This is a genomic window from Desulfovibrio sp. DV, from assembly GCF_001936595.1.
Taxonomy (GTDB): Bacteria; Desulfobacterota; Desulfovibrionia; order Desulfovibrionales; family Desulfovibrionaceae; genus Solidesulfovibrio.
Genome location: NZ_MLBG01000026.1, coordinates 1 through 42,464 on the forward strand (window position 1 = coordinate 1; position 42,464 = coordinate 42,464).

Sequence of the window (42,464 nt, forward strand, 5' to 3'; positions counted from 1 at the left end):
GGCGCGGTCTCGCAGGCCCGCTTGAACCCCATGGCCCGCAGGATCATGGGCGGCATGCCCGGATTGGCCCGGTAGACCTCGGTGACGGCCTTGGCCCGGGCAATGGAGACCGAGGGCTTGGCCTCCAGGTAGGCCTGGCGCAGGGCCGCCACCCGCGGGGTGAGGCCGGACTGGGTCGTGTTGCTGGCGGCGGGGACGATGCGTTCATCCTTCATGGGATCGCTCCTTGGGCGCGGTGGCCCGATCGGCCGGGGCGGGTTTGGCCCCGGCCGGCAATGGATACGGCTCAGGTCAGGGCGGCGACGGCTGCCGCCCGGGGCAGGGCCGGGCCGGGGCTGTCGTCGCCGCGCAGTTCCCCGACCAGGGCTTGCAGGTTTTCGGTCAGCTGGACCAGTTCGCACAGGGCCTTGGCCGACTGGGCCATGCCGGCGGCGGTTTCGGCGGTGATGCCGACCACCTCGCCCAGGGTGTTGTGGATCTGGTCGGCGGCAGTGGATTGTTCCTCGGCGGCGGCAGCGATGTCCTGGATCTGGCCGGCGCTTTGCCGGGCCAGGGTGACGATGTTTTCCAGGGCCGTGCCGGACTGGCCGCCCAGGGCCGCGGCTTCGCCGGCAGATTTGGCGGCCAGATCGACGCTGGCGGCGTTTTGCCGGGAGGCTTCCTGGACGGCCTTGATCTTGGCCCCCACGTCGCTGGTGGCCTGCATGGTTTTTTCGGCCAGTTTGCGCACCTCGTCGGCCACGACCGCGAAGCCGCGTCCGGCCTCGCCGGCCCGGGCGGCCTCGATGGCGGCATTGAGCGCCAGGAGGTTGGTCTGGTCGGCGATGTCGGAAATGACGTCCATGACCCCGCCAATGAGCCGGGCCTGTTCGGCCAGCCCGGCCATGTCGTGGCGCAGCCGGCCGGTGAGGCCCTCCAGGGACACGATGGCGGCCAGGGCCCGGTCGATGACCGCTGCGCCTTCGGCGGCCCGGGTCCGGGCGTTTTCGGCGCTGGTGGACGCCCGGGCGGCGCTTTGGGCCACATCCAGGATCGAGGTGTTCATCTGGGCCATGGCCGTGGCCGTCTCGCCCATGGACCGGCGCTGGACCTCGCAGCCACGGGCCGTCTCGTCCACCTGGCTGGAGAGCTGCTGCACGGCCGAGGCCACGCGTTCGGCAATGACCGAGGCCCGGCCGGCCGCGTCCTGCATCCGGAGCATGAGTTCGTCGATGTGGGCTTCCTTGGCCGTGGCCTCGTTCAGGGCCTGCCGGGTGCGCCTGGACTCCTGGCCGATGGCGGCGCTTTGTTCCTCGATGGCGGCCATGTTGCGTTTAAGCGTGGTCACCATGTGGCCCAGGGCCTTGGCCAGGGCCCCGAGTTCGTCGTTTTGGTCCAGGATGAATTCCCGGTCGAGCTCGCCACGGGCCACGGCCTCGGCAAAGCCCACGCCCTTTTTGAGCGGCCCGGTGATGGCCCGGGTCATGAAACAGGCCACGGCCACGCCCAGGCAAAGGGCTGTGCCGAGGCCCACAAGCAGGAGCAGGCGGGCCCGGTCCAGGCCGGCCATGGCCGCGTCGGCCAGTTGTTTGGCGCTGGCCATGCCGTGGGCCGCGGTATCCCGGGTCAGGCGTTCGAGCTCCAGACCGGCCGTTTCCAGGGCCAGCCCGGTTTCCTGGACCGCGGCCAGGGCGGCGATGAGGCTGTCCTGTTGGGCGCGGTACTGCTCAAAGGCGGTGCGCATGGGTTCGATCAGGCGCACTTCCTCGGCCTTTCTGGCCAACTGGCGCAGGTTGCGGATGTTCTCGGCCGCTTCGTCGTAGCGGGGCCGGGCCGCGACCACGATCCCCGGATCGCGCAGGGCCTGGGCCTGCCAGTTGGCCACCCGGACCTTGGCGGCCAGATCGAGGATGGCCGTGGCCTGCCCGATCTTGCTGCGGCGCTCGGCCAGGGCGGCGCTGTCGGCTCCGGCCTCGATCTCCTGATCGAGACGGGTGTTGTTAAGGGCCAGCAGACTGGCCAGCCCCTCGTCGAAAATCTGGGCCCAGCGGAAAAGCCCCTCGCGCTCGGCAGCGATGGCCGTTCCCGTCTCCTGCATCCGGGCCATCAGGGTCTTGAATTGGTCCAGATGCCGGCCGATGCCCTCGGTGCTCTCGCCAAGCATGGTCAGCTCGGCAAAGCGGTCGGCCAGTTCCCTGGCTGCGGCCAGCTGTTTTTCCACCTCGGCCACGGCAGCGGCGGCATCATTGAAAAAAGCGGTTTCATTGGTCAGGGCAAACAGCTGCATGGCCCGGGTGGCCTGGGTGGTAGCGGCGCGCAGGGCGGTGACGATTTCGATTTCGGGCATGAGCCGGGTGGCCTGGACCGAGGATTTTTCCCGGGCCTGGGACATGCTCCACACCGCCAGGCCGCCAAGCCCCACGGTCAGCGACAGGAGCAGGCCGAGGCCCAGGGCGATTTTCAGGCCAAGTTTGAGATTCTTCACGATTCTCCCCCCGGGGCGTTGCATGGTTTGTCCATGGGCCCGGAGCCGGCCGCCGGAGCGCCCCAGCGGCTCCAGGCCAGTCTGGCCCGGCCGCGCCCGGTGATGCAGTAGGACTCGATGAGCCTTTCGCCGGCCAGATACGCCGCCGCCCGCCGGACCAGGCCCACGGCTCGAAGGGCCTGCAGGTGGTCTTCCACGGCCTCGGGCGCGCTCTGGCGTTCGCCAGGATAATTCAGGGCCAGCCGGCCGGAGATGTCGGCGGCGGTCAGGGGTTCGCCGGTTTCAAGGACGGCCATGACGGCCATGCGCAAAGGCGCTTTGACGGCCGTCATGGGGCCGCCCGGACCGGACTGTCGTCGGTGGCGCGCAGATCGGCCATCCGCCGGGGATCGCCCACAACCAGCATCATGCCGCCGACGATGGCCGCCGCTCCCAGCCAGACCCCGGCCGTTAGGGCCGCTCCGGTGAACAGGGCGCTAAACACCACGCCCCACAGGGCATAGGTGACGTTGACGGCCATGGCCCGGCTGACCCCGGTCCGGTTCATGGCCCGGTACCACAGGAGATAGGAGCCGGCTCCGATGACCGAGGCTGCGACGATGACGGCTCCGCCCGGCGAGACGACCGCCCGGGCCAGCACCGGCCATCCGCCGACCAGCGGCAGCACCACCAGCAGATAGAACGCGCCGGAAACGAACTGGCGGATGTTGAGCGCCACCGGCGGGTCCAGGAGATCCATGGCGCTGGTGGATAAAACGCCCTCGGCCCCCCAGCCGACAGTGGCCAGGGCGGCCATGCCAAGGCCCAGGTAGAACTGGGAGCCTTCGGCTCCCTGGGGCGGCGACCAGCCCATGACGGCCACGCCGCAGGCGCAAAGGGCCAGGCCCAGCCAGGCTCGGGGGACGATGCGCTCGCCAAGCAGGACGGCGGCCAGGGCCGAGGCCACGGCCGGATACAGCGAGGTGATGGGCAGGACATAGGCCGGGCCGGCCAGCCGCAGGCCCACGATGTAGCCGCCCATGCCAAGCGGCCCGCCAAAAAGCGCCCCCAGGCCGACCAGCAGCCCTGGCCGGGTGGCCAGGCTGCGGCCGATCTCGCGCATCCGGCCGGTGGCGGCGTTAAACAGCAGGTTCCACAGCCCGGCCAGGACGTCGTGCAGGGCCGAGGCGGCCAGGGGGGCGGCCAGCCACAGGGCCGGATCGGCAAAGGGCGTCTGGCTTAGGCCCTTGTCCAACACGACGCCGTTTAACCCCCACAGCAGCCCCGAACCCAGGGCCATGGCCAGGCCGCGCAGGGCAAAGGCCAGGTCGCGCCGGGCAACCAGGGCGGCGGCAAAGGACGTGTTCCCGGACATGGCACCTTCCTTGATAGCAGGATAACCGCCCGGATAAGCACGGATGATGCCAAGCCCCCAGGCCGGCTGCCGGGGGCGATCCCGGGGGGTGTGGGGCCGGGGCTGGCCGGGAGGGGCGACAGGATTGTCGTTGCCGGCCAGAAGATGTGTGGTTAAGGTAGGTTGCGCGCGCGACAAAAATGGCGTGAAACAGGTCATGAGCGACAGGGAGCGATTGTGATGCATGAGGGAAATCAGGCCATCTGCCTGGACTGCGAAACGCTCAAGCTCCACAAGCTGGAAAACAGCTCGGTCCTGCGCCGGCTGCAGGCCGTGGAGCACAAATTCTCACGCCTGCTCGACCATCTGCCCGGCATGGCCTACTGCTGCCGCATCAACGACGGCGAGAATTTCGTGCTGGAGTTTGTGAGCCAGGGCTGCAAGGCGCTCTTAGGCTACACCACCGAGGAACTCCTGCGGGAAAAAAGCAACACCATCGAGCGCATGACCCACCGGGACGATCTGGAGGCCCTGCGCAAGGTCGAGCGGGAGGCCATTGCCAAACGCGAACCCTATCAGCTCATGTACCGCCTGAGCATGTCCTCGGGCGAAGTCAAATGGATCTGGGACCAGGGCGCGGCCCTGTATGACGAGGAGGGCCGGCCGGAATATCTGGTCGGCATCATCATGGACGTCAGCGCCCAGAAGATGCAGGAGATCGAACTGCGGGAGGAAAACGAGCGCCTGCGTTCCTCGGTCAAGTGCAGCTATGGCCTGGGCGGCATCGTCGGCAAAAGCGAGGTCATGCAGAATGTCTACAAGCTGATCCTCAAGGCCGCCCAGAGCGACACCAACGTGATTATTCTCGGCGAGACAGGCACGGGCAAGGATCTGGTGGCCCGCACCATCCACGAGATGAGCGGGCGCACGGGCAAGTACGTGCCGGTCAACTGCGGGGCCATTCCGGAACAGCTCCTTGAAAGCGAATTTTTCGGCCACAAGAAAGGGGCTTTCTCCGGGGCGGTGGACACGCGGCAGGGCTATCTCGGCGCAGCCGACCAGGGCACGCTGTTTCTCGACGAACTGGGCGAACTCACCCTCAATTTGCAGGTCAAGCTGCTGCGGGCCATCGAGAGCAAGCAGTACACCCCGGTTGGCGACACCGTGCCCCGGCGCAGCGAATTCCGGCTGGTGACGGCCACCAACCGCGATCTCAAGGAGATGGTCCAGCAAAAGATCATGCGGGCCGACTTTTTCTACCGGGTCCATGTCCTGGCCATCGAGCTTCCTCCCATCCGCCAGCGCAAGGAGGACCTGCTCCTTTTAATCGACACGTTTCTGGGCCGCAAAACCGGCATCGCCAACAGTTCGGCCCTGCTTCCCCCGGCCCTGCGGCTGTCCATGGAACAGTATGACTGGCCGGGCAACATCCGGGAACTGCACAACGTCCTGGACCGCTATCTGACCTTTGGCGAAGTGAGCTTCCCGGAACTGGACATGGCCGGGGAGGCGCTGGCGCCCCAGGCCGACGAGCTGGCCGCCTGCGAGGGGCTGACGCTGAAGGAGGCCCTGGACAAGGTCGAGCAGGCCATGATCGTCAAGACGCTTGAGCGCAACCGCTGGCGGCGCGGCGAGACAGCCCGGGAGCTGGGGCTGACCCTGCGCACCCTGCAACGCAAGATGAAGTATTTCGCCATTTAGCCGGTAACACCCCAGGAGTGGCCGGCCGGATGGGCGCGTGTCCGGCCGGCCGCCTGTTGTTGGGGGGCGGCCGGAAAGCCGCCCCCGGTCCGCAGGCGTCGTCAGGCGCAGTCGTGCTTGTCCCAGGGTTCGCGGTTGTCGCGCTGGAGCGCGGCTTCCATGCGGGAGAGGGCTTCCCTGAGCTTGCCCAGTTCGGTCAGCTTCAGGTTGGTTTCCTTGAGGGCCTGATAGAGAATGGCTCCGGTGGCGTCGTCGGGCAGGGGCAGATCGGCGATGTGGGCCAGGGTCGGCGTCACATCCCTGGCCTGGGCCGGCCGGGCCATGGTCCCGATCTTGGTGTTGATGCCAAGGCCGTAAAACACCAGGGCGTTGGCCGCAGCCAAAACCACCAGGGTGCGCCGGTCGGCAATCTCCAGCACGTGCCCCAGGGCCGTTTCCAGGCCGGCCGCATCAGGCTCGCCGAGATCGACCAGGACGAGTCCGGCCCCGGCTTCCAGGCTGGCGGCCAGATCGGCCAGCCCGGCCATCACCGCGCCGGGCACCCGCCGGGCCTCGCCGGCCACGTCGCCGCCGCTGTAGGCCGTGGCCACCACGCCCTTTTTCGTGAATTTCTTGAGCGCATTGCCGCCATTGCCCAGCGACACGTCCCCGGCCAGCAACAGGACCACCTTTTTCTCAGCCACGTCCGTACTCCTTCCCACGTTTCAGCCGCATCCAAGCCGGCCGTTAAGTTTTCCACTTCTGGCCCGGTTCTCCGGGCTTCCTGCCCTTCCAACCCCTGTCGCACGTCCCGGGGCGGTCGGCCCGGCGCACGTGCGCCAGGCGCTGCCCCTTTTCCAAAAAGCGGGCCAATGGCGATTGTCGCCTTCAGAGCTGGGAAATGGAGGGGCCAGAGCGGGCCGGGCCGGCGGCAGCCAAGGGCCGGGGGCGACGAATGTTTCGCCTTTTTGGGCAGGAAATCCGTAACACGCTTATTTAAAAGAATTTATCGCGGACGACACAAAGGGATGAAAAAGCGTCATGCCTGTCGCATCAGGGATGACACCTGCGTCGCAGAAAGGTGCCGCCCCGGATTCGGGGCAGGAGAGACTCGAATCCGGGGCGTGGGCGGCAGCCCTGCCGCCAGACACCGACCGCTGCCGGCCGTCCGCCCGGCCAGGGGGCGCGGCAGAAAGTTGGCTGTCCGGGCCGTTTTGCCGCCGTCCCGCCGTCTTGCCGGCCGGCCCGGCCGGTATTTCCGACAAAAAAACTCTTCAATCCCCCCGCCCTGGCACAGCCGTTGCTTTTGCCGCAAGCGCACGTCGCCGATCCCGGGGCAAGGCCGGGGCAACCCGGTCGTTGCCGTCAACCGTCATTGTGGCCGCCGCCACCCCCGGCAGCCGGACAAGCCCGAGGGCGGGAAAGCCGCCCCGACCAAGGAGTTCCCCATGTCCGAGACCATGACCCTGACTTTTGCCCGCGAGACCGATGCAGCCTGGAAAATCGAAACCGGTTCCCTGGCCCTGCCTGTGATCGCCTACGACAACAGCGCCCTGTCGGCCGAGGGAAAAGGCAATGAGCACTTCGGCGGCCGGCTTCTCGTGGCTGCGGCCATCGCCTGCTACACCAACTCCCTGTGGAACGACATCAAACGCGCCGCCGGCAGGCCCGTGCGCATGACGGCCACGGCCACGGTCAGCAAGGAAAAGACCGACTCCATGCGCACGGCCTTCACCCACATCGACCTGCGCGTGGACGTCAGCGCCGAGGACCTGGATGAGGCCTCCTTCGACACCATCCAAAGCGCGCTCTATCGCGGCTCCCTGGTCACCTACTCCCTGGAGGAGGGCCTGGAGTTCGACTACGAGATCAACCGCATCTAACCGGAGGCCGAACCATGCTGTTTTTGCTGCATACGTCCCGCACCGAGGGACTGGAGGAATTGCGCATCCTGGGCGGGGACGAGGACAAGGCCGTGCTGCTGGTGGGCGATGCGGTCTATCTCGGCCTGCCCGGCCAGGTGGATGTTTTTGAGACCCTTGGCGTGGATGCGGTGTTCGCGGCCAGGGACGCCGTGTCCGTCCGGGGCGTGGTCCCGGCCGAGGCCGTGGCCGTGCTTGGCTACGACGGCATGGCCAAACTGATCCTGGACGACCATGACCAGGTCATAAGCCTGTAGGAGCCGCCATGTCCCGCACACTGACCATCGCGCTGCTCTCGGGCAGCACCGAAAACGACGACGCGGCCTTTGTCGTGAACCTCGCCCGGGCCGTGCTGGCCCGGGGCGACGCAGTCAACGTCTTTCTCTACGGCAACGGCTGCAACCTGGCCAACAAGCCCGTGCCCTTTGACGGACGCTCCCCCATCTCCGACGCCCTGCGCGGGCATATGGACGGTTTCGTCCTGGCCGGGGCCATCGAGGAACTTGCTGCAGCCGGGGCGAAATTCGCCACCTGCCACACCACGGAATACAGCCGCGGCACCGAGGGTCTGGCCTATCTCGACGGCGTGGCCTGGGGCGACGTGGGCAATTCCTACACCCGCTTTCTCATGAGCACCGACGTGCTCCTGACCATCGGCCGCTAGGAGGGAGACAGACATGCTTTCAACGATCAACGTCGTGCTGCGCCAGGCTCCGGGCCAGGAAGCGTCCGTGCTCGGCATCCGGGCCGCCTACGCCATGTTGACGGCCGGGGGCTTTGACGTGCGCCTGCTGTGCCTGGGTGACGGCGTCTACAACCTGCTGGGCGTTCCCGGTTATCCGGGCGATTTGGTGCGCCGCTTCGCCGCCGAGGGCGGCACGCTCCACGCCCATGACGAGGCTCTGGACGCCCGTGGCCTTAGCGGGGCTGCCCTGGAGCCGGGGACGGAGGTGCTCGACGCGGCGGCCATGGCCGATCTCGTGGCCGACGCCGAAGCCACCACCGCCTACTGACCCCGGTTGCGGCCGGACCCGGCCGGTTTGGCCCGCCGGGTCCGGCCGGCCGGGGTGATGCCGTCTGGCCGGCCGAAGCCGCCGCCGATGACGTTGAAGGTGTTTTCCACCACGAACAGGGCCTGGGGATCGATCTCGAACACCATGTCTTCCAGCACCTTGACCTGCATGTTGTGGGTGATGGAAAAGAGAATCTCGACCTCCCCGCCCGAATAGCCGCCGCGGCCCTGCATGATGGTGCCGCCGAGGCTCGTTTCCGAGGCCAGCCGCTGGCTGATCTCCCGAGTGCGCGAGGAGATGATCCAGACCGCCTTGCGCTGGTTGAACACCGACAGCACGTATTCCGTCACCACCGAGCAGAGGAACTGCAGCACAATGGAGGCCACCACCAGATCCGGCTCCATGCGCGCGGCCGTGCCCAGCATGATCAGCCCGTTGACCAGGAAGTAAAACACCCCGTAGCGCAGGCCAAAGCGGCGGTTGAGCATGAAGGCCAGGACATCCAGGCCCCCGCCGGCCCCGCTCGAACGCAGGATGATGCCGCAGCCGGCCCCCATGACCGCGCCCGAGGCAATGGCGGCATGGAGCCGGTCCTGGATGCCGAAGTCCGGGTGGAGCAGGGCGGTCAGGACGGCAATGAGGCCCATGCAGTAGAGGTTGAGCAGGAAAAACCGCTTGCCCACGGCCCGCAGGGCCAAAAGAAACACCGGCGCGTTGAACAGGACGTACCAGACGGCCGTGGACAGGCCGCCTCCGGCGTCGTGGACCAGGGCGGCCAGGCCATAGAGGCCTCCGGGCACGAAGCGTTGGCTGGCGGCGATGCCGTTATAGCCCAGGACATAGACGAGGCTGCCCACGGTCAGAAGGGTCAGGCTCCAGAGCAGGGAATGGGGTGCAGGCTGTTTTTTCTGATCTTTTTTCATGGTCGTGGCCTTTTACGGGCCGGGGTTCGGGAAATGAGGAAGGGGCACGTGCTGCAGCACGTGCCCCTTCCGGGGACGGGGACGCTGGATCCCTATGCCTTTTCCGATAGAGCCGGCCGGTCATTGCCGGTCGGCCTGATGCAATCCGGCCTGCCGCCCGGGGCGGCGGCCGGAGGGTGTTTCGCCGCCGCCCTAGGCGCAGTCGTGCTTGTCCCAGGGTTCGCGGTTGTCGCGCTGGAGGGCGGCTTCCATGCGGGAGAGGGCTTCCTTGAGCTTGCCCAGTTCGGTCAGCTTCAGGTTGGTCTCCTTGAGCACCTGATACAGGATCGCGCCGGTGGCGTCGTCGGCCAGGGGCAGATCGGCGATGTGGGCCAGGGTCGGCACCACATCCCTGGCACAGGCGGCGCGCTCGATGGAGCCGATCTTGGTGTTGATGCCAAGGCCGTAAAAGGCCAGGAGATTGTTTGCGGCCAGCACCACCAGGGTGCGCCGGTCAGCGGCTTCCAGGGCGGCGGCCACGGCCGCGTTGACGGCCTCGGGAGCCGCGTCGCCCATCTCCACCAGCACCAGGGCCGCCCCGTCTTCCAGGGCCTTGGCCACCCCGTCCGGCCCGGCCGTCACGGCTCCGGGAACGCGCCTGGCCTCGCCGGCCACGTCGCCGGCCGTGTAGTTGGCGGCGACAACGGCCTTTTTCTTGAATTTCTTCAGGGCATCGCCGCCGGCGTCCAGCGACGCCTGGTCTGCCAGCAGCACAATGACTTTCTTCTCGGCCATGACAGTCTCCTTGAAACCTTCCCGCAGGACAAGCCCTCCGGGAGCGAATTGGCGTGGCGGCCCGCACGCGTCGGGCCGTGTCCCCTATTTCCCGGCGGTGACCAGGTTGGGGTCTTCCATGATCTGGTACATGGGGCCGCCCTCGGCATCGGCCGGGATGGGATTGCCGGTCATGTAGCAAAGGGTCGGCACGATGTCGGCCAGCCAGCGCGGCCGCTCGTAGCGGTAGCCCTTTTTGACGTTGGGGCCTTTGAAGATGAGGACGTTTTTGAGCGAGCCGCAGCCGGATTCGCCGGTGGGCAGGCCATAGCCGTGCTCGGCCATGTACTCGGGCTTGAGGGCATAGACCACGTCCCCGGCCTGGGCTCCGCCCATGCCGAAGACCCGGGCGTCCTCCTTGCGAACGGCCAGGAGCACCGGACGTTCCCCGGTGTCGGGATGGCGGTAGTCGAGCAGGGCGTCGATGATCTCGTCGCGCACCGTCTCGTAGTCCGCGGCCTCCACGATGCCGCCGGGGTACTTATCCTTGAGGTTGACGTAGACGAACATGTAGCGCTGGGGCACGGCCTTGGATTTGGTCACGTCCAGGGTGTAGTTGTAGCCTTCGGATTCCTCGTAGATTTCCCAGTAGTTTTCCGTGGCCTTGGGCTCGTAGTGGCAAAGGCCGGCGGCCTTGAGGGCCTCGGCCGTGTTGAGGATGGGGCCGATGGGCGTGGCGCCGTGGTCGGAGCACAGGCACACGAGGGCCTCCTCGCCGATGGCCTCCATGAGCCGGCCCAGGAGGCGGTCCTCGATCTGGTAGATGGCCCGCTCCATGTCGTAGGCGCGCTGGCGCTTGGCCTCGTCGGCGCTGTCCATGTCGGCCAGCCAACCGTGGTAGAACCAGTCGATCAGGTGGGTGTGCATGTAAAAGAGGTCCCAGTCGGGATTGGCGGCCAGGGTCGAGGTGGCCACGCTCACCAGCCAGTCGCTGTGGTACTGGGCCACTTCGACCACGGTCTCCATGTCGATGACGCCGTGGATGAAGGCCACCAGTCCCATGTCGTTGCAGATGACCTCGTTTGACAGGTCGAGCTGGGCGGCCGCCTCGGGCGGGGACACGAAGCCCTTTTGGCCGGAGATGCCGGTGACGTAGAGCTTGAAGCTCTCGGCGTCGTCGGACAGTTCCAGGAGCTTTAAGCGAAACGTGCCCGTTTCCGTGCGCCCGTCGGCCTTGATGGTGAAAGGCGCGCTCACCACCGGGCTCCACTGGCCTTTTTGGATGGTGCAATAGGCCGTGGCATAGTCCCGCTCGGGGCACAGGGCGAAGGTGTCAAAGCCGTCGTCGCCCGATTCCCAGGCCAGGGCGTACCAGGTCTGGTTCTCCAGCGGGTCCATGGATTCCTTAAACGTCATGGGGATCACGGCTTCGACCAGCTCGTCGGCCCCTTCGGGCAGGTTCTTCCAGCCCTTGGCGTCGTCGAAGCGGGCCTGGACGCCCATGGGATAGAAGTCCGAGGACACCACCGACTCCGAGGCCAGGTATTCCTTGTGGGCGTTGCCGAGCTGCTTCCAGCGGGTCTCGGCCGGGGACAGGCCTTCGCCCATGATCATGACCCCGTTTTGCATCTTGCTTGGCCAGGACATGGGGTAGTTTATGACCAGACACTTCTTGCCCTGCTTGTCCCAGGCGTCCCAGATGGTCTCGGCCGTGAGGATGGCCGAACCAAAGGCCTGGCAGGTCTTTTTGTGCTCCAGGCTCTCGCCTTCCAGGTAATAGTAATAGTCTTCCACGCCGTGGGTCCTGGGATAGGCCCCGGTGCAGATGGTGGCCCAGGAGGGCGGTGTGACGGTCGGCAGGTTGTAGCCTTCCGTCATGTAGCTGCCGCTGTTGATGAACCTGGCGAAGTTGGGCAGGGCGCCTTCGGCCACCAGGGCCTCCAGGCGTTTGGGGATGGCGCAGTCGAAACCGATCAGGGCGGCCTTGCGGGCGATATTTTTCATGGTCTCGTTCTTCCTTCGCATCGGTCTTGGCGTCGATTCCGGTCCGTGGCGGCCGTGGCCGGCGGCGGGGACGGGTCTCGCCGCGTGATTGCTCTTGCAGTCCATGCCGTATGACGATGAGGCGACGGCTGCCTGGAGCCCGACTGGCGAACAGCTTGCGACCCATCCAAAAAGCGGGCCAATGCCGCAACAGCGGCCTTTTCCCTCGGCTCTCCGACCGGATTGCGGCTTTTTTCCCGAAAGCCGGTCCGTCCCGGCCGGCCCAGGCGTCGGGAATGTCGCCTTTGTCCGACGAAACTCCGTAATCGTCTGAATTTAAAGAAATTGTAGTGTGCGTCAGGCATGAACTAAAACACGACATTTCTGTCGTGTTTTTTTTGTGTGCCTGGTGCGTGCAAGGAAGGGAAAGCTGCTAAGGCAGGATTGCCCGGGCCGTGTCGGAAAAAAAATCGGGCCAGTGCGGAAAAGCCCAGGGAATGTTCGGTCCGGTTCCAGGCGAGGCCCGGCCGGGCCCATAAGGCGGCAACGGCCGGCGGAGCGGGGCAGGTGCCGGAAAGCACAATCGCACAGGGCTTGCCTGGGAGCAAACAACCCGGCATTGTTCGTTTTTTCACAATCGCCACCCTGTTTTCACACTAAACAGGTATAATTTTTAGGGAAATCCTGGCATACGCCTTGCTCTTTACGAGGCGACGATGAGCGACGACGCCGTCGACGGAAGGAGGCCGCCAGCTAGGCCGGCCCCTTCCATCGCCCGACCAGCGGAACGCCCCTACGGGGAAGTCTGCACCGAAAAGGAGCGCACCAGACATGTCGGAAACAATGACACTGACGTTCGCCCGCGAAACCGACGCGGCCTGGAAAATCGAAACCGGTTCCCTGGCCCTGCCTGTGATCGCCTACGACAACAGCGCCCTGTCGGCCGAGGACAAGGGCAACGAACACTTCGGCGGCCGGCTTCTCGTGGCCGCAGCCATCGCCTGCTACACCAACTCCCTTTGGAACGACATCAAGCGCGCCGCCGGCAAGCCCGTGCGCCTGACGGCCACGGCCACGGTCAGCAAGGAAAAGACCGATTCCATGCGCACGGCCTTTACCCACATCGACCTGCGCCTGGACGTCAGTGCCGAGGATCTGGACGAGGCCGCTTTCGACACCATGCAAAGCGCACTCTATCGCGGCTCTCTGGTCACCTATTCCATGGAAGAGGGCATCGAGTTCGACTACGAGATCAACCGCGTCTAGGACGCCGGTTTGGGGGAGAGGGAATTATGCTGTTTTTACTGAATAAATCCAGAAAGGACTGTCTGGAGGAGCTGCGAATCCTGGGCGGGGACGAGGACAAGGCCGTGCTGCTCGTGGGCGACGCGGTCTACCTCGGCCTGCCCGGACAGGCCGGCGCCTTTGAGAATCTGGGTGTGGACGAGGTGTTCGCCGATGCCGATTCCGCCGCCGCCCGGGGCGTGGCCCTGGACGATTCGGTGGCCGCAGTCGGCTTTGAGCGCATGGCCCGGCTCATCATGGACGATCACGACCAGGTCATAAGCCTGTAGGAGCCGCCATGTCCCGCACACTGACCATCGCGCTGCTCTCGGGCAGCACTGAAAACGACGACGCGGCCTTTGTCCTCAAATTGGCCCGGGCCGTGCTGGCCCGGGGCGACGCGGTCAACGTCTTTCTCTACGGCAACGGCTGCAATCTGGCCAACAAGCCCGTGCCCTTTGACGGACGCTCCCCCATCTCCGACGCCCTGCGCCAGCATATGGACGGTTACGTCCTGGCCGGAGCCATCGAGGAACTTGCTGCAGCCGGGGCGAAATTCGCCACCTGCCACACCACGGAATACAGCCGGGGCACCGAGGGCCTGGCCTATCTCGACGGCGTGGCCTGGGGCGACGTGGGCAATTCCTACACCCGCTTTCTCATGAGCACCGACGTGCTCCTGACCATCGGCCGCTAGGAAGGAGACCGACATGCTCTCAACGATCAACGTCGTGCTGCGCCAGGCTCCGGGCCAGGAAGCGTCCGTGCTCGGCATCCGGGCCGCCTACGCCATGCTGACGGCCGGGGGCTTTGACGTGCGCCTGCTGTGCCTGGGCGACGGCGTCTACAACCTGCTGGGCGTTCCCGGCTATCCGGGCGATCTGCTGCGCCGCTTCGCCGCCGAGGGCGGCACGCTGCATGCCCATGACGAGGCTCTGGCCGAGCGCGGCATCGCCGCAACCGCCCTGGAGGCAGGGACGGAAGCGCTGGACGCGGCGGCCTTGGCCGACCTCGTGGCCGACGCCGAGGCCACCACCGCCTATTAAGGCTCGCGGCGAGCGCCGGGATGCGGCGCGCAACCACCCGAGGAGACAGACGTGGCACACTGTACGACGCCAAGACCGAAAATCCAGGTCAGCAATTTCACCAAGCGCTACGGCGACCTGACCGTTCTCGACAATATCCACTTCGACATCAGGGAAGGGGAGCTGGTCAGCATCGTCGGGCCCACAGGCTGCGGCAAGACCACCTTTCTCAACTGCATGTCCAAGCTGACCGAAACCACCGAAGGCAACATCTTCATCGACGGCGAAGTGGCCAACCCCGTCAAGCACAACCTGGCCTTCGTCTTCCAGGAGCCGACGGCCCTGCCCTGGCGCACCGTCAGACAGAACGTGGCCTACGGCATGGAGGTCAAGAAGTTCCCCAGGGACGAACTGCAAAAGCGCCTGGACTACATCTTAAACCTCGTCGGCCTGGAAGACACCGCCGATCTCTATCCCAACCAGATTTCGGCCAGCATGATGCAGCGTATTGCCGTGGCCCGGGCCTTTGCCGTCAACCCGGACCTGCTGCTCATGGACGAACCCTACGGCCAGCTCGACGTCAAGCTGCGCTTTTATCTCGAAGACGAGCTGGTCAAGCTCTGGCAGACGCTCAAAAGCACGGTCCTGTTCGTCACCCACAACATCGAAGAAGCGGTCTACGTGGCCGAGCGCATCATCGTGCTGACGCCCAAGCCCACCAAGGTGCGGGCCGAAGTCGTGGTCGATCTGCCGCGTCCCAGAAACTTCCTGGACCCCAAGTTCATCGAAATCCGCCGGCACGTCACCGATCTCATCCGTTGGTGGTGATCGCGGTCCACGGCATAGGAGTGATGCACCATGGCATTTGAAACCGTCAAAGTCCGAAAGCCCCTGCTGCTGCGACTGCTGCCATTTTTAAGCGTGGCCACCTTTTTCCTGGTCTGGGAGTTTGCCGTATCCCCGCCCGGCGTCTCGGACTGGCGCATCCCGTCCACCCTGCTCACCCGTCCGTCCGACACCCTGCTTCTGGCCATCGACAAGCTCACCAACGTCAATCCCGACGGCGCAACCCTTGGCACCCACGCCTGGGTGAGCATGCAGGAGGCGTTTACCGGCTACATCCTGGCCCTGCTCGTCGGCATTCCCCTGGGCCTGCTCATGGGCTGGTTCTCGGCGGTGCGCGGCCTGGCCCGGCCCATCTTCGAGCTGGTGCGGCCCATTCCGCCCATTGCCTGGATTCCCCTGACCATCTTCTGGTTCGGCATCGGCCTTGGCGGCAAGGTCTTCATCATCTGGATCTCCGGCATCGTGCCCTGCGTCATCAACGCCTACATCGGCGTCGGCATGACCAACCCGGTGCACATCCAGATGGCCCGCACCTTCGGGGCCAGCGACTGGAAGATCTTCACCAGCATCTGCATCCCCTCGGCCCTGCCCATGGTCTTCGGGGCTCTGCAGATCGCCCTGGCCTACTGCTGGGTGACCCTGGTCGGGGCCGAGCTGCTGGCCTCGGACCAGGGCCTGGGCTTTCTCATCACCATGGGCCGCAACCTCGGCCGCACCGACATCGTGATCCTCGGCATGGTCAGCGTGGGTCTGGCCGGAGCCGTCATCGGCTGCATCATCGACAGGATCGAGTCCAAACTGCTGGCCGGGATACGGAGATAAGCCATGAGCGACACCGCTGCATCCGTCTGCAATGAAGTCATCGTGCGGGGGCCGGCCAAGCGCCGCATCACCCTGGCCTCGGTCCTTCGCAACGAATACTTCCTCAACACCGTGTCCCTGCTCCTGTTTTTCGGGCTGTGGCACTGGGCTGCGGCCAGCCGGGTGCTTGGCACCTCAAGCGCCCTGGCCACGCCCTTTGAAGTCGTCGTGCGCCTGCAGGAGCTTTTCACCTCCACCCTGGCCGGCCTGACCATGTGGGGCCACATCTTCGCCAGCCTGCGCCGGGTGCTCATCGGCTTTATCATCGCCGCCGCCCTGGGCGTGCCCCTGGGGCTGATCATGGCCCTTAATCCCTACGTCAACGCCGTGGTCAAGCCCATCGTCGACATCTTCAAGCCCATGCCGCCCCTGGCCTGGATCTCCGTGGCCATCCTGTGGTTCGGCATCCAGGAGATGCCCAAGATCTTCATCATCGTCATCGGCTCCTTTGTCCCGGCCCTGTTGAATGCCTACAACAGCGTCCTTTTGATCGAACCGGAACTCTACGACGTGGTGCGGGTCATGGGCGGTGGACGCTGGAACGAGGTCAAGCAGGTGTGCATTCCGGCCTCGCTGCCGGCCATCTCTGCCGGCCTGCAGATTGCCCTGTCCAGCGCCTGGGGCTGCGTCCTGGCCGCCGAACTGGTCAGCTCCCGTTCCGGCCTGGGCTACATCATCATCCAGGGCATGAAGGTGTCCGATCCGGCCATGGTGCTTGGCGGCATGGCCGTCATTGCGGTCATCGCCTGGCTGATGTCCCGGGCCATGGACGCCCTGGACCGCAAGCTGTGCCCCTGGCGCCGCGAAATCAAGGATCTCTAGACCCGCCCCGGCGCGGCTACTGAAGGGATAGAACCGTGAATACGCCAACACACGCGGCCAACGTCAAGATCGCCTGCGACGCCGTGTCCATGACCTTCATCCAGAAAGGCGTCCAGCGCGTCCCGGTCCTGCGCGACGTCTCCATGGAGGTCTTTGACCAGGAATTCCTGGTCATCCTCGGGCCGGGACAATGCGGCAAGACCACCTTGCTGCGCATCATCGCCGGCCTGGAAACGCCTTCAAGCGGCGAGATCCGCCTGGACGGCGCGCCCATCGACGGTCCCGGAACCGACCGGGGCCTGGTCTTTCAAAGCTACATGCTTTTTCCCTGGAAGACGGTCCTTGGCAACGTGACCGTGGGCCTGGACATGAATCCGGCCCTCACTCCCGAGGAACGCCGGGTCGAGGCCAAGCGCTGCATCGATCTGGTCGGCCTGTCCGGCTTCGAGAAATACTATCCGCACCAGCTCTCCGGCGGCATGAAGCAGCGCGTCGGCCTGGCCCGGGCCTTTTCCATGCAGCCCAAGGTCATGCTCATGGACGAGCCCTTTGGCCAGCTCGACGCCCAGACGCGGTTTTTCATGGAGCAGGAGACCGAACGCATCTGGCTCAGCCAAAAGCGCACCACCCTGTTTGTCACCAACAACATCGACGAGGCCCTGCTCCTTGGCGACCGCATCGTCACCATGGAAGGCAAGCTCCCCGGCCAGGTCAAGGCGTCCTACCGGGTGGATCTGCCCCGGCCCCGCGACCCCATGGATATCCGGTTCCTGCAGCTGCGCCAGGAGATCACCGACGCCCAGGAACTGACCCTGTAATGGCGGCCATCCCGGACGCGCGGCGCGTCCCTCAACCCGTAACTGTTCGGAGGTTGTGTATGAGACGGTATCTCGCCCTCGCCCTGACCCTGGCCTTCGTCCTGGCCCAGGCCATACCCGCCCTGGCCCAGGACAAGCCGGTCAAGGTGCCGACCTGCTGGATGGATTCCTCGGAAGCATTCAATATCTGGTATGCCAAGAAAAAGGGATGGGACAAGGAAGAGGGGCTCGACCTGGAAATGCTCATGTTCGGCAGCGGTCCGGCCCAGATGGAGGCCCTGCCGGCCAAGCAGTGGGTCATGGGCGGCACCGGCGTTGGCGGCGTGCTCATCGGCGGGATGCGCTACGACATCTCGCTTCTGGCCCCGGCCATCGACGAGGCCGAGGTCAATGCCTTCTACGTCCGCGCCGACAGCCCGATTTTAAAGACCAAGGGCTTTAACCCCGCCTATCCCGACGTGTACGGCAGCCCTGAATCCGTCAAGGGCAAGACCATCCTGCTCACCTCCCAGACCACGGTCCATTATATCGTCGGCAAGTGGCTGGAAATCCTTGGCCTCAAGGAAAGCGACGTCAAGATCACCAACATGGAGCAGCCCTCCATCGTGGCCGCCTTTGAAAAGGGCATCGGCGACGTGGCCTCGGTGTGGGCGCCGTTCACCTTCACCTGCGAATCGCGCGGCTGGGTCAAGGCCGGCTCCACCGGCACGACCAAGGCCAATACCGCAACCGTCCTGGTTGGCGACAAGAAGTGGTGCGAGGCCAATCCCCAGTTGGTGGCCAAGTTCCTGCGCGTCTACTTCCGCGTCTCCGACGTCATGCGCAAGGAAGGTCCCTCGCCCGAAATGGTCAAGGCCTACCAGGAATTCATGAACGACTTCTGCGGCACCAAGATGAGCGCCGAGGACGCCAAAAAGGAGATGGAAGTCCATCCGCGTTGGACCCTGGCCGAGGCGATCAAGCTCAGTGCCGGCGACAACGATTCCCCCATTGCCAAGTGGCAGGTCCAGGCCGCCGCGTTTTTCACCTCCATGGGCCGTTTTTCCCCGGCCGAACTGGAAAAGTTCAAAAAGACCGATCTGGTCACCGACAAATACCTGAAGATCGCTGCTGAAAAGCCCCTGCCCTAGCCCGGCCCGGCAACAGCGGCGCTTCCGGTATTTCCGACGTCCACGGCCTGCCGGCGAATCCCCGCCACGATGCCCCGCCGGCCGGCAACTGGCCGGCCGGCGGGGTGTGCCCCGAACCCCTGTCAATTGGAGGATGGATGATGCGACGTCTTTCCCTGCTCGTCCTGGTGGCCGCCCTGACCCTGGCCACAACGGCTGCCCGGGCCGCAACAGAAGTGCGCATGGTGGGCGATGCCCTGGTTTACGGCAACTATTTCGCCAAACAAAACTTCACCGGCTGGAGCGGCCCGTCCTGGAACAACAACGTTCCCACCTGGACCGGGGCCGGCCAGCAGACCGAGGACCGCTTCCAGATCTGGGAACGGTTCCGCGTGCGCGCCGACTTCGTGGCCAACGAGGCCGTCAAGTTTCGCCTGGGCACCCGGGTTCTGGACACCTGGGGCCATGGCACCCTGACCGCGGCCAACCCCACGGTCTCCATCTCTGTGTATCAGGCCTATCTGCAGTTCAAGCTGCCCGGCAGCGACGTGGAGGTCACGGCCGGCCTGCAGGACCTGTCCCTGCCGGCCAACGAATTCTTCTGCGACTCCGTGGTCTTCGGCGGCGACCGGGCCGCCGGGCTGGTCGTGCGCGCCCCGCTCATCAACGACACCCTGGGCATCTCCGCCGGCTATGCCCGGCTTATTGACACCAACAAGACCTACGACACCACCACCACCCAGGTGTCTGACGAGCTCGACCTGTACTTCCTGGCCCTGCCCGTGACCGGCCAGGGGTTCACCACCACGCCCTGGGCTGCTGTGAGCGTGGCCGGCCGCGACGCCGCCTACTTCACCAACTACTCCTACGCCAACACGACCTTTGCCGAGAACCTGCTTTCGGCCGGGACGCTCCTGTCCCCGACCAAGTGGAAGAACAGCCAGAACCCGTACTTCTGGGCCGGCGACACCTTCCAGATCACGGCTCTTGATCCGATCAAGTTCTACGGCGATGTGGTCTACGGGGCCGGAGCGGTCAACGACCGCAAAAAAAGCAAGCGCGAAGGCTGGTTCGTCGACCTTGGCGCCGAGTACACCGGCTTTACCATGGTCACCCCCCAGGCCTTTGGCTGGTGGTCCACCGGTGAGGACAGCTCCACCAGAAACGGCAGCGAACGCCTGCCCATCCTGGAATCGAGCTGGGGACCGGGCAACAGCTTCCTGTTCGACACCACCCAGGACCTGTACATGAACAGCAACATGGGCATGAGCATCGTTGGCAACTGGGGTCTTGGCGCCTCCCTGGACAAGATCTCCTTTGTCGAAAAACTCACCCATCGCCTGACCTTCATGTACGTCCACGGCAACAACTCTTCCAAGGCCATCCGCAACCTCAACACCCTGCTCGGCAGCAATCCCTACTTCCAGATGGGCCATGACCTGACCAGCGACGAGCATGTCATGTCGGTCAACTTCGACAACAAATACCAGATTTACGAAAGTCTGGCCCTGCTTCTCGAAACCGGCTGGGCCCATGGCGAGTTCCAGAAAAGCGTGTGGGGACGCCGCCTGGTCAATGCCTCGCGCGACGGCGACTCCCTCAAGGTGGCCTTTGGCCTCAAGTACCGCTTCTAGACAGGCCGGCCTTCCGGCACCGTCTCCCTGCGCCGGGGTCTTCGGGTCCCGGCGCGTTGTTGCTGCCCGCAGGCCTTATGGCCCTCGCCTCGGGGGTGGCGGCGCGCCCCCAAGGACGCTGCATTGACGCCACGACGGGAAGCTCTTATTGCAGTCCGGTGTACCGGTGCGATCATACGATAAAAAACAGAATTCTTGAGAAATATCTGCCAGTTGTCCTGGGCTTTGGGCTGCTGTGCCTGGTTGTGGCCTGCTGTCCGGCAAGCCCAGTCCAGGCCCAGGAATCGGCCCCGGCCCGTCGCCCGCTGGTCATCGGCGGCGACAAGAACTACCCCCCCTACGAATATCTCGACGAAAACGGCCAGCCGGCCGGCTTCAATGTCGATCTGTCCAGGGCCGTTGGCGAGGCCATGGGCGTTCCCGTGCAGTTTGTGCTCATGGACTGGTCCCGCCTGCACGAAGCCCTGGCCGACGGCACGGTGGACGCCCTGCAGCGCACGCCCTATTCCAATCTCTGGCTGCGCGAGGCCGAACTCACCCCGCCCCACACCACCATCCACCACGCCATCTTTGCCCGCAGGGACACGCCGGCCGTTTCCTCCCTGGAGGAACTGGCCGGGAAAAAGGTCATCGTCCATCCCGGGGGCAGCATCAACGACATCCTGGACGGCCTGGGCTACGAAAAGGACCTCATTTTTTCCAGGACCCCGGTGGGCGGCCTGCGCCGTCTGGCCTCGGGGGAGGGGGAGTATGCCGTGGTGGCCATGCTGCCCGGACTCTTTGCCCTGGAGCAGGAGAAACTCGACAATATCCGGGTCGTGGCCAAAAGCGTGACCAGCCAGCCCTACGGATTTGCCGTCATCCACGGCAACGAGGCCACCCTGGCCCTGCTTGGCGAAGGGCTCGCCCTGGTCAAGCAGTCGGGCCGCTACCAGGAACTGCGGCGCAAATGGTTCGGGGTCATGGACACCGAGGCCTTCTCGCCCCGGATGGTGCTCCGTTATGCGGCCGTGGTCCTTGGGCCGCTGTTGCTGTTGCTTGGCGGGGCGGCCCTTTGGACGCGTTCGCTCAAACGGCAGGTCGACCAGCGCACGCGCTCGCTCTCCGATGCCCTGGCCCTGTTGCGCGACAACCAGCAGCAGCTCGTCCAGGCCGACAAGATGGCGGCCCTGGGCGTCCTGGTTTCGGGCGTGGCCCATGAGATCAACAACCCGAACGGGTTGATCCTGCTTAATGTGCCGATTCTGAAAAAGCTCAACGCCGAGGCCATGCGCGTTCTGGACGAGGTCTACCGGGAGCGGGGCGATTTCCCCCTTGGCGGCGGCACCTATTCGCGCATCCGGGACAAGCTGCCGCGCATTGTCGACGTGGTCGAGGAAAGCGCCCAGCGCATCCGGCGCATCGTTGACGACCTGCGCGATTTTTCCCGTCTGGCCCCGCCAAGCGACCACCAGCCGTTTCAACTGGACGAGGTGGCCCAAAAGGCCGTCCGCCTGACCGGCAGCTCCATCCACAAAGCCACCCGGTATTTCCGCCAGCAAGACGCGCCCGACCTGCCGCCGGTGTGGGGCAATCCCGCGCGCATCGAACAGGTGGTGGTCAATTTGCTCCTCAATGCCTGCCAGGCCCTGCCATCGCCCGACCAGGGCATTGCCGTGGCCACGGCGCTGGCTCCGGGCGGCAAGGCCGTGGTCCTGACCGTGGCCGACGAGGGCGTCGGCATCGCCGCCGAGGACATCCCCCGCCTGACCGATCCCTTTTTCACCACCAAGCGGGCCACCGGCGGCACCGGGCTTGGGCTGTCCGTCTCGGCCGGCATCGTCAAGGAGCATGGCGGCAGCCTGGAATTTTCCTCTGAACCGGGCCGGGGCACGACGGTGCGCCTGGTGCTGCCTGTTGCTGGCGGGGAGGCCGCATGAGTGGCGCGTGCGCCGGGGGCCTTGGCATTTTGCTCGTGGACGACGAGGCTGACTGGTTGGAATCCATGGCCCTTTTGCTCGAAGTCTCGGCCGGCTTTTCCAATGTGCGGACCTGCCGGGACAGCCGGCAGGTCCTGGACATCCTGGAGGCGGGCGGGATTGGCCTTGTGCTTCTCGACCTGACCATGCCGCATGTGGGCGGCACGGAACTGCTGGCCGCCATCACCGAACGCCATCCGGACGTGGCCTGCATCGTGCTGTCGGGCCTGAACCAGCTGGCCACGGCTGTGGCCTGCATGAAGCTTGGCGCCTACGATTACTGCGTCAAGACCGACGACGAGGGCCGCATCGTCGGGGCCATTGTCCGGGCCATGGAGATGCTTGAACTTCGGGCCGAAAGCCGGGAGGTGGCCAGCCGGGTGGTTTCGGGCAGCCTGGGCCATCCCGAGGCCTTTGCCGCCATCCGCACCCACAGTCCGGCCATGCGGGCCGTTTTCGCCTACATCGAGGCCGTGGCCAAAAGCCCCAGGCCCTTGCTCGTCACCGGGGAATCCGGCGTCGGCAAGGAGGCCCTTGTGCGCGCCGCCCACGCATTGAGCGGCCGAAGCGGCCCCCTGGTGGCCCTCAATGTGGCCGGGCTGGACGATACGGCCTTTACCGACACGCTTTTTGGCCATGTCCGGGGGGCGTTCACCGGGGCCGAGGCCCCGCGCCGGGGGCTGGTCGAGGAGGCTGCCGGCGGCACCCTTTTTCTCGATGAAATCGGCGATCTGGCCGTCGCCTCCCAGGTGAAGCTGTTGCGCCTGCTCCAGGAGGGGGAATACTACCCCCTGGGCTGCGACCAGCCCAGACGGCTGTGCGCCCGGATCATTGCCGCCACCCACGCCGATCTGGCGGCCCGGGAGCGCGAGGGGCTTTTCCGGCGGGACCTCTATTTCCGTTTGCGCACCCACCACGTGGCCGTGCCCCCCTTGCGAGAACGCCCCGAAGACATCGAACCCCTGCTCGACCACTTCCTGGCCGAGGCGGCCGCGGCCCTGGACAAAAGAAAGCCCACGCCACCCCGGGAACTGGTCCCGCTCCTTACGACCTATGCCTTTCCCGGGAACATCCGGGAACTGGCAGCCATGGTCTACGACGCCGTCAGCCTGCATACCGGCCGGATGCTCTCCATGGACAGCTTCAAGCGCCACCTCGGGGAGGCCGAAGGCCCGGCCGCCATCGCCGATGACGAGAACCCCTTTGCCGGGCTGACCAGCCTGCCAAGCTTTGCCAAGGCCGAAAAGCTCCTGCTGGCCGAGGCCCTGGCCCGGTCGGCCGGCCGCCAGACCCTGGCCGCCCGGCTGCTTGGCGTCACCCAGTCGGCCCTGTCAAAGCGCCTCAAGGCCCTGCGCCAGGACGACGACTAGCCGCTTTCCTCGCTGATCCTCCTGCCCAAAGGGGTATGCCGACAGGCACATCATGCCTTTTGGCATGTGCCGCCAAAGCGCCGTGCTTCCGGGCCTGGCGGCCCAAGCCCCCGGGGACTTGCCGTCCGGCATACCCCTTGCCCAGGTCCTTTCCCGTCAGAGAAACTCAATTTCCTATTGTATCCAGCCTGTTAAGCCACAAGACCCGTCCTGGCATCACTCCTGCTTTGGGAATTCCGTCACGAACGAGGGACGGCCCCGCCTCGGAGGCGGCAGCCGGTTCGCGGCGACTGTCCGCGGCCTCCGGCCGCATGGTTTCAAGCAGAGGAGCGAGTATGAACGGATTGCGCATCGTCGGGCTTTGCAGTCTGGCCGGCCTCCTGGCCCTCACCCTGTACGCCGGCAACGCCGCCGCCGCCGAGCCCCTGACCTACGAAGGGGCCAGCACCATCGGGCACATGGTCCTGCCCGAGGCCACCAAGCTCTTTACCGCCAAGACCGGCATTCCCTTCGGCGCCATCGGCACGGCCGGGGCCGGGGCCGGCTTCAAGGCCGTGGTGGCCGGCCAGGTCTCCTTCGGCGGGCTGGCCAGCGAGCCGACCGACAAGGAAAAGGCCGCCCTGACCGACATCGAGGTCATCGGCTACGACGTCATGGGCATTTTCGTGCACCCGCAAAACACCGCCAAAGACCTGAGCATGGCCCAGCTCAAGGACATTTTCTCGGGCAAGGCCACCAACTGGAAGGAAGTCGGCGGCCCGGACCTGCCCATCACCGTGTACAGCGAAAAGCTCGACGGCGGCCGGGCCACGGTCAAGGCCTTCAAGGCCATGGTCCTTGGCGACACGGCCTACGGCCCGGTCAAGGAACTCGACGACGCCACCGACTGCGTGGCCGACGTGGCCAAAGATCCGGGCGGCATCACCGCCTCGTCCATGTCCTTTGCCGTGCCCGGCGTGGCCGCCGTCTCCATCGACAAAGCCAGGCCCGAGGCCGCCGCCGTCCGGTCCGGGGCGTATCGCCTCAAGCGCCCCCTGTCGCTCATTGCCGTCAAGCCTTCCCAAGAGGTTACGGCCTTTTTTGCATTCATGCTGACCCCGCCGGCCCAGTCCATCGTGGCCCAGAGTTTCGTCCCGGCGAAATAGCCGGGCGTTTTGGCCGCGTGCCGCCGCAACCGACAAACCAAAAGGCAGTTCCGATGACCAAGGACATACACGACACCGAATCCCCGACCCGCCGCAACTTCATAAAGGCCGGCATGGTGGCCGGCGTCGGCGCGCTTTTATCGCCGCTGCTCGTCAAGACCGCCCAGGCCGCAGCCGAGGCCGCCCCTGCCGCCGCAGCCGCCACCCCGCCGGCCGGCGCCCCCAAGCTCAAGATCGGCGATGTGCTGCGCGTGGCCCGGGAAAAGCTCTACCCCATCTGCCGCGTCTGTCCGGAGTGCGACGGCGTGGCCTGCGCCGGCGAGGTGCCGGGCATGGGCGGCATCGGCTCCGGCCAGGCATTTAAAAACAACTACAACACCTTAAACAGAATCGATCTGGTCATGCGGACCTTTCACGACGTGAAAAAGCCCGACCTGACCACCACGCTTTTCGGGCAAAAGCTGTCCATGCCCGTGACCTCGGCCGTCACCGGCGGCGTCAGCTACAACATGGGCAACAAAATGACCGAGGAGGAATACGTCATCTCCATCCTCGGCGGCTGCCAGGACGCCGGCACCATCGGCTGGGTGGCGGACGGCATCGGCGACCAGATGGACGTCTTCGAGCGCCGCATCGCCGTACTCAAACAGCAGTTCGGCGGCCGGGCCATCGTCACCATCAAGCCCAAGACCAACGAAGAGATCATCAAGCGCTTCCGCATGGTCGAGGAGGCCGGCGGCATTGCCGTGGCCATCGACATCGACTCTGCCGGCCGGGCCGCCCGGGCCGTCCCCGGCCAGACCGTCGAGCCCAAGACCCCGAAGCAGCTGGCCGAGCTGGCCAAGTCCACCAGCCTGCCCTTTATCATCAAGGGCATCATGACCGTGGAGGAGGCCAAGATCGCCGTGGACATCGGTGCCAAGGGCATTGCCGTGTCCAACCACGGCGGCCGCGTCCTGGACTACACCCCGGCCACGGCCACGGTGCTGCCGGCCATTGCCGAGGCCGTCAAGGGCCGGGCCGTGATCCTGGTCGACGGCGCGGTGCGCCGGGGCCAGGACGTGCTTAAGTATCTGGCCATGGGCGCGGATGTGTGCCTGTGCGGCCGGCCGCTGGTGCGCGGGGCCCATGGCGGCGGCCGCGAGGGCGTGGCCCTTATGATGAACATCATCAAGGATGAGCTGACCGTGGCCATGACCCTGACCGGCGTTCCCAGTGCGCGCAATGTCCCGGCCAACGTCATCACCAGGGAGCAGGCATGAAACGAGCCTGGAGTCTCCTGCTCCTGGCTCTCCTGACCGCCTGGCCGGGGACGTCCCTGGCGACCGGCGGCGGGAAATCCCTGCGCTACGGCGGCGGAGGCCAGGGGACCGTCATGTTCGACGGCAGGCTGCACGCGTCCAAGGGCTTTCGGTGCGCGGATTGCCACACCAAGCTTTTCGACACCCAGAAAGTGGCCCATGTCACCATGGCCGACCACTTCACGGACAAGGCCTGCTTCAAATGCCACAACAATACCAACAAAACCGATCCGATGGCCGCTTCACGGGACTGCGCCACCTGCCATCGCAAGGTGGCCTCCAATGCCGTGACCTCCACCGACGCCATGGCCGGGGTCATTGCCACGGCCTTTACCGGCGACGACGCGGCCAAGGCCGTGCTGCTCTCGGGCAAACAGGGGGCCACGGCCCAGAGCACGGCCTGCCTGTCCTGCCATGGGGCAGCCACGCCGCCAAAGCCGGTGACCGAACGCGGTAAAACCCTTAATCTGCACGTGGACGTGGCCGACTACCAGCACGGCACCCATGCCAACATTCCCTGCGCCACCTGCCACACCGGCCAAAAGGGCGCAGACAGCTTCACCCAGGTGCCCCATGCCGTGGCCCGGCCCGACAACGCCACCTGCCTGTCCTGCCACAACGTGGGGCTGGCCCATCAGATCAAGGCCTTTGGCCAGAGCACCCATGCCGAAAAGCTCAAGGACAAGGTGTCCTGCGGCAGTTGCCACAACCCCCATGCCCAGCCGAAAAAGCCCGAGCAGGTGGCCTATGCCTCGCTCACGGCCATGTACAACGCCCAGTGTCTGGCCTGCCACGACAATGCGGCCAAACTCCAGGAACTCTCGGGCAAATCCGTGCCCGACGCCAAGGCGGCCCATGCCTTCCTGACCAACTGGAGCGCCCACAGCCGGTCCGTCATGTGCGTGGAATGCCACACGCCCGTGGCCGATCCCAACGACCACCTGATCGGCGAGAAAAAGACCGCTGTTCGCGACTGCGCCACCTGCCACACCGAGGCGGGCAAATCGCTGATCGTGGCCCGGGCCACGCCCCATACAGGCGGTGCGGCTCCGGTCACGTCGGGCTACTTCCCGCCAAACCAGGTGGCCCCGGTGCTCAGCACCATCGGCGGCACGGCCGTTTCCGGCGTGTTCGCCCTGGTGCTCGTGCACGGCCTTGGCCGGGCCTGGCCGCGCCGCCGCCCTGTCGGGACGCTGGTGTCGCACGACCTGTATCCGGCCTTCGTGCGGGTCACCCACTGGATAAACGCCGGCCTGTTCGCCATCCTCGGCTACACCGGCCTGTCCGTGCGCTTCCAGGAAGCCGCCTGGGCGCTCGGGCTTGAGCCGGCCACGCGCATCCACAATGTGTGCGGCCTGCTGTTGGCGGCAAACTTCCTGGCCTACGTCATCCGGGCCGTGGCCACGGGCGACATCCGGCAGTACCTGCCGGGCGGGCAGGGAGGGATGGGGCCGCTCTCTATCCAGGCGCGCTATTACTGTTACGGCATCTTCCGGGGCGAGCCGCATCCCTTCCCGGTGACCCGGGAGCGCCGTTTCAATCCGCTGCAGCGCACAGCCTATCTGGCCGTGTTCCTCATCGGCCTGCCGGTGCTCATCACATCCGGCGGGCTGCTGCTCCTGCCGGAGGCCGTCACGGCGGCCATCGCACCGCGCCGCTTCCTGGTCGCGGCCCACTATAGTATTGTCATCGGCTTCGCGCTCTTTGTTGTCGGCCATCTCTATCTGGCCACGACCGGCGCGACGCCGCTGAGCCTTATAAGGGGCATGGTGACGGGCCGGCATGAAGAGGTGCAAACGACCGGGCAGCATCCGGACAAGGAGCAGGGCCCCGACTGATCCGCTTATGGCCGGCTTTTGAGCGTACCTGTAAAAAAGAATCCGGGCGCTGCGGTTGTTGCCGCAGCGCCCGGACTCTTTTTTGCGGGGGTCGCCTGGCCGGCCGGGACATGGCGAGCCGTATTGCGGCGCGACGGGTTGCGGGGCTGCGGTCCTTTGCCGCCCCTGCCGGGGCCGATCAATAGGGTCTGAGCGTCTTGTTTTTGACCAGCCCATGCCATTCGGAGACCTCGATGGTCAGTAAGGCCGCCAAGTGTCTCGAAAAATTTGCCAACTTGTCGCGAGTCGGCCTGACCATGGCCTGCAGGGCCTGTTGGTTGCGCTGAAGGTCCTCCCGGGTGTGGGCATATCTTGTGCTCAGCGTGGCGTATTCGCCCTGGGCCCGGAGGGCGAAAGCCATGGAGGCCACGGAGGGGATAACCAGGGAGATCTGGTTCAGCGCCACGCGCACGCTATTGCCCGTGAGGTCGAGGAACAGGGTGGCATTGTCTTTCACCAGCCAGACAATGACAAAGCGCAGGGCGATAAAGCCCAGGCCGGCGATGAAGCACCAGATGCCAAAGGCGCTGAGCCGGTCGGCGATCAGCCCATAGCGCTCCTTCCGGGCGTCATAAAAATTGATCTGGTCGGTGAGCACATCGGAATCAAGCCGTTGGCGGTACTTCTCCAGCAAAGCGGGTTCCATCCTGGCCGGGACCAGGCCGGCTTGGCGGGCGATGTTGCGCAGATGCCAGGCCGGCCAGTTTTCCCGCGTGTACGTCCTGGCCATGCTGTTGCGGGCGGAAGCCGGCACGCAGCCCAACAGGAACAGGAAGCGCATATGCCGCAACTCCTCGGCGATGAAACGATAGTCGAGAAACCGCTGGTGCCAGTTGCGGGCGGCATTGAGTTGGATGAGGAGCAGGATGAGGGCAAAGGCCAGAACCTGGATGCCAAAGCCGACGGCGTCGAAATGCTTGACATAGGAGCCGATGAAAACGCCGACCAGGACAACGGCCATGAGCAGATGGCGCAAAAAGCCGACGGCCCGGTAGAGCGCGGCATAATGGACGGCCAGCTGGTCTGCCCATTCGTAATGCTCGGCCAGAAGGACTTCTGCCTGCTTGGCCGCGGGACGATCAAAGCCGAGGGCATCGCACCAGGCGCAGGCCGTGGACCGGGGCGGGCCGTTGTCGGGCGGCCGCTTGCCGGCAAGCAGGGCGCAAAGCCCTTTCCATCGGGCGGCAAGCCTGTCCCGGAAGCGCAAACAATCGGATGTGCCCGGGCCGCAGGGCGGCTTTTTCCGGGCGAGCGTCTTTTCAAACCAGGCAGGGAAACGGCCGAGCAGCGTCGGTCCGGGCCGGGTCTCGGCGAAATACTGGGCTGGCGAGGTGCTCCCGGACCCGCCCCCGGAGAACCAATCCCGCAGATGGTCTTTCCATGACCAGACAGGATTGGTTTCGGGGAGCGGGGCGGGCGGCAGGATAAGGCGTCCGATACACGCGTTGAGATCCTGGCCCCAATGGTTGGTTGCGCCCGGAAACTGGAAACGCAGGGCGGCCGGATGGGCCGGGTCGATGATGACAACGGGCAGGCCGCGATCCTCTGCCTCGGCCACGATGTGTCCGGTCCCGCCGATCCCGTTGGGCACGGCCCCGTCCCAGACGGCGATGAGCAGATCGCTGTGTTCAAGGACGATGCGGCCCGCAGCGAGATACGCCTCGCCTTCGGGCTTGCGGGTTCCGTCCAGTTCCAGGACAGCCGTGGCCTTGCCAAGCAAGTCCCGGAACTGCTGTTTGGACGCTGCCGCAGGAAAGTCCTTTTCGTACTCGTGCTGCAAAAAAGGCAGCGGCGTCTGCAGGACATAGCCCTGCTCCAAGGCCTGCCCGGCCACGATGCGATCCGCACCCTCGGCCAGGGGGGAGATGCAGCGCAACAGGGGCGGGCCGGGGCTGTAAAGCCCCTGCGGGGCCAGGGCCAGCTGGTTTGTTACCTCCTGGCGGACGGCGGCCAGGATGTCGGACACGGCCTTGGTGATGGCCGGGAGGCTTTCCGGGGTGAGGCGGCGGTGTCCGGTGACGCTGACAGCGCAGACGAACGGGGTGGTGGGGGGGTGCATGCTTTTCATAAAGCGTCTGGTCGTCCCTTGAGCGGCAGGAGGTGTCGTTGTCCGGCGGATTGGGGCTACCCTTGCCTTGCTGCAGTCTTTTTTGCCATGACATGGCCGATGACAGCCTGCAATTCGGCCATGTCCACGGGCTTGGAGACATAGCCGTCCATGCCGGCGGCGAAGAATTTTTCCTTGTCCCCGGCCATGGCATAGGCCGTCATGGCGATGATCGGGATGCCGGCCTTGTCCGGGCCGGCCTGTCCTTCACGGATGGCCCGGGTGGCGGCCACGCCGTCGAGGCGGGGCATTTGCACGTCCATGAGGATCAGGTTGAATTCCTGTTGCGCCAGACGCGCAAGGACTTCCCGCCCATCCGCGGCCGTGACCACGGTGTACCCGGACTTCTCGAGCAGCCGCTTGCCGGCCATCAGGTTCACGGCGTCGTCTTCAGCGAAAAGCAGGCGTATCGGCCGGGTATGCCCGGCAGGTGCAACCTGTTCGGCCTGAGGCGTCGGCCGCGGCAGGGTGTCTGGGAGTTTGAAGGGCAGGGAGCAATAGACCGTCGTCCCGACGCCCAGCGTGCTGTCGATGGCCAGATCCCCGCCCATCATGCCAAGCAGCCTGCGGACAATGGAAAGCCCGAGTCCGGCCCCCTGGAATCGGCGCGTGTAGGAGCCTTCCGCCTGGGTGAAGGGCTCGAAGATGATCCGGAGCAGATCGTCGTCAATCCCGATTCCCGTGTCGCTGACAACGAACAGCAGGCGAAACAGGCCGTTATGAAGGCCAAGTGGCGTCACCTCGACCCGGACACTGCCGCTGTCAGTGAATTTGAGGGCGTTTCCAACCAGATTGAAAAAGATCTGCTGGAGCCGGGACTTGTCCCCGATCAGCCGCGGCGGCACACGGTCGTCGATGGAAAAATCCAGCTCGACCCGCTTCTCTTTGGCCTCCAGGGCGAAAAGTTCCAAAACGGATTCCCGCTGGCCTGCCAGAGCGAATTCCTCTTCGGTAAGGGCCATTTTCCCCGACTCGATCCGAGACAGGTCGAGGATGTCGGACAGCAGGCGGGTGAGGCGGTTTGACGACTTGATTGCGGCCAGGAGGTACTCTTTCTGTTCGTTGTCAAGAACGGTAGTCCTCATGAGCTGGAGCATCCCCAGGACACCGTTTAACGGCGTGCGGATCTCGTGGCTCATGTTGGCTAAAAATTCCGACTTGACCCGGTTGGCGGATTCCGCCTGATTCCTGGCCGTTTTGAGGGCCTCTTCGGCCTGCTTGCGGTCGGTGACGTCGCTTAGGGTGCCAACCATCCGCAGGGCCCGCCCGGCGGCATCGTTTTCCGTGGCTTTCCCCCGCGTCTGGACCCATTTCCAGCTGCCGTCCCTGGTCCGCATCCGCAGGTCGATGCGAAAGCCCTGGCCGTTTTCGATGGCTTGGTGCAGGGCCTGCTCCACCCCGGCAATATCCTCGGGGTGCACAAGTGGCCGCCAGGTGGCGTAGGATGGGGGGAATTCCTGGTCGTCGTAGCCAAGCAGCCCGTAGTAGAGAGGGCTGAAGTAGGCCTCGCCGGTCGGTACATGCCAGTCCCAGATGCCGTCGTTTACGGCCGTGAGCGTGGCTTGGTAGCGCTTGTCGCTTTCCATCAGGGCCTGCTGCGATTTGTCGCGCTCCATCTCCCGGATCTGGATGGCCGCTGCCATGGCGTCAAAGGCCTTGCTCACCGTTCCAAGCGTTCCGCTTATTTCGTTCAGTCCCGTCCTGGCCGTCAGGTTGCCCCGGCCCAGTTCGGACGCCACGGCGGCCAGCCTGGACAGTCGGTTGACGATCCCCTTGCGGCCGATAACCCAGGCCAGCGAGAAGGCGAAAAGCGCGGCAAAACCCAGCCAGACGAGGTGCCGGCTCGTCACCGCATCGGCAGCGGCCAGGGCCTGGGCCTCGGGAATGGCCACGGCAATGGTGCAATAGGCGGGAGTCTGCGGCCCCAGCCCGAGACTCTTGAAGGCATAAATGCGGCTGACCCCGTCCATGCCCTTGTGCTTGTCGATGCCTGCGGCCTGGCTGGCGTAGATTTCCCAGACCCGGGGGTTGATCTTTCCGCCAATCGGGGTGGCCGGGTTCGGGGGATGGTAGAGCAGGCGGCGGCCGTTACGGTCCAGGATGGCGAGGATGGAGCCTTGCGGGAGGGACGACTTGTCAAACAGGGCGTAATAGCGCTCAAGATTGAGGCTGGTGGTCAGGATGGCGGTCAGTTGGCCGTCCGGGTCCAGCACAGGCAGGGCAAAGGCGAGGATAGGCACGGTGCTGACCCGGCCCAGGAGATATTCGCCAGCCGAGAACTGCCTGGTGGCCATGGCCTCCATGACATGCTTCTGGTCGGCGAAACTCACGGCGGAAAAGGGGAGGGCAGAGGCCAGGACCTTCCCCTGCACGTCGAGGAGGGTGATATTGGCATGGATCGGGTTATGCCTGACGAGTTCCCTGAAGAGCACGTTGCAGGCCTCGACGTTTCTTTGCCGCACGTCCGGGATCAGGGACAGGGTGACGAGCAACTGCCTGGATCCCAGAGTGATATTGTTTTGCTGCTCGGTGATGTTCTCCACCATGCGCCGGGCTTCGGCCTCGGTGTCCGCCAGTTTCGCCTCCCGAAGGGCGATGCCCGAGGCCAGGATGACCAGGAGCACAGGAAGAATCCCGCTGGCGGCGACCAGGACGAGATTCCTGGTGATCGAACCGGAGAAGAATTTTTCAAAAGAGACGCCCATAGGAATGTACCCTGACTTGGATTTCGCCTCTCGGCTGGTTTGCCGTGAGCGGTTGTCACGACTGGCGTACGGGTGCTTCTTGGCCTTCCAGGGATTTTGTACGGGGTTGTTTTCCTGGCAAGAGGATATTTTTTTGGCCCATATTTGCCGACTCTACAGGAGAGCGCCAATCCGGGCCAGAATTAATGACCAAACGGCGGCGGCTGGCCCCGGCCAAACCAAGGCAGGAGGCGTCCGCGCCGGCAGGGGCAGCCGGAATTCCTGGCGTGGCGGGTTTAACAGGCTCGGGGCGCAAGGCCTCTGGCCTGCCCTGCGGCCGGAGCCAAAGGGCAGGATCGAGACCTTGTCCGGGAAGTGCGGCAATTGGGAGGCGGCCAAAGGGTCGGCGTCGCAGGTGTGGATTCCCCTGCGGCGGGAGGCTGCCGTTTCTTCGAGGTGGCCGGGGAACGGGCGTGGCCGGGTCTGCCTGGCTGGATTGTGTTATGCGGCCCGCTGCAGGCCTTTGGCGAAACCGCGCCCCCGGCGTCTCTTCGCGGGGACGCTTACGGCCAAAGGCTCACCCCGAGGACCAGATCGGACAGGCAGCGCCGGGCTTCGTCGTTTTCCGGCCACAGTTCCAGCTCCTGGCGCAGGAAGGCCTCGGTCGAAGGCTCCCCGGCAAAGGCGCTTCGCAAGGCGCGGCACAGGTTCAGCTGTTTCATGCCCTCGACCGGGAGACGCTCGAGGCTCTCCAGCAGAGGCAGGGCCTTTTCCATGTCCCCGGCCAGCATGAGGCGGCGGGCGGCGGCCAGACTTTGGGTGCAAAGGGTCTGCACGTCTTCGCGCCCGGCTACGGACGCGTCATGGCGGAAGGCGGCCACGATGGCCTTGAGGGCACGAATCAGCGAGCCCGGGGGCGGGGCCGTGCCGGCCTCGAGCACCCGGTCCACCGTGTCCAGAAAGGCCCGGGCGCGAATGTCCAGGTTGTAGTACTTGAGGCAGGTGGCCTTGCCCTGGGCGGCAATCTGCTCCCGCTCGTCTTCATGGCCCAGATAGTAAAGAGCCTTGTCGATCAGGTCTTCTGTGGTGGCGTAGGTCACCAGGTCATGGCCTTCGGTGAAAAAGGCGGACAGATTGTCGGAGCGTTCGGTCAGCATGAGGCTGCCGACGCCCATGCCTTCCAACTGGCGCATGTTGGGGCTCAGGTTCTGATGGCCGGAATTGATGGAGCCAAACCCGTTGAGGGTGATGCGGGAACAGGCAAAGGCCTTGAACATGGCCAGTCCCCAGACTTCCCCCCGGTTGTAGCGTTGCACGATCTCCGGGCACGGCGGGCCTTGATTGTAAAACCCCAGATAATAGGCGCAGTCGATGGGGAGCGTCGGCAGGCGGGTGGCCAACTCGAACAGGAATTTGTTGCGCTGCGGATGCGACACAGCCCAATAGCCGGAAAAACACAGATCCGTGCGTTTGACCGCAGAAAACTTGGTGGCCAGTTCCGCCGGCATTCCCGGGAAAGCATACTCGGTATGGCGCGCCCCCTGCTGGCGGGACATGTACAGGCATTCCCTATGCGAGGAGAGGATGATGTCGTAATTATGGAAAAGCATGTGCGGCCGGGTAATGGTGGCGTGCCAGCCGACCACGACTTTCGGACGATAGGGCAGGTAGTCGAGCAGCCCGTCGTCATAGAGGCTGGCGCTGCCGATGTAGAGGATATCCGGTTGAAACCAGGCGATCTGGGCCAGACAGGCCAGGATCGGGGCGCTCGGGTCCCAGGGAATGCCCTGTTCCTCGCACCACAGGCGTTGGCTCATCGTTTCCGTCGGCACGCACAGAAAGGTCTCATGCCCCAGGCGTTTGAAGGCCGGTATCAGGGTATGGCAGCACCAATAGTAGTCGTCGATATAGGCCTGCATCAGTTCGGCGTGGGTCGTCTTTTTCCTGAAAAGCTGGGCGAAATGAGCCAGGTAGGCGTGGTGCGAGTTGCCGATTTGCATGATGCGCATGGTGGAGCACCTTGGGGGGCGTCGGGAGGTTGGAGTGGCCTGCCGTATTCCAGGCTGCCCCCGAATATCGTGATCAAGGCCTCGTTGCAAGGGTCCGGCCCTGCCGGCGCGCCAGTCTGGCGCAACCATGGGCTGCCCGGGCATGGTGCGGGCGTGGTGACGGGTGCCGGAGTCTTGTTGGCTGCAGTGCCTGGCGCAGAGGGGCCGCAAATGGACTTGCCCGGGCGGATGGGCTAGCCTGGGCCAGGGCAGGGAGCAGGGCATGAAGACAGGAAATGCAGACGATCTGGTTTTGGGCGCAGCCACAGGCTACGCTCTGGAGGACCTGCTGCCTTTTGTGCTGTCCCTGAAAAAAACCGGGTACGCCGGGCGCATCTGTCTTTTTGTCTGGGATCTGGAACCGAAAGCAATGGTTGTGCTGCGCCGCCTGGGCGTGGAGCTCTATCCCTGCAGTGTGTCCCAGTCGGACAAAACCTATACCGTGACCGGTGGACGCTTCTTTGTCTTTCAGGATTTTTTGAAGGGGCTGGCCGGGGACGGCGGCCGGGTCATGCTCACGGACGTGCGGGACGTGGTCTTCCAGCGCAATCCCTTTGACGCGATCGAGGCAGCCGGCGTGCACGTCTTTTTCGAGCACGACGCCTCTACCCTTGGCCGGGAGGCCTTCAATGCCGCCGCCATTGTCCGGGCCTATGGGCCCGACGTCCTGGACACCCTGGCCGGGAAGCCGATTGCCTGCGTCGGCGTGGTCATCGGCGACCAGCCCTCCATCCTGGCCTATCTGGAGCGGATCACCGCCGAACTCGGGGCCATGGCCGAGGACTTTTTCGGATCGGATCAGGCGGCCCATAACCGTATCGTGCATGAAAACGCAGTGGAGAACTGTGTGGCCCATGGCAATGACGCCGGGCCTGTGCTGCATATGGCGTTGGTCGCGCCATCTGCCGTCCGCGTCAATGGCGATGGCTGTGTGGTTCGGGCAAACGGCGAAGTCATTCCCGTGTTGCATCAATACGACCGGCATCCGGCCCTGCAACATCATCTTCTTCGCAAGTATCTGTAGGCGGGCAGCCAACCATGTTCCTCACACTCTCGACCTATACCTACAACGACGGCGAATTGCTCGGCGGTCTGCTTGAAAACGAGCAGGGGTGGACCCTTCGTCCCGATGCGATCAGCATTGTCGATGACGGTTCAACCGAGCCTTTTGCGCCGCCGCCCGAGGACACCCGGATAAAGCTCATCCGCCTTGAAACCAACCAGGGCTTCACCACGGCCAAGGCCACGGGGATCGGCCGGGCCGCAGGCGACCTTATCCTGTCCGTGGACTGCGATATGCGCCTGGCCCCTGACTGGCTGGCCCTTGCCATGCCCCACGCCCTTACCCCCGACATCGGTCTGGTTGCCGGCAGCGTGGCGCGCTACGAAGGCGGCGACACCGTGTCCCGGTTTTTAAACGCCTTTGACCGCTGCGACGCCCTGGCCGTGACCGGGGAGGCCGATTTCGTGCCGGGCATGGTGTTTCTCATGCGCCGCGAGGTCTGGCAGGCGGTTGGCGGCTTTGGCGGGCATACGCGTCTTTTTGGCGAGGACCATGCGCTCTGTACGGCCCTGCGGCAGCATGGCTACCGGATTTTCGTGGAAAGCAGGGCGGTTGGCCTGCAGACCAGACGGCTTTCCCGGGCGGCCATGTGCCGCCGCTCCGTGGTCTGGTGCCGTGCCGCGCTGTTGCAGCAAATGCCCCACGACGACCGGCTTGTCCCGTATCTGTTTGAAGTGGCGGTCAAGCCCATGCTCGGCCGGTTCGAGACGTCCATTGATCTGGGGGAGCCGCTCTTTCTCTATCTGGACCTCTTGTATCTGGCCCTGCTCGTGTCCACCCTGCTCGGTGAGGCGAAGGGGAAGGGGCAGATTGCACCGGAAGCCGGCGACGCCTTTGGCAGCCTCTTCCTGGCCCGGCTGGCGCCTTACAAAAAGCTGTCCCGGCTCTTTGCCCTCGACCTGGCCTCCATGGGATGCCGCCTGCGGCCCGATCCCAAGGGCGCGGCCGCTTCCCAGGGGTGGCAGGATTTCTTCATGTTCTTTGAATACCTGGAAAAGGCGGGTTTTTTCGCCTGGATGGAAAGCGTTGGCGTGGCCCGTCTTCTGGATGAGGACGCACACACCACCTGCAGCCATTCCCGCTACGGCGAGCTTGAGGCCGCGGCCCTGGCCCGGCTTCGCGGCGAGAAAAATTTTTGAGCCGGGCCAAGGGGGGCACGCCCGGCCGCCTCAGCTTCGAACGAGGCCGGACAGGCCGGCCGGGGCCTTTTGATAGGCCAGGCCGCATTCCGGACAGACCAACGCGTCCGTGAGCTTTTCGCCGCATTCGCACACCCAGCCATGCAGGCGTCCCGGATTGCCGAAATACAGGGCATGGTCCGGCACGTCGCGGGTGATGACCGCCCCGGCGCCGACAAAGGCAAAGCGGCCGATGGTGACGCCGCAGACAATGGTCGCGTTGGCCCCGATGCTCGCGCCGTGGCAGACCCGGGTGGGGCGGGCCTCGGCCATGCGTTTGATGTGGGCCCGGGGATTGAAGACATTGGTAAAGACCATCGACGGCCCGCAAAAGACATCGTCTTCCAGCGTAACACCGGTATAGACACTGACGTTGTTCTGTATTTTGCAGCGATTGCCGATGGTTACATTCGGGCCGATGACGACGTTTTGCCCCACGTTGCAATGGGAGCCAAGGACGGTTCCCGGAAGCAGATGGGAAAAATGCCAGATATGGGTGCCGTCGCCAATCCGGACGTTGTCGTCGATGACGGCTGTTGGGTGGATGGTGGGCATCGGTCTAGCTGTGTGACGGCGGCGTCTGTTGAAGGGCGTGAACAATGGCCCGGCCCACGGCCGCGATGTCGGCTTCGGGCATGAACGGGTACATGGGCAGGCTCAGGATGCGCTGCGACAGGTTTTCAGACACCGGCAGGTCGCCGGCCGTATAGTTGCTGTGGGCAAAGGCCGGTTGCAGATGGAGCGGCGTGGTATAGTAGATGGCAGTCGGGATGCCCTGGCCGCGAAGGGCGGCGGCAACATGGTCGCGGACCGTCTCCGATGGGAACAGCACGGAATACTGGGCATAGGAGCTGGTGCAGTGGGTCGGGACCGTGGGCAGCGTCAGGCCGGGCACGCCGGCCAGCAGGCTGCGGTAATGGGCGGCAACCTCCTGGCGGGCGGTTAATTCTTCGTCGAAAACAGCCAGTTTGGGGAGGACGATGGCTGCCTGCAGGGTGTCCATGCGGCTGTTTGTGCCGATGCGCACGTTGTCGTACTTGTTTGCGCCCTTGCCATGCACCCGCAGGGATTTGATCAGCGCGGCCAGCGTGTCGTCGTCGGTGAAGATGGCTCCGCCGTCACCGTAGCAGCCCAGGGGCTTGGCAGGGAAAAAGCTGGTGGCCGCAGCCTCGGCCCCCAGGCCGCAGACCCGTTTGCCGTGGTAGCGGCTGCCAAAGGCCTGGGCCCCGTCTTCCAGGGTCAGGAGGCCGTGGGACCGGGCCAGGGGCAGCAAGGCGGCATAGTCGGCCGCGATGCCGAACAGATCGACCGGGATGACCGCGCGCGGGGTCAGTTGCCGGTGCAGGGCCTGGGCCGGCAGGGGATGGGCCGAGGCATTCCGGCGCAAGACGGCGTCGATGGCCTTTTCCAGTTGTCCGGGCACCATGTTAAACGTCACCGGGTCCACATCGACAAACACCGCAACCGCTCCGGTCATGGCAACCATTTCCGCCGTGGCAAAAAACGTGAACGACGGGACGAAGACGGCGTCGCCCGGCCCGATGCCCCAGGCCAGGAGCGGCAGGAGCAGGGCGTCGGTGCCCGAGGCGCAGGTGATGGCGTGTCGCGCCCCGGCAAAGGCGGCCAGCTGTTGCTCAAGCTCGGCGATTTCCGGCCCCATGATGAAGTGCCCGTGGGCGAGCACGGCATCGATGCGGGCGCGAATCGGGGCTTCCAGCCGGCGGTATTGGGCTTTGACGTCGATAAATTCCATGGCAGGCGTCACTTTCTCTCGGATAACAGGGTGGCAACGCGAGGCGTCAGCTAGTATTCGAGCGGCAAAGAGACGGTCCGGCCGTCGCGGGCGGAAATATAGGAGGCAATGAGCACCTCCAGCGACTTGAGGCCCTCTCGCCCGTCTGTGTCCGGCTGGGCCTCGCCGCGCAGCACATCCACGACGTTTTTGAAATACTGCGGGTGGCCAAAGCCGTACACCGAAGTGGTCTGGTAATTGGCGGCCTTCACCTGCTCGTCATAGTCGCGGGGTTCGGCAAAATCCCATAATTCGATTTCGTTGACCGCCACGCCGCCAACCCGCACCGTGCCTTTCTCGCCAATGATCGTGAGGCTTCCTTCCAGGTTTTTGGGGTAGGTGAGCATGGTTACGGCCATGGAGCCCAGGGCACCGGAACGCCAGCGGACATTCATGACCCCGGTGTCTTCCACCTCGATGTCCCGGGCCAGGGTGCCGGTCATGGCCTGCACGTCGGCAATGGGGCCGATCAGCCAGTCCAGCAGATCGACGTAATGGCTGGCCTGGTTCATGAATGCGCCCCCGTCCATTTCCCAGGTGCCGCGCCACTCTGCCGAGTCGTAATACTGCTGCGGGCGCGTCCAGAAGACGTTCATGTGCACCATGTGGATGCGTCCGAACCGTTTCTCGTCAATGGCCCGTTTGAGGAGCTGGATGGTGGAGTTGCGGCGGTTCTGCTTGATGACAAACAGCCTGACCCGGGCATCGTCGCAGGCTTTGACCATGGCCAGGCCGTCTTTCCAGCGGGTGGCCATGGGCTTTTCCGTCATCACGTGCTTGCCGAACTTGGAGGCCAGAATGGTCTCGTAGGGGTGCAGGCCGCTTGGCGTGCACAGCGAGACGATGTCGCAGTTGCTTTCGGCCAGCAGCGTCCCGTAAAATTTATACTTCGCCACGCCCAGGCGCTCGGCGTGCTCATCCAGCCGGGCTTCGTCCTGGTCGCAGATGGCAACAAGTTCAAGATCGTCGGAAAGCCGCTCAATAGCCGCAAAATGATTGTGGGAAATCCGGCCGCAACCGATGACGGCGATGCGTATTTTTCGGCCTTTGATGGATGGATACATAGATCCTCGCTTGCAAAGTTCTCTTGAACATTGGCCAACGACTGCTTGCCGTCTTGCCGGGCTTGCGTCGGCCGCATCCGGCACACAGCCCCGGGGCATTCCGGTCAGTTGCCGCATCCCCGACGAAGCGGCTGCCATAGTCGCGCTCTGGCCGGCTCCTGCCAGGAGGCTGCCAAAGCAATTGTCCGGCAAAGCACTGTAAAAATGACACTTGCCTTTGCAGTTAGCAAATTTGGTGCCAAGGCCCTTTGGGGCGTGCCGGCCCCGGCGGCCGCGCGTGCTCCCGGATTCAGGCTCCCGGCGATACGGCGGCCCTCCGGGCCTGGGGTTTCGCCCGGCGGCTCGGGGGTGCTTTTCCCCTAGCACAAAAGGAAAAAGATGGGTGCCGGATATCGCCGGCGCAACGCCCTTGCAGCTTGCCGGCCTGGAGATTATCGTCTCGCCGGAGCCGCCGGGAGGCCGTGTTGCTCCCGGACTGCCGGGCTGTTGCCCTGGCCCGGGGCTGCGTTGTCGCTGCAGTGCCCGGCCGTGGGGCCTTGGCGCAGGGCTGGCCGGCCTTATGCACAAGCAGGCCACGCAAGTGTATTTGCATTCTTAAAAATCATGAACGGTTTTTTTGCAAAAATCAGGTTTCTCCCGGCCTTTGACCGTACTGGCGCGGACAACACAGCCAAGCGAGCGTTGTTGTAAAGGGGATGCCGTCCCGTTGCCGCGTGAGGCCCTGTTGCCTCACGCCTGTTGCAGAAGCCTTTGGCGTGTTGTTTGACGCGACACATGGGAGCTGCCGATGCCTTCGTCCTGCGCCAAGCGCCTGCCGGGCCGGCCCCGCAGCGATGCCGCACGAACTGCCGTGCTCGAAGCCGCCAACAGCCTGCTTTCCGAAGTGGGCTTTTCCAGGCTGACCATGGAAAGCATCGCGGCCCGGGCCGGCGTGGGCAAAGCCACGCTTTATCGTTGGTGGCCAAGCAAGGGTGCCGTGGCCATGGAAGCCTTTCTGGCCGCTGTTTCGCCGAAGATCGCCTTCCCCCGCACCGATTCGGCCGTGGCCGACATCACCACCCAGATGCTGCGGCTGGCCGAGGCCTACCGGGGCACGACCGGGCGCATCGTGTGCGAATTCATTGCCCTGGGCCAGGCCGACCCGGAAATCCTTGCCGCCTTTCTTGAAGGCTACATGTTTCCCCGCCGCAACGCGGCCAAGGAAGTCCTCGGCCGGGGCGTCGCCTCCGGGGAACTCCGGGCGGACGTCGATCTGGACCTCCTGGTGGACGCCCTCTACGGCCCCATCTTCCATCGCATGTTGCTGCGCCACCAGCCCCTCGACGAGGCCTTCGTGCGCACCCTCAGCGCCCTGGTCTTTGCCGGACTGGCCCGGCGGTAAATTCCGGCCCGATCCGGCAGCCGGGGTGTTTTCTCTGTTGTTTCCATGATATAACAGAATATTAAGTGTAAAACGCTTTTGGGGTGAGGGCGGTTTTTGGCCTTGACTCCTGTTGCGGGCTGATTATATACGAAACGTATCGTTTCGAAATTAAGCACAGGAGTCGCAATATGCACAGCCCAACCGTTTCCAAGACAACCCTTGCCAATACCGTGGCCCGGGAGCCGGGCCAGGGGACCGTGGCGCTCATGGCCGGGGCCGCCGGCCTTTCCGTGGCCAGCATCTATTACAACCAGCCCATGCTTGGGATTCTGGCCCAGGAGTTCCAGGTGGACGCGGCCGCCATTGCCTGGATCGCGGTGCTGACCCAGGTCGGCTACGCGCTTGGGCTGGTGGTGCTCGCCCCCCTTGGCGACCGTTTTGAGCGGCGCGGGCTCATTGGCCTGACCTTTGCGGCCCTGTCCCTGGCTCTGGCCGTGGCCGCCCTGGCGCCGGGCCTGCCGATGCTTCTGGTTTCCAGCCTGTTTGTGGGAATGCTGGCCACCGTGGCCCAGCAGGTGGTGCCCATGGCGGCCCAACTGGCTCCCGAAGCCCGCCGGGGAAGCGTGGTCGGCGTGGTGATGGCCGGCCTGCTGGCCGGCATCCTGCTGTCGCGCACGGTCAGCGGACTGGTGACCCAGTACGGCTCCTGGCGGCAGATGTATGGCGTGGCCGCCGCGGCCACGCTGGGCATGGGTCTCATCCTTTCCCTGCGCCTGCCGCGGGTGGAACCGGTGACCACGCTCTCCTATCCGCAGATTCTGCTGTCCCTTGGCCGGCTGCTTGGCCGCTACCGGACGCTGCGCCGGGCCGGTCTGGTGCAGGGCCTGCTCTTTGGCGGATTTGTGGCCTTTTGGGCCAATCTGGCCCTGTTCCTGGAAAAGCCGCCCTTTGCCCAGGGCAGCGCCGTGGCCGGACTGCTTGGCCTGGTCGGCGTGGCCGGGGTGGTGTGCGCGCCCCTGGCCGGGCCGTCTGGCCGACCGGGGG

At 65.0% G+C, this 42,464-nt stretch carries 38 protein-coding genes; 24 read left to right on the plus strand and 14 right to left on the minus strand.

The genetic code is table 11. The annotated features are described in order from the left end of the window. The 4 genes from DVDV_RS08235 to DVDV_RS08250 form a co-directional block, all read right to left on the minus strand. A partial coding sequence (locus DVDV_RS08235) for a pyruvate formate lyase family protein (RefSeq protein ID WP_139311563.1) occupies positions 1-215 on the minus strand: 215 nt, incomplete at its 3' end. Positions 216-286: 71 nt separating this feature from the next. Next, positions 287-2,464, minus strand: a complete 2,178-nt coding sequence (locus tag DVDV_RS22715; protein WP_075354204.1) for a methyl-accepting chemotaxis protein — start codon at positions 2,462-2,464, stop codon at positions 287-289. Next, positions 2,461-2,796, minus strand: coding sequence for a helix-turn-helix transcriptional regulator (locus tag DVDV_RS08245; protein ID WP_075354205.1), 336 nt, complete (start codon positions 2,794-2,796; stop codon positions 2,461-2,463). Before DVDV_RS08245 ends, DVDV_RS22715 begins: the two co-directional genes overlap by 4 nt. Continuing rightward, positions 2,793-3,818 (minus strand): DMT family transporter, encoded by a 1,026-nt coding sequence (locus DVDV_RS08250; RefSeq protein WP_075354206.1) that lies wholly within the window; start codon positions 3,816-3,818, stop codon positions 2,793-2,795. The genes DVDV_RS08245 and DVDV_RS08250 overlap by 4 nt, the downstream gene beginning before the upstream one ends. Positions 3,819-4,037: 219 nt before the next feature. Between DVDV_RS08250 and DVDV_RS08255 the strand changes: the two genes are divergently transcribed. Further along, a complete protein-coding gene (locus tag DVDV_RS08255) occupies positions 4,038-5,498 on the plus strand; it encodes a sigma-54-dependent Fis family transcriptional regulator (protein WP_075354207.1) in 1,461 nt (486 codons plus the stop codon). Between the two features lie 101 nt (positions 5,499-5,599). Here DVDV_RS08255 and DVDV_RS08260 read toward each other — a convergent pair whose 3' ends face one another. After that, positions 5,600-6,181: a hypothetical protein gene (locus DVDV_RS08260; protein ID WP_075354208.1), complete on the minus strand. Its 582-nt coding sequence runs from the start codon at positions 6,179-6,181 to the stop codon at positions 5,600-5,602. Between the two features lie 744 nt (positions 6,182-6,925). Here DVDV_RS08260 and DVDV_RS08265 point away from each other — a divergent pair. From DVDV_RS08265 to DVDV_RS08280, 4 genes are read left to right on the plus strand one after another with little or no spacing between them, the layout of a single operon-like run. Next, entirely contained in the window at positions 6,926-7,360 is a 435-nt protein-coding gene (locus tag DVDV_RS08265) for a hypothetical protein (protein WP_075354209.1), read from the plus strand. A gap of 14 nt (positions 7,361-7,374) precedes the next feature. Then, positions 7,375-7,656: a hypothetical protein gene (locus DVDV_RS08270; protein ID WP_075354210.1), complete on the plus strand. Its 282-nt coding sequence runs from the start codon at positions 7,375-7,377 to the stop codon at positions 7,654-7,656. Positions 7,657-7,664: 8 nt separating this feature from the next. Beyond that, the gene (locus DVDV_RS08275) at positions 7,665-8,063 is read left to right on the plus strand and encodes a DsrE family protein (protein WP_075354211.1); all 399 of its coding nucleotides are present in this window, start codon (positions 7,665-7,667) and stop codon (positions 8,061-8,063) included. Between the two features lie 13 nt (positions 8,064-8,076). Then, complete coding sequence (locus DVDV_RS08280) at positions 8,077-8,412, plus strand: DsrE family protein (RefSeq protein ID WP_075354212.1); 336 nt, start codon at positions 8,077-8,079, stop codon at positions 8,410-8,412. Here the strand turns inward: DVDV_RS08280 and DVDV_RS08285 are convergent. The 3 genes from DVDV_RS08285 to DVDV_RS08295 all read right to left on the minus strand — a co-directional run bounded on the left by DVDV_RS08285 (position 8,406) and on the right by DVDV_RS08295 (position 12,092). After that, positions 8,406-9,335 (minus strand): YitT family protein, encoded by a 930-nt coding sequence (locus tag DVDV_RS08285; protein ID WP_075354213.1) that lies wholly within the window; start codon positions 9,333-9,335, stop codon positions 8,406-8,408. The genes DVDV_RS08280 and DVDV_RS08285 overlap by 7 nt on opposite strands. Before the next feature lie 192 nt (positions 9,336-9,527). Further along, positions 9,528-10,109: a hypothetical protein gene (locus tag DVDV_RS08290; protein WP_075354214.1), complete on the minus strand. Its 582-nt coding sequence runs from the start codon at positions 10,107-10,109 to the stop codon at positions 9,528-9,530. 84 nt (positions 10,110-10,193) lie between these two features. Beyond that, the gene (locus tag DVDV_RS08295; RefSeq protein WP_075354215.1) at positions 10,194-12,092 is read right to left on the minus strand and encodes an alkaline phosphatase family protein; all 1,899 of its coding nucleotides are present in this window, start codon (positions 12,090-12,092) and stop codon (positions 10,194-10,196) included. A gap of 810 nt (positions 12,093-12,902) precedes the next feature. Between DVDV_RS08295 and DVDV_RS08300 the strand changes: the two genes are divergently transcribed. The 15 genes from DVDV_RS08300 to DVDV_RS08370 all read left to right on the plus strand — a co-directional run bounded on the left by DVDV_RS08300 (position 12,903) and on the right by DVDV_RS08370 (position 28,082). After that, positions 12,903-13,337 (plus strand): OsmC family protein, encoded by a 435-nt coding sequence (locus DVDV_RS08300; protein ID WP_083634716.1) that lies wholly within the window; start codon positions 12,903-12,905, stop codon positions 13,335-13,337. 26 nt (positions 13,338-13,363) lie between these two features. Continuing rightward, complete coding sequence (locus DVDV_RS08305) at positions 13,364-13,645, plus strand: hypothetical protein (RefSeq protein WP_075354216.1); 282 nt, start codon at positions 13,364-13,366, stop codon at positions 13,643-13,645. A gap of 8 nt (positions 13,646-13,653) precedes the next feature. Beyond that, positions 13,654-14,052 (plus strand): DsrE family protein, encoded by a 399-nt coding sequence (locus tag DVDV_RS08310; protein ID WP_075354217.1) that lies wholly within the window; start codon positions 13,654-13,656, stop codon positions 14,050-14,052. Positions 14,053-14,065: 13 nt separating this feature from the next. Further along, positions 14,066-14,401, plus strand: coding sequence for a DsrE family protein (locus tag DVDV_RS08315; RefSeq protein ID WP_075354218.1), 336 nt, complete (start codon positions 14,066-14,068; stop codon positions 14,399-14,401). Between the two features lie 51 nt (positions 14,402-14,452). After that, positions 14,453-15,208 (plus strand): ABC transporter ATP-binding protein, encoded by a 756-nt coding sequence (locus tag DVDV_RS08320; protein ID WP_075354219.1) that lies wholly within the window; start codon positions 14,453-14,455, stop codon positions 15,206-15,208. Between the two features lie 30 nt (positions 15,209-15,238). After that, positions 15,239-16,048: an ABC transporter permease gene (locus DVDV_RS08325; RefSeq protein ID WP_075354220.1), complete on the plus strand. Its 810-nt coding sequence runs from the start codon at positions 15,239-15,241 to the stop codon at positions 16,046-16,048. A 3-nt stretch (positions 16,049-16,051) separates the two neighbouring features. Then, complete coding sequence (locus tag DVDV_RS08330) at positions 16,052-16,909, plus strand: ABC transporter permease (protein WP_075354221.1); 858 nt, start codon at positions 16,052-16,054, stop codon at positions 16,907-16,909. A gap of 35 nt (positions 16,910-16,944) precedes the next feature. Next, positions 16,945-17,727: an ABC transporter ATP-binding protein gene (locus tag DVDV_RS08335; RefSeq protein WP_254845310.1), complete on the plus strand. Its 783-nt coding sequence runs from the start codon at positions 16,945-16,947 to the stop codon at positions 17,725-17,727. A gap of 59 nt (positions 17,728-17,786) precedes the next feature. After that, positions 17,787-18,857, plus strand: a complete 1,071-nt coding sequence (locus DVDV_RS08340; RefSeq protein WP_075354222.1) for an ABC transporter substrate-binding protein — start codon at positions 17,787-17,789, stop codon at positions 18,855-18,857. Positions 18,858-18,997: 140 nt separating this feature from the next. After that, positions 18,998-20,470 carry an outer membrane homotrimeric porin gene (locus DVDV_RS08345; RefSeq protein ID WP_075354236.1) on the plus strand — a complete coding sequence of 491 codons (1,473 nt, stop codon included), beginning with the start codon at positions 18,998-19,000 and terminating at the stop codon, positions 20,468-20,470. A 77-nt stretch (positions 20,471-20,547) separates the two neighbouring features. After that, a complete protein-coding gene (locus DVDV_RS08350) occupies positions 20,548-22,389 on the plus strand; it encodes a transporter substrate-binding domain-containing protein (protein WP_083634718.1) in 1,842 nt (613 codons plus the stop codon). Next, positions 22,386-23,798, plus strand: a complete 1,413-nt coding sequence (locus tag DVDV_RS08355; protein WP_075354223.1) for a sigma-54 dependent transcriptional regulator — start codon at positions 22,386-22,388, stop codon at positions 23,796-23,798. Before DVDV_RS08350 ends, DVDV_RS08355 begins: the two co-directional genes overlap by 4 nt. Before the next feature lie 335 nt (positions 23,799-24,133). Continuing rightward, positions 24,134-24,943, plus strand: a complete 810-nt coding sequence (locus DVDV_RS08360; RefSeq protein ID WP_075354224.1) for a substrate-binding domain-containing protein — start codon at positions 24,134-24,136, stop codon at positions 24,941-24,943. Between the two features lie 53 nt (positions 24,944-24,996). Beyond that, on the plus strand, positions 24,997-26,205 hold the full coding sequence (locus DVDV_RS08365; RefSeq protein WP_254845311.1) for an alpha-hydroxy-acid oxidizing protein: 1,209 nt from the start codon (positions 24,997-24,999) through the stop codon (positions 26,203-26,205). Further along, entirely contained in the window at positions 26,202-28,082 is a 1,881-nt protein-coding gene (locus DVDV_RS08370) for a cytochrome c3 family protein (RefSeq protein ID WP_075354225.1), read from the plus strand. The genes DVDV_RS08365 and DVDV_RS08370 overlap by 4 nt, the downstream gene beginning before the upstream one ends. A 178-nt stretch (positions 28,083-28,260) precedes the next feature. Here DVDV_RS08370 and DVDV_RS08375 read toward each other — a convergent pair whose 3' ends face one another. The 3 genes from DVDV_RS08375 to DVDV_RS08390 form a co-directional block, all read right to left on the minus strand. Next, positions 28,261-30,189 (minus strand): hypothetical protein, encoded by a 1,929-nt coding sequence (locus DVDV_RS08375; protein WP_075354226.1) that lies wholly within the window; start codon positions 30,187-30,189, stop codon positions 28,261-28,263. Between the two features lie 56 nt (positions 30,190-30,245). Beyond that, positions 30,246-32,933, minus strand: a complete 2,688-nt coding sequence (locus tag DVDV_RS08380) for an ATP-binding protein (RefSeq protein ID WP_083634720.1) — start codon at positions 32,931-32,933, stop codon at positions 30,246-30,248. A 542-nt stretch (positions 32,934-33,475) separates the two neighbouring features. After that, positions 33,476-34,921, minus strand: coding sequence for a glycosyltransferase (locus tag DVDV_RS08390; protein WP_075354227.1), 1,446 nt, complete (start codon positions 34,919-34,921; stop codon positions 33,476-33,478). A 262-nt stretch (positions 34,922-35,183) separates the two neighbouring features. Here DVDV_RS08390 and DVDV_RS08395 point away from each other — a divergent pair, with 262 nt between their 5' ends. Both DVDV_RS08395 and DVDV_RS08400 read left to right on the plus strand, forming a co-directional pair. Beyond that, positions 35,184-35,984, plus strand: coding sequence for a hypothetical protein (locus tag DVDV_RS08395; protein WP_075354228.1), 801 nt, complete (start codon positions 35,184-35,186; stop codon positions 35,982-35,984). Positions 35,985-35,998: 14 nt separating this feature from the next. Next, positions 35,999-37,162 carry a glycosyltransferase family 2 protein gene (locus DVDV_RS08400; RefSeq protein WP_075354229.1) on the plus strand — a complete coding sequence of 388 codons (1,164 nt, stop codon included), beginning with the start codon at positions 35,999-36,001 and terminating at the stop codon, positions 37,160-37,162. Between the two features lie 30 nt (positions 37,163-37,192). Here the strand turns inward: DVDV_RS08400 and DVDV_RS08405 are convergent, their stop codons facing one another. From DVDV_RS08405 to DVDV_RS08415, 3 genes are read right to left on the minus strand one after another with little or no spacing between them, the layout of a single operon-like run. After that, positions 37,193-37,756: an acyltransferase gene (locus tag DVDV_RS08405; protein ID WP_075354230.1), complete on the minus strand. Its 564-nt coding sequence runs from the start codon at positions 37,754-37,756 to the stop codon at positions 37,193-37,195. 4 nt (positions 37,757-37,760) lie between these two features. Beyond that, positions 37,761-38,954, minus strand: a complete 1,194-nt coding sequence (locus DVDV_RS08410) for a DegT/DnrJ/EryC1/StrS aminotransferase family protein (protein ID WP_075354231.1) — start codon at positions 38,952-38,954, stop codon at positions 37,761-37,763. Positions 38,955-39,004: 50 nt separating this feature from the next. Continuing rightward, entirely contained in the window at positions 39,005-40,057 is a 1,053-nt protein-coding gene (locus tag DVDV_RS08415; protein WP_075354232.1) for a Gfo/Idh/MocA family protein, read from the minus strand. A gap of 787 nt (positions 40,058-40,844) precedes the next feature. On the opposite strand from DVDV_RS08415, the gene DVDV_RS08420 reads away from it, so the two are divergent. Both DVDV_RS08420 and DVDV_RS08425 read left to right on the plus strand, forming a co-directional pair. After that, positions 40,845-41,438, plus strand: a complete 594-nt coding sequence (locus DVDV_RS08420; protein WP_075354233.1) for a TetR/AcrR family transcriptional regulator — start codon at positions 40,845-40,847, stop codon at positions 41,436-41,438. Between the two features lie 170 nt (positions 41,439-41,608). After that, a partial coding sequence (locus DVDV_RS08425; RefSeq protein WP_083634722.1) for an MFS transporter occupies positions 41,609-42,464 on the plus strand: 856 nt, incomplete at its 3' end.

Bases quoted from the DNA above. Each gene is read 5' to 3' on its own strand.
- DVDV_RS08315 (WP_075354218.1), top strand. From the start codon at position 14,066: ATGCTCTCAACGATCAACGTCGTGCTGCGCCAGGCTCCGGGCCAGGAA.
- DVDV_RS08410 (WP_075354231.1), bottom strand. From the start codon at position 38,954: ATGGAATTTATCGACGTCAAAGCCCAATACCGCCGGCTGGAAGCCCCG.
- DVDV_RS08365 (WP_254845311.1), top strand. From the start codon at position 24,997: ATGACCAAGGACATACACGACACCGAATCCCCGACCCGCCGCAACTTC.
- DVDV_RS08345 (WP_075354236.1), top strand. From the start codon at position 18,998: ATGCGACGTCTTTCCCTGCTCGTCCTGGTGGCCGCCCTGACCCTGGCC.
- DVDV_RS08375 (WP_075354226.1), bottom strand. From the start codon at position 30,189: ATGAAAAGCATGCACCCCCCCACCACCCCGTTCGTCTGCGCTGTCAGC.
- DVDV_RS08300 (WP_083634716.1), top strand. From the start codon at position 12,903: ATGTCGGAAACAATGACACTGACGTTCGCCCGCGAAACCGACGCGGCC.
- DVDV_RS08380 (WP_083634720.1), bottom strand. From the start codon at position 32,933: ATGGGCGTCTCTTTTGAAAAATTCTTCTCCGGTTCGATCACCAGGAAT.
- DVDV_RS08245 (WP_075354205.1), bottom strand. From the start codon at position 2,796: ATGACGGCCGTCAAAGCGCCTTTGCGCATGGCCGTCATGGCCGTCCTT.
- DVDV_RS08400 (WP_075354229.1), top strand. From the start codon at position 35,999: ATGTTCCTCACACTCTCGACCTATACCTACAACGACGGCGAATTGCTC.
- DVDV_RS08250 (WP_075354206.1), bottom strand. From the start codon at position 3,818: ATGTCCGGGAACACGTCCTTTGCCGCCGCCCTGGTTGCCCGGCGCGAC.
- DVDV_RS08360 (WP_075354224.1), top strand. From the start codon at position 24,134: ATGAACGGATTGCGCATCGTCGGGCTTTGCAGTCTGGCCGGCCTCCTG.
- DVDV_RS08285 (WP_075354213.1), bottom strand. From the start codon at position 9,335: ATGAAAAAAGATCAGAAAAAACAGCCTGCACCCCATTCCCTGCTCTGG.
- DVDV_RS08370 (WP_075354225.1), top strand. From the start codon at position 26,202: ATGAAACGAGCCTGGAGTCTCCTGCTCCTGGCTCTCCTGACCGCCTGG.
- DVDV_RS08415 (WP_075354232.1), bottom strand. From the start codon at position 40,057: ATGTATCCATCCATCAAAGGCCGAAAAATACGCATCGCCGTCATCGGT.
- DVDV_RS08355 (WP_075354223.1), top strand. From the start codon at position 22,386: ATGAGTGGCGCGTGCGCCGGGGGCCTTGGCATTTTGCTCGTGGACGAC.
- DVDV_RS08275 (WP_075354211.1), top strand. From the start codon at position 7,665: ATGTCCCGCACACTGACCATCGCGCTGCTCTCGGGCAGCACCGAAAAC.
- DVDV_RS08265 (WP_075354209.1), top strand. From the start codon at position 6,926: ATGTCCGAGACCATGACCCTGACTTTTGCCCGCGAGACCGATGCAGCC.
- DVDV_RS08405 (WP_075354230.1), bottom strand. From the start codon at position 37,756: ATGCCCACCATCCACCCAACAGCCGTCATCGACGACAACGTCCGGATT.
- DVDV_RS08390 (WP_075354227.1), bottom strand. From the start codon at position 34,921: ATGCGCATCATGCAAATCGGCAACTCGCACCACGCCTACCTGGCTCAT.
- DVDV_RS08330 (WP_075354221.1), top strand. From the start codon at position 16,052: ATGAGCGACACCGCTGCATCCGTCTGCAATGAAGTCATCGTGCGGGGG.
- DVDV_RS08395 (WP_075354228.1), top strand. From the start codon at position 35,184: ATGAAGACAGGAAATGCAGACGATCTGGTTTTGGGCGCAGCCACAGGC.
- DVDV_RS08290 (WP_075354214.1), bottom strand. From the start codon at position 10,109: ATGGCCGAGAAGAAAGTCATTGTGCTGCTGGCAGACCAGGCGTCGCTG.
- DVDV_RS08325 (WP_075354220.1), top strand. From the start codon at position 15,239: ATGGCATTTGAAACCGTCAAAGTCCGAAAGCCCCTGCTGCTGCGACTG.
- DVDV_RS08305 (WP_075354216.1), top strand. From the start codon at position 13,364: ATGCTGTTTTTACTGAATAAATCCAGAAAGGACTGTCTGGAGGAGCTG.
- DVDV_RS08340 (WP_075354222.1), top strand. From the start codon at position 17,787: ATGAGACGGTATCTCGCCCTCGCCCTGACCCTGGCCTTCGTCCTGGCC.
- DVDV_RS08350 (WP_083634718.1), top strand. From the start codon at position 20,548: ATGGCCCTCGCCTCGGGGGTGGCGGCGCGCCCCCAAGGACGCTGCATT.
- DVDV_RS08270 (WP_075354210.1), top strand. From the start codon at position 7,375: ATGCTGTTTTTGCTGCATACGTCCCGCACCGAGGGACTGGAGGAATTG.
- DVDV_RS08310 (WP_075354217.1), top strand. From the start codon at position 13,654: ATGTCCCGCACACTGACCATCGCGCTGCTCTCGGGCAGCACTGAAAAC.
- DVDV_RS08255 (WP_075354207.1), top strand. From the start codon at position 4,038: ATGCATGAGGGAAATCAGGCCATCTGCCTGGACTGCGAAACGCTCAAG.
- DVDV_RS08295 (WP_075354215.1), bottom strand. From the start codon at position 12,092: ATGAAAAATATCGCCCGCAAGGCCGCCCTGATCGGTTTCGACTGCGCC.
- DVDV_RS08280 (WP_075354212.1), top strand. From the start codon at position 8,077: ATGCTTTCAACGATCAACGTCGTGCTGCGCCAGGCTCCGGGCCAGGAA.
- DVDV_RS08420 (WP_075354233.1), top strand. From the start codon at position 40,845: ATGCCTTCGTCCTGCGCCAAGCGCCTGCCGGGCCGGCCCCGCAGCGAT.